This window comes from Rahnella sp. AN3-3W3 (assembly GCF_003263545.1).
Lineage (GTDB): Bacteria > Pseudomonadota > Gammaproteobacteria > Enterobacterales > Enterobacteriaceae > Rahnella > Rahnella variigena.
In genome coordinates this window covers 1-57,671 of sequence record NZ_JYDG01000013.1, presented here as the reverse complement: position 1 = coordinate 57,671, position 57,671 = coordinate 1, and the positions used below count along the sequence as shown (strand labels likewise).

Here is a 57,671-nt window from a genome sequence, read left to right as displayed (position 1 = left end):
CAGCAATTCGCCGCCCACTTCGGTCCACGCCAGACCAGTGACCTGGCCCACACGGTTTTCGGTATCAGCACGACCATAATCGACCTTCTGCACGCCGAGGAAATCTTTCAGGTTGTCGCCGTTGATTTCAATGTGCTTGATGTTTTTATCCATCAGCAATTGTTTAACTGCTTTTCGGCAAAGTTTAGACAACTCACGTTCTAAACTACGCACACCCGCTTCACGGGTATAGAAACGGATAATGCCGATAATTGCGCTGTCATCAACCGTCAGTTCGTTCTTCTTAAGCGCGTTACGCTCAAGCTGCTTCGGCAGCAAATGCTGTTTGGCGATGTTTAGTTTTTCATCTTCGGTATAGCCCGAAAGACGGATCACTTCCATACGGTCAAGCAGCGGAGCCGGGATATTCATCGAGTTCGAGGTCGCCACAAACATCACATCTGACAGGTCGTAATCGACTTCCAGATAGTGATCGTTAAACGCCACGTTCTGTTCCGGATCCAACACTTCCAGCAGAGCAGAAGCGGGATCACCACGCATGTCCGATGACATCTTGTCGATTTCATCTAGCAGGAACAGCGGATTTTTAACCCCGACTTTCGCCATTTTCTGGATCAGTTTGCCCGGCATGGAACCGATATAGGTACGACGGTGACCGCGGATTTCCGCTTCATCACGTACGCCACCCAGCGCCATACGTACATACTGACGGCCAGTCGCACGTGCGATTGACTGACCCAGTGAGGTTTTACCCACACCCGGAGGCCCGACCAGACACAGGATTGGCCCTTTAATTTTGCTGACACGACTCTGTACTGCGAGGTATTCCAGAATGCGGTCTTTGACACGCTCCAGACCATAGTGGTCAGTATCCAGAACTTCCTGCGCTTTGAGCAGGTCTTTTTTCACTTTGCTACGGGCATTCCATGGCACCTGAAGCATCCAGTCGATATATCCACGGACAACCGTGGCTTCGGCGGACATCGGCGACATCATTTTCAGCTTTTGCAACTCAGCTTCGGTTTTTTCACGCGCATCTTTCGGCATTTTGGCCGCTTCGATTTTGCGTTTCAGCGCCTCATGCTCGTCAGGCGTATCGTCCATTTCGCCAAGTTCTTTCTGAATCGCTTTCATTTGCTCATTCAGATAGTACTTCGCGCTGGCTTTTTTCCATCTGTTTTTTGACACGGTTACGGATGCGTTTCTCAACCTGTAACAGGTCGATTTCCGATTCCATCATCGCCATCAGATATTCCAGACGCTCGGTGATATCAAACATTTCCAGTACGGATTGTTTATCAGCGAGTTTCAATGGCATATGCGCAGCAATGGTGTCAGCCAGACGTGCAGCATCTTCAATACTGTTCAGCGAAGTCAGCACTTCCGGCGGGATCTTTTTGTTCAGCTTGATGTAGCCTTCAAACTGATTAATCGCAGTACGCACCAGAACTTCCTGCTCGCGTTCATCCACGGCCGGAGATTCAAGATATTCCGCCTGGGCAGCAAAATGCTCGCCACTGTCAGAAAGTGTCGTAATACGCGCACGTTGTAACCCTTCCACCAGCACTTTGACCGTGCCGTCCGGGAGCTTCAGCATTTGTAATATTGAGGCAACCGTACCCACGGAGAAGAGGTCATTAACGCCCGGCTCATCTGTTGAAGCTTCTTTCTGCGCCACCAGCATGATTTTTTTGTCGTGATCCATCGCAGCTTCGAGGCACCGAATCGATTTTTCCCTGCCAACAAACAACGGGATCACCATGTGCGGATAAACCACCACATCGCGCAAAGGCAATACGGGGATTTCTATGCGTTCAGAACGCTCAGGGTTCATAGAGCTCTCTCTTAGTTTAGCTTCCGCCAGGTTAAGGAAATCTCGTGAAACACGAGTCAGACGGGTTTCAGCAAGTCGTTAACTGAGTATATGGGGATGAATGTCTGACATTCAACGATAAGAATGTGCGAAAAAAAAATGGGGGACAAAATCCCCCATTTCATGGCTAACTCTCTGGATAGATTGGCTAATTATTCGCCAGATGCCTGTTGTGCTTCTGGTTTGCCATAAATCATCAGAGGTTCTGACTGGCCCGCAATCACGGACTCATCAATCACCACTTTCTCGACATCTTCGAGAGACGGCAGATCATACATAGTGTCCAGCAATGCGGCTTCTACGATGGAACGCAGACCACGGGCACCGGTTTTACGGACCATGGCTTTTTTCGCAATCGCAACCAGCGCTTCATCGCGGAATTCCAGTTCAACGCCTTCCAGATTGAACAATGCCTGATATTGCTTAGTCAGGGCATTTTTCGGCTCTTTCAGAATCTGAATCAGAGCTTCTTCGTTCAGCTCGCTCAGTGTCGCTACCACTGGCAGACGACCAATGAACTCAGGGATCAGACCAAATTTGATCAAATCTTCTGGTTCAGCCTGCGCCAGCAACTGACCTTCGGTCGCTTTCTGTTCTTTACCTTTCACTTCTGCACCAAAACCGATACCTGTATTGGTGTTGATACGCTGACCAATCACTTTATCCAGACCGGCAAATGCGCCGCCACAGATAAAGAGGATTTTCGATGTATCAACTTGCAGGAATTCTTGCTGTGGATGCTTACGTCCGCCTTGCGGTGGAACGGCAGCCACGGTGCCTTCAATCAGTTTCAGCAGCGCTTGCTGAACACCTTCGCCCGACACGTCACGCGTGATAGACGGGTTGTCAGATTTGCGGGAAATCTTATCGATTTCATCAATGTAAACAATGCCGCGTTGCGCTTTCTGTACGTCGTAGTCACATTTCTGCAGCAGTTTCTGGATAATATTTTCGACGTCTTCACCGACGTAACCGGCTTCGGTCAGCGTGGTAGCATCAGCCATCGTAAATGGCACATCCAGGAAACGCGCCAGGGTTTCAGCCAGCAGCGTTTTACCGCTACCGGTTGGCCCGATCAGCAGAATGTTGCTCTTGCCTAACTCGATACCGTTGCTGGTATCGCCATTACGCAGGCGCTTGTAGTGGTTGTACACAGCCACAGCCAGCACTTTTTTCGCAGGTTCCTGGCCGATAACATAATCGTCAAGGTGCTGACGGATTTCATGCGGCGTCGGTAACGCACTGCGTTCACGGTGTGGCGCGACTTCTTTGATCTCTTCGCGAATAATGTCATTACATAAATCGACACATTCATCGCAGATATACACTGACGGCCCGGCAATCAGCTTACGCACTTCATGCTGGCTTTTGCCGCAAAAAGAGCAGTACAGCAGCTTTCCTGAACCGTCTTTGCGCTTATCTGTCATCAGTAAACCTCTTCTCTAGTATCAGTCCCGCAGCGTAACAAGAACACCACGGTACGACCATATTACACAACAGCCGCATGATTGGCTGATGTCTGTTCATTCCTGTTATGACTCATGGCAGGCAGGTTTTGCTTAATACAAAACCTGCCGTTGAGACGTCCGTATGAGTATAACTATAGACCATCAGCCCGGCAGAAATAAGCCGTCAGGCGCGATGGGTAAATACGGAATCCACTAACCCGTACTGTACAGCCTCATCAGCAGACAGGAAACGGTCACGCTCAGTGTCACGCTCTATTTCTTCAAGAGTTTTACCCGTATGTTTCGCCATCAGCTCATTCATACGTGATTTCACTTTGAGAATTTCTTTTGCGTGGATTTCGATGTCCGTCGCCTGGCCCTGGAAACCGCCCAGTGGCTGGTGGATCATCACGCGTGAGTTTGGCAGACAGAAACGTTTGCCTTCTGCACCGGCAGTCAACAGGAACGCCCCCATTGAACAAGCCTGCCCCATACAAATGGTGCTGACGTCCGGTTTAATAAACTGCATGGTGTCATAAATCGACATACCGGCAGTGATCACACCACCCGGTGAGTTGATATAAAGATAAATGTCTTTTTCCGGACTTTCTGCTTCCAGAAACAGCATCTGGGCAACAATCAGGTTAGCCATATGGTCTTCAACCTGACCTGTCAGGAAGATGATGCGTTCCTTAAGCAGACGGGAGAAGATGTCGTATGAACGTTCGCCCCGTGAAGTTTGCTCAACCACCATGGGTACCAACGCCATGTTTGGTGCAAATTGCTCTCTTTCACCACTGTATGACATAACCGTCTCCTAATAGATTCTGTTTGGCGCTCTTTAAAACCGATTCTACTTGAGATAGGCACACATGACTATGCTCAAGCGGCCAAGTCGCCATTTACACGCCTGACGGTCGTTATCAGTCAGATTTTAACTACAAATTTACCTGGGTTCGTTCTTATCAATTGGGGGATTTAGCCCCTTTTTTCAAGCCTGCAGGAATATTTCTTTTTCTCACGCGGTCCTGAACCGATGAAAGCCATTGTGGATGAGGCCAGTGTGAGGTTTCTACGTGGGCTGTGCCTTATAGTGATAAATATAGTGCAAAAACAACAGTCAAAAACAAAAAATACCTGATTTTCAGCAAATAAAAAGCCCGCAGTAAAAACTGCGGGCCTGAGAAGCGAACCTGTAAACAGGTTCAGCAACGTGCAATTAACTTATGCAGGTTGAGTCTGGTTCATCAGCTCAGTAAAGGTAGTGGCTTTTTCAGTCACTTTCGCTTTAGACAATAGAGTTTCGACCGCTTGTTCTTCCAGAGCGACGTTACGCATGTTGTTCATCAGCTCTTTGTTTTTGCTGTAGAACTCAACAACTTCTTGTGGATCTTCGTACGCAGAAGCCATTTCTTCGATCAGCGCTTTAACGCGATCTTCGTCAGCTTTCAGTTCGTGCTGGCTGATCACTTCGCCCAGCAGCAGACCAACAACGACGCGACGTTTAGCTTGCTCTTCGAACAACTCACGTGGCAGTTCCAGCGCTTGTTTTTCGTTGCCGCCGAAACGTTGTGCAGCCTGACGACGCAGAACATCTACTTCGCCGTCGATCAGTGCAGCTGGCACGTCGATTTCGTTAGCGCTGACCAGACCGTCGATTGCCTGAGTTTTGATGCGGTTACGAACAGCACCTTTCAGCTCGCGTTCCATGTTTTTACGCACTTCAGCGCGCAGACCTTCAACAGAACCATCAGCCACGCCGAAACGTTTGATGAATTCTGGCGTCAGTTCTGGCAGTTCACGCTCTTCAACTTTCTTCAGAGTGATCGCGAACTTAGCTGCTTTACCTTTCAGGTTTTCAGCGTGGTAGTCTTCCGGGAAGTTCACGTCGATTGTGAATTCTTCACCCGCTTTGTGACCGACCAGACCTTCTTCGAAGCCTGGGATCATGCGGCCCTGGCCCATAGCCAGTACGAAATCAGAGGCTTTGCCGCCTTCGAAATCTTCACCGTCGATAGAACCGGAGAAATCAACGGTTACGCGGTCTTCAGCAGTGGCTGCAGCGTCAGTTTCTTTCCAGTCAGCTTGTTGCTTACGCAGAGTTTCCAGCATGGTATCAACATCAGCGTCGTTAACTTCAACAACAGGTTTTTCAACTTCGATGTTTTCCAGATCTTTCAGCTCAACTTCCGGGTACACTTCGAATTCTACGGAGAAATTGAAGTCTTCACCTTGCTTGTACTCACCCGGGATATAGTTAGGTGCGCCAGCCGGATTGATTTTTTCTTTGATGATCGCATCAACGAAATTGCGTTGCATCAGATCACCCAGCACGTCCTGACGTACTGACGCGCCGTAACGCTGTTCGATGATGTGGCTTGGTACTTTGCCTTTACGGAAGCCGTCAATACGTACTTTTTTAGAGACGTTGATCAGTTCACTGCTCACTGCTTTTTCAATGCTTTCAGCAGGAACAGTAATCGTTACGCGGCGCCCAAGGCCTTGAGTGGTTTCAACAGAAACTTGCATCTTGTTACCTCAAAAAAAAATCACAGTGCTCGGTCAACTCCAGAAGTCGTTCTCAAGATGAGAAGCAGCATCGAGTGCGCGAACTTACCTTGAAAACGACTTCTAAGAACCGGGACAGTTCTGTATCAGAACGTAGCCCTGTATTCGAGAGCGTCCGAAACCATTCCGGAAAAATTAGACGCGACATTATAGCGACGCAGACGCATTGAGTCGAGGACGGTATCTGTTACGCGGGAGGAAACTCACACGGGAATCGATCCATCGAAAAAAGCGGTCATTGCAAAGGCATTTCGCCTTGCCGTCTGTCCGTCAGAAGAAAAACAAAAACGGCCCGCCGGCCGTTTCTTGAAATTCGCATCTACTAATACCGCATCTGACAAGGAAAGTTCCAGTTTTACCGTCTCAAATGCCGATATTTATGCCTTTTTTGAATCAAATCGTGACGATTACGCCATTGTGCCCGCGCCGCGACAAGGCGGAGAGGCCGGAACCGTGTCCTGCAAACCTTCCCATTCTTTCAGGGTGTAAGTATGCAGTGCCAGTGCATGAACGCTGCCCGCCAGCTCTTCGGTTAATCTTCCATAAATTGCACGATGACGCGCCAGGAAACGCTCGCCGATAAACTTATCGGACACCATGACGACTTTAAAATGGCTCTCGGAGCCTGCCGGGACATTATGACGATAGCTTTCGTCAGTCACTTCCAGAAACGCAGGTTCGAATGCTTCAACTAATTTTGCTTCTATTTGCTCACGAATCATAGCAATCTCCTTACACCGCATCAGCTGAGAACTGCGTCTGTCTGGTACTTCTATCTCTCTATAATGATAGGCTGTTTTCCGGACTCTATGCAGGCCAGAACAATAAATTTCTGCTGCAGATTGATAAAAACGCCGCTCAGCCTGTCAAAGCTGATTCTGTCAAAGAAAGTGCTGTTCCGCCACGGATGATGAATGCCATCCGCCAGTTAACGACTTCTTTGCTGAAAAAAAGCGCAAAAAAGACGTTTTCCGGATTTTTGGGACTTCCCCCGGAAAATGGCAATGTTATGATGTCGGCAAAATTTTGAGCACTATTCCCTTATTAATATTGAGAAAATACACATGCTAAAGAAAATTATTTTCCCGGTTCTGGCGATGTTGATGCTGGCAGGCTGTGCCACCAGCACTAACACGCTGGACGTTTCTCCGAAAATTGTATTGCCTTCACAGGATCCTTCCCTTCAGGGCATCACCATCAGCATCAACGGTGCTGACCAGCGTCAGGATCAGGCACTGGCAAAAGTTAACCGTGACGGCCAGCTGATTTCACTTACGCCTTCCCGTGACCTGCGTTTCCTGTTGCAGGAATCGCTGGAGAAACAAATGACCGCCCGTGGTTACATGGTCGGTGCTGACGGCGCTGTGGATCTGCAAATCGTCGTGAACAATCTGTATGCAGATGTTCAGGAAGGTAACCTGCGTTATAACATCACCACTAAAGCCGATATCTCTATCATTGCAACGGCTAAAAATGGCAGCAAACAGGTGAAAAACTACCGCTCGACGTACAACGTTCAGGGCGCACTGTCTGCGACTAACGCGAAAATCACCAATGCGGTTAATACCACTCTGGGTGATGTCATCAGCGACATGGCCTCAGATACCAGCATCAGCGACTTCATCAAAGCTAACGCGCGATAAGTTTCTGCTGTAAGAGTGAACACTTCTGCCCGGCTTGCCGGGCAGAATGCTTTCTGAGGCAAGTGATTGTCTTTCCCGATAGGCATCCCTTCCTTTATTATGCGTATGCACCACTCTCTCACCGGTACGCAGGAACACTATTTTAATGAAAGGTCAGTATTTCAAGATTTTCACGCAGCGTAATACCGTCATTTTACTGCTTCTGGGCTTTGCTTCCGGCTTACCGCTGGCGCTGACATCCGGCACATTGCAGGCGTGGATGACAGTGGAAAACGTCGATCTGAAAACCATCGGGATTTTCTCGCTGGTCGGTCAGGCTTACGTTTTTAAATTCCTGTGGTCACCGATGATGGACCGCTATACGCCCTCTTTCCTCGGGCGCAGACGTGGCTGGCTGATACTGACGCAACTCCTGCTGGTGGTGGCGATTTTCGCGATGGGATTTATGGATCCCTCCAAAGATTTATTCTGGCTGGCGTCGCTGGCAGTGCTGATAGCCTTCGCTTCCGCGTCGCAGGACATCGTTTTCGACGCCTACAAAACTGATTTATTGCCGCCGGAAGAGCGCGGGAGCGGCGCGGCGGTTTCCGTGCTGGGCTACCGGCTGGCGATGCTGGTATCCGGCGGGCTGGCCTTGTGGCTGGCAGACCGTTATCTCGGCTGGCAGCACATGTACTGGCTGATGTCAGGTCTGATGCTGACTGGCGTTATCGCCACCCTGCTGTCGCCGGAACCTGAAAACTCGCAACCGGCACCGCGTACCCTCGAAATGGCGGTCGTCGCGCCGCTGAAAGACTTCTTTGGCCGTAACAATGCCTGGCTGATTTTACTGCTCATCGTGATGTACAAAATGGGCGATGCGTTTGCAGGCAGCCTGAGCACCACATTTTTGATCCGCGGCGTCGGATTTGATGCCGGAGAAGTCGGACTGGTAAATAAAACGCTCGGTCTGGCGGCCACGATTTTTGGCGCCCTGCTGGGCGGGATGCTTATGCAGCGTCTGAGCCTGTTCCGCGCGCTGATGCTGTTCGGGATTTTGCAGGCTGTATCCAATGCGGGTTACTGGATCCTTGCCGTTACAGATAAAGATTTGATCACCATGGGCACGGCGATTTTCTTCGAAAATCTTTGCGGGGGGATGGGGACGGCGGCCTTTGTCGCATTGCTGATGACGTTGTGTAACCGCTCGTTTTCTGCCACGCAGTTTGCGTTGCTTTCTGCGCTATCAGCCGTGGGCCGTGTATATGTCGGGCCGATTGCAGGCTGGTTTGTGGAAGCCTATGGCTGGCCGTGGTTTTATCTTTTCTCGATTGTGGCGGCGGTCCCCGGCTTACTGCTGCTGGCGGTTTGCAGACAAACGCTGGAATACACTCAAAGCACCGACAGCTTCCTGCCACGCGTTCACTTTGCAAAATCCTACAGGTGGGCGCTGCGTTTTCTGCTGACGGGAAGCGTGCTGCTGATCCTGTGGCTGGTCACACTGATTGCCGACAGTATGGGCTGGGCTTCCTGGCAAGCTCTGGCGACAGTTTTGCTGAAAACCGGCGCATTTATATGTCTGACTGGTGTTATTTTAGGCAGTCTGCTCGACTTTTTATCTCTGCGCCGTACCGCACGTTCATGATTTGCCGCCATTCATTTGAAATGAGTGGCGCATTCATTTAACAACTGATCAATAAATATCACTCAACAATTTAAATTCAGAAAAAATAATATTCGCGGGGATAATTTTTCTCCGCCGCTTTTTGTTGATTTTATTTCACTCGCTTTAAACATTAATTTAACATTAATTAAACCTATCGATCGGATATCGGCCGGCAATAATATTGAGAAAATCTGTCACCCCTTGTTTTTCATCACTATAGAAAAAAATCTATACGCAACATATTGTTGCCCACTGTAAATTGTCACGATCCGTGACATGTGTGACTGCGTTAACATAAAGTGTCAACAGCGGCTTGACACTTGTTTAAGCGTGTTTACAGTCCTGCAACCTTCCCGTAAAATGCCCGCACACCTGAAGCGACAATAGAGCCCTAGTTATTGAGGTCGTTAGATGAGACTTAAGAAATACAATAAAAGTATTGGGATGTTGTCCTTATTTGCTTCCGCGTTATTGTTGAGCGGTTGCAATACGGCATTGATGGATCCCAAGGGAGCAATTGGACTCGAGCAGAGAACGCTGATTTTAACCGCTATCGGTTTAATGCTGATCGTTGTTATACCAGTTATTATCATGGCGTTTGCCTTTGCGTGGAAGTATCGTGCTTCCAACACAAAAGCAAAATACAGTCCTGATTGGTCCCACTCCAACAAGATTGAAGCCGTCGTCTGGACAGTTCCAATTATTATCATTGCCATCCTGGCAACGATAACCTGGAAAACCACCCACTCGCTTGATCCGTTCAAGCCTATCGTGACTGACGAAAAACCGATGACGGTTGAAGTCGTTTCTCTGGACTGGAAATGGTTGTTCATTTATCCGGAACAGGGCATCGCTACCGTTAACGAACTCGTCATTCCTAAAGATGTGCCGGTTCAGTTCAAAGTCACTTCTGACTCTGTGATGAACTCGTTCTTTATTCCTCAGTTAGGCGGGCAGATTTATGCGATGGCCGGTATGCAGACTCAGTTGCATTTGATTGCAAATGAAGCCGGTACCTACAAGGGCATCTCAGCAAGCTTCAGCGGCCGCGGTTTCTCTGGCATGAAGTTCAACACGATTGCGACTCCAACCCGTGCCGATTTCGACACTTGGGTAGCGAAAGTGAAAAGCGCACCGAACCAACTGGCAACCACTGATGACTTCAACAAACTGGCTGCACAGAGTATCGACAACCCAGTCGAATACTTCTCTGTTGCAAAACCTGGTTTGTTCAAAGAAATCATTGGCAAATACTCCATGCATGACATGAAGGCAGCGCCAGAAGGTCACACCATGCCAATGCCAGCAGGCAGCGACATGAAAGGCATGGATATGGGTGGACAGTCTCACGCAGCCGGAGCCGAGGAATAAACGATGTTCGGAAAATTAACGCTTGATTCGGTTCCGTATCATGAACCGATTATCATGGTCACAGTTGCCGCGATTATCATTGGTGGTCTGGCAGTCCTTGCCGGCATCACTTATTTCGGTAAGTGGAAGTATCTGTGGACCGAGTGGCTGACGTCTGTCGACCACAAAAAATTAGGTATCATGTATATCATTCTGGCCTTCGTCATGCTTCTGCGTGGCTTTGCCGATGCCATCATGATGCGTAGCCAGCAGGTTCTTGCTTCTGCAGGTGAACCGGGCTTCCTGCCGCCTCATCACTACGACCAAATCTTCACCGCGCACGGCGTAATCATGATCTTCTTCATGGCGATGCCTTTCGTAATCGGTCTGATGAACGTGGTTGTTCCTTTGCAAATCGGTGCGCGCGACGTTGCGTTCCCGTTCCTGAACAACGTGAGCTTCTGGTTTACCGCCGCTGCTGTTGTGTTGATCAACATCTCTCTGGGTGTGGGTGAATTCGCACAGACCGGCTGGTTGGCCTATCCGCCACTGTCAGGTAAGGAATACAGTCCGGGGGTCGGGGTAGATTACTGGATCTGGAGTCTCCAGATATCCGGTGTCGGTACCTTGCTGACCGGTGTTAACTTCTTTGCGACCATCCTGAAGATGCGCGCTCCTGGTATGCCGCTGATGAAAATGCCGGTATTTACCTGGGCCGCACTGTGCACCAACGTGTTGATTATCGTGTCCTTCCCGATCCTGACCGTGACTGTTGCACTGCTGACATTAGACCGTTATCTGGGCACCCATTTCTTCACGAATGATATGGGCGGCAACATGATGATGTACATCAACCTGATTTGGGCCTGGGGCCATCCGGAAGTGTACATTTTGGTTCTGCCAGTATTTGGTGTGTTCTCAGAAGTTACCGCAACTTTCTCCAAAAAACGTCTGTTTGGTTACACCTCGCTGGTATGGGCAACCATCGCCATCACCGTGTTGTCGTTCATCGTTTGGCTGCACCACTTCTTCACCATGGGTTCAGGCGCAAACGTCAATGCCTTCTTCGGCATCATGACGATGATCATTTCTATCCCGACCGGGGTAAAAATCTTCAACTGGCTGTTCACCATGTATCAGGGCCGTATCACGCTGAATGCAGCGATGCTGTGGACTGTTGGCTTCATCATCACCTTCTCTGTGGGTGGTATGACCGGCGTTCTGCTGGCGGTTCCTGGTGCTGACTTCGTGCTGCACAACAGCCTGTTCCTGATTGCCCACTTCCATAACGTAATCATCGGTGGTGTGGTCTTCGGTTGCTTCGCAGGTCTGACTTACTGGTTCCCTAAATCCTTCGGTTTCACGCTGAACGAAAAATGGGGTGTGCGTTCATTCTGGTTCTGGATCATCGGTTTCTTCGTTGCGTTCATGCCACTGTACGTACTGGGCTTCATGGGTATGACCCGTCGTGTCAGCCAGAACATCGATCCTGAGTTCCACCCGTTGCTGGTTGTTGCGGCATGCGGTGCTGCACTGATTGCCTGCGGTATCCTCTGCCAGCTGATCATGATCTTCGTTTCCGTTCGCGACCGCGACCAGAACCGTGATCTGACCGGTGACCCATGGGGCGCACGTACTCTGGAGTGGGCAACCTCTTCTCCTCCTCCGTTCTACAACTTCGCTATCGTGCCGCAAATTCACGACCGCGATGAGTTCTGGGACATGAAAGAGAAAGGTACCGCTTACAAGCAGCCTGCTAAATATGAACCGATTCATATGCCACGTAACAGCGGCGCCGGTTTCATCATCGCTATGCTGAGTCTGGTTTGTGGTTTCGCTTTAATCTGGGATATCTGGTGGCTGGCAGCAGTGAGCTTCATTGCGCTGGTTGTGACCTGGATTGCGAAAAGCTTCGACGAAGATGTTGATTACTACGTGCCAGTTGAAGAAGTGGAACGTATTGAAAACCAACATTATGAACAAATCCGTAAAGCAGGTGTGAAACATGGCAACTGATACTCTGACTCACCACGATGAGGCCCATGCTGAGCATGGGCACCACGACGCAGGTGCAACCAAAGTCTTCGGCTTCTGGATCTACCTGATGAGTGACTGCATCTTGTTTGCGAGCCTGTTCGCAACGTATGCAGTACTGGTAAACGGGACCGCTGGCGGTCCCTCTGGTAAAGACATTTTTGAACTGCCGTTCGTGCTGGTAGAAACCTTCTGCCTGCTGTTCAGTAGTATCACTTACGGCTTTGCGATGCTGGGCATGAACAAAGGCAACAAAGCGGCTGTTAACGGCTGGTTGTTCCTGACATTCCTGTTCGGTTTAGGCTTCATCGGGATGGAACTCTATGAATTCCATCATCTGATTGCTGAAGGCTATGGCCCGCAACGCAGTGGTTTCCTGTCTGGCTTCTTTGCGCTGGTCGCCACCCACGGTCTGCACGTGACCTGTGGTCTGATTTGGATCCTGACTATGATGGTTCAGGTTTCGCGTCGCGGTCTGACTGAAGTCAACAAAACCCGTCTGATGTGTCTGAGCCTGTTCTGGCACTTCCTGGACGTGGTGTGGATCTGCGTGTTTACCGTTGTTTATCTGATGGGAGCGATGTAATGAGTCATTCTGCTACTTCCCATGGTGGCGCAAGCCACGGCAGCCTGAAGTCATACGCTATTGGCTTCATCTTGTCGGTTATCCTGACGGTGATCCCGTTTGCCATGGTCATGACCGACACGGCATCACATTCACTGATCCTGGGTACCGTGGTTGCGTCCGCAATCATCCAGATCGTTGTCCATCTGGTGTTCTTCCTGCACATGAATACGTCGTCGGAAGAGCGCTGGAACCTGGTGGCACTTCTGTTCACCGCTGTGATTATCTTTATCGTCGTTGTGGGCTCATTGTGGATTATGTATAACCTCAACCTCAATATGATGGTCAGTTAAAGAGCCGAGCTGCACGTGATGATTAAGCAATACCTGCAAGTAACGAAACCAGGAATTATTTTCGGCAACTTAATTTCTGTCATCGGGGGATTCCTCCTTGCTGCCAAAGGCAGCATCGACTTCCCACTCTTTCTCGCCACGCTGGTGGGTGTTTCGCTGGTTGTCGCATCGGGTTGTGTATTTAACAACTTTATCGACCGAGACATCGACCGGATCATGGAAAGAACGAAGAACCGGGTCCTGGTGAAAGGGCTTATTCCGCCGAAAACAAGCCTGGTTTACGCGACCATTCTGGGTATTGCGGGCTTTGCGTTGTTGTATATCGGAGCAAATCCGCTGGCGATGTGGCTGGCAGTGATGGGCTTTGTGGTTTATGTCGGCGTTTACAGCCTGTACATGAAGCGCAACTCGGTATACGGCACGTTGATCGGCAGCTTGTCTGGCGCAGCGCCACCGGTTATCGGTTACTGCGCCGTTTCAGGCCAGTTCGATACCGGTGCCCTGATCCTGCTTCTGATCTTCAGCCTGTGGCAGATGCCGCATTCGTACGCGATTGCCATATTCCGCTTTAAAGATTATCAGGCAGCAGGCATCCCGGTTCTGCCAGTGGTGAAAGGCATCTCCGTCGCCAAGCATCATATTATCGTCTACATTCTGGCGTTTATGATTGCGACGCTGATGCTGACCCTGAGCGGGTACGCAGGTTATAAATACCTGGTTGTGGCCGCCGCTGTCAGTATCTGGTGGCTGGGCATGGCACTGAAAGGTTACAAAACGGAAAACGACGTGGTGTGGGCAAGAAAACTGTTTGGTTTCTCCATCATCACTATCATGTCGCTGAGCTTCATGATGTCCGTGGATTTTAATTCTGCACCGACATCGTTGCTGACCTACGTTTGGTAACATTCAATTTCAGTGTAACGCTCTGAAATCATAGCGAAAGGCCAGTAGCAATACTGGCCTTTTCTTTTGCTCTTTCAGTCAGACCACTCCCGTAATATCTGCTAAAGATCCATCGTTTTACCAAGGCCGGCTTAATCATTAAAATGTCGGATTGTTATTTTGAGGTAGTAATGTGAACGATAACCAGATGACCCCGCAGGAAAGTCGGGCTACATGGGGACTAGGGACAGTATTTTCTTTACGCATGCTCGGCATGTTCATGGTCCTGCCGGTGCTGACCACCTATGGCATGAAACTTTCCGGCGCCAGCGAAACGCTTATCGGCATCGCTATCGGTATTTACGGACTGGCACAGGCCGTTTTCCAGATCCCATTTGGACTGCTTTCTGATCGCGTTGGCCGCAAACCCCTGATCGTCTTTGGTCTGGTCATCTTCTGTATCGGCAGCATTGTGGCTGCTTCAACCGAATCTATCTGGGGCGTGATCATTGGTCGTGCCCTGCAAGGCTCCGGCGCGATTGCCGCCGCCGTGATGGCCCTGCTTTCTGACCTGACCCGCGAGCAAAACCGCACCAAAGCGATGGCATTCATCGGCATCAGCTTCGGCATTACCTTTGCGATTGCGATGGTACTCGGCCCGATCATCACCCACGCCTGGGGTTTACACGCCCTGTTCTGGGCGATCGCGGTACTGACTATTCTCGGCATCATTATTACCGTTGCCGTGGTCCCCTCCCCTGCCACGCACATTCTCAATCGTGAATCGAGCATGGTGAAAGGCAGTTTCGGCAAAGTGCTGAGCAACGCCAAACTGCTCAAACTCAACTTCGGCATTCTGTGTTTGCACGTTTTACTGATGTCGAGTTTTGTGGTGTTACCGCAAGTCATGGAACACGCCGGATTCCCGCCTAGTGAACACTGGCGTGTGTATCTGGTGACCATGCTGACCTCATTCGTCGCCGTCATTCCGGTGATTATCTATGCCGAGAAAAAACGCCACATGAAACAGGTATTCATGGGCTGCGTCGCGGTACTGCTGCTGGCGGAAATCGTGCTGTGGTCGGCGGGTCTGCATTTATGGGCGGTCATTGCAGGTATCCAGCTGTTCTTCCTGGCGTTTAACGTCATGGAAGCGATTCTGCCGTCGCTTATCAGTAAAGAATCACCGGCAGGCTACAAAGGCACCGCAATGGGACTTTACTCCACCAGCCAGTTTATCGGCGTGGCGATTGGCGGCAGTTTAGGCGGTTATGTTTACGGATACGCCGGTGCTGGGGCGGTATTCCTGGTCTGTGCAGCGATTGCCGTTGTCTGGTTGGTGGTCAGTTCCACCATGACCGAACCGCCGTATGTCAGCAGCCTGCGCATTACCTTGTCTGAACTGGCGGTGAAAGATTCCGCCCTGCAGGCACGCATTCTCGCCCAGCCGGGCGTGGCAGAAGCCATTGTCGTACCGGAAGAATTCAGTGCTTACGTGAAGGTCGATACCAAACAGACCAACCGTAAAGCCCTTGAGCAACTGGTCAGCGCTGCCTGACGCGCTATAACGTTAATAAACGCTGTGCCTGCAAACTGGCACAGCGTTTCAATTTTATCCCCACCGCGTGACTCCCCTCACTTAAAAAACCTCAGTAATCATTATCCTCAAGAATTCCTTAACAAAATTTTTTGTCAGTGATGACGGCTTTCGGGCCTATTGAGGATCTCATGAAAACATATGCTCTCGTTGGCACCGGCGGACGCTCAGGTTTATACATTGAAGCGATCACCGGCAAATACCGCCACAACGCAAAATTTGTGGCCTTCTGTGATACAAACCAGACGCGAATGGATTATGCGAACCGCCAGCTTGAGCAAAGCGGCATCGCCCGGGTATCGACCTGGAAAGCCGCTGATTTCTCTGCGATGCTCGACGAGACTAAACCGGACATCGTGATCGTCACCAGCATGGATCGCACGCACGACGATTACATCGTCCGCGCCCTGCACGCGGGGTGCGATGTCATAACTGAGAAGCCGATGACCATTGATGAGCCGCGCGCACTGCGTATTCTTGATGCCGTCGATGCTACCGGCTATCAGGTGCGCGTGGCGTTTAACTATCGCTACGCACCGCATCACAGCAAAATGCGCGAACTGCTGATGCAGGACACCATTGGTGAAGTGCTGTCTGTGCATTTTGAATGGCTGCTCAATACCGAACACGGTGCAGATTATTTTCGCCGCTGGCACCGTGAGAAACGCAATTCCGGCGGCCTGCTGGTACACAAATCCACTCACCATTTCGATCTAATGAACTTCTGGCTGAACAGCACGCCGGAGAAAGTTTATGCTCAGGGCGACCTGCGGTTTTACGGCAAAGAGAATGCGGAAAAACGCGGCGTTGCTCAGTTTTATCCGCGTGCGCATGGCTATCCGCAGGCGCAGAACGATCCGTTCGCGCTGCATATGGAAGACAACGCCCAGCTCAAAGCGCTGTATCTGGATGCCGAGCATGAGGATAACTATTTCCGCGACCAGAGCGTGTTCAGCGACGGGATCAACATTGAAGATACGCTGTCGGTGTTGGTGAAATATCAGAACAAAGTCCAGCTGACTTACTCGTTGAATGCGTATCTGCCGTGGGAAGGACTGAATGTGGTATTCAACGGCACCCAGGGCCGCATTGAAATGAAAATCGTCGAGATGTCTTACGTGAATGCCGGTGGCAAACGCGAAAATGAAGGCAGTATCGAGAAAGCAGAAATCACGGTTTTCCCGTTATTTGCAGAGCCCTGGAAAGCTGAATTCCAGATGGGAGAAGGCGGTCACGGCGGCGGCGATAATGCCATGCTGGAAGACCTGTTCGGCGAGCGCAAAGACGATCCGTTAAAACGCGCTGCCGATCACCGCGCAGGTGCGATGTCGATCCTGACCGGGATCGCCGGAAACCTCTCTATGCAGCACGACAAGCCGATCTATTTTAAAGACTTCGAACTGGTGAAAAGACTGCGCCAGCGGAAGTAAACGCTATAAAAAAGGGACGCACAGCGTCCCTTTAAAAACCGCTAGCCGACGTAATTCGTGTTGCAGGAAGGCGGCCAGCGCAGCCAACGCATCTGCAGCGCGAAGTACGAAGGCTATTAGTCGCGGAAGTTTTTGAACTGGAAGGGCTGGCCCAGATCACCTTTCTTAACCAGCGCCATTACGGCCTGCAAATCATCACGTGCTTTGCCGGTGACGCGAACTTCGTCACCCTGCACCTGCGCCTGCACTTTGATTTTACTGTCTTTGATCAGCTTGACGATTTTCTTCGCCAGCGCAGATTCAATGCCAGAATGCAGTTTAGCTTCAACGCTGTATGTTTTACCGCTGTGATCCATCTGCTCAGGAATTTCCAGCGCGCCACCTTCGATACCACGTTTGGCTAGCTTCTCACGCAGAATATCGACCAGCTGGTTTACCTGGAAATCAGATTCACTGGCGACTTTGATACTCTCGTTTTTCTCGTTGAGATCGAAGCTGGCAGGAATGTTGCGGAAATCCCAGCGGGTTTGCAGTTCACGGCTGGCATTTTCCACGGCATTGCGCACTTCCTGCATGTCGATTTCGGAAACAATGTCAAAAGACGGCATAATCGCTTCTCCCTGTAGTTTTTGTATTTCACGTTATATGGCGTGCATAATACCGCCTTCAACCGTCGATGCCAAACAACAGCAAAACACCGAACATAAAATGCCCCGATGGTCAAAAAGTGCAGGTGAAAATGTGATCTACAGCACGAATGTCTATACTAATAAGATAACCGGACAGCAGAATATTCTTTCTACAGCCGATTTAGCGGGCGTGATTCGCCCCACATCCCTGGAGGCACAATGAAAATAACAGTATTGGGTTGCGGTGCACTGGGACAACTTTGGCTTTCAACCCTTTATCAGCAAGGCCACGATGTTCAGGGATGGATCCGTATTCCTCAGCCTTTCTGTGCCGTCAATGTCATCTCGCCGGAAGGCATTGCTTTTAACCGCAATATGCCAACAAATGACCCGGAACATCTGGCGCATAGCGAATTGCTGCTGGTCACGCTGAAAGCGTGGCAGGTTTCCGGCGCGGTCAGCACGCTGATGCCGATACTCAATGACAATTGCGCGATATTATTGCTGCATAACGGCATGGGTACAGTCGATGAATTACCGGCTAACCGCCTGGCAATTTTACAGGGCGCGACAACCCACGCGGCACGACGTGAAGGCAATGCGATTGTCCATGTGGCTGCCGGTGCGACGCACATCGGCCCAGTGACACCCCGAGGTGCGGCGCTGAGTTCTCTGGCGGATACACTGCATAATGCCTTACCCGACGTCGCCTGGCATGACAACATTAAGCCATCACTATGGAATAAACTGGCAGTGAACTGCGTGATTAATCCGCTGACAGCGTTGTATGATTGTACCAACGGCGACCTGGTGGCGTATGCCGATCAGATTGAGCAAATTTGTCAGGAAGTTGCGCAGGTGATGGCGATTGAAGGCGTCGAAATCCACAGAGAATCATTGCTCAGCTTTGTCTATCAGGTGATTGAATCGACCTCCGCCAACCATTCATCGATGTTGCAGGATATCCGCAACCAGCGTCATACCGAAATTGATTACATCACCGGCTATCTTCTGCGTCGCGGGCGCAAATTCGGTCTGACCCTGCCGGTCAATACCCGCTTATTTGAGCAGATTAAGAGAAAGGAAAACGATTATGAGCGCGTCAGTTCTGGTCTGCCTGGCACCTGGTAGCGAAGAAATAGAAGCCGTTACTGCGATTGATTTGCTGGTGCGGGCGGGCATTAACGTTACCACCGCCAGCGTCGCCGGTGATGGAAATCTTGAGATCCGCTGCTCGCGTGGCGTGCGTATTCTGGCCGACGTCGCGCTGGTGGATGTCGCGGATGAAGATCATGATGTAATTGTTTTGCCCGGCGGTCTGGGCGGCGCGACCTGTTTCAGCGAAAGTCCGCTGCTGGTAGAGAAAGTCCGCCAGATGCACGTCAGCGGTAAAATTGTTGCCGCTATCTGCGCCGCACCCGCGCTGGTACTGGAATATCATGATTTATTCCCGGTCGGCAATATGACAGGTTTTCCGGGCTTAAAAGATAAAATCGACCCGAACAAATGGTCCGATCGCCGGGTAATTTTTGATCCTCGCGTGAATCTGCTCACCAGCCAGGGACCGGGAACGTCGATGGAATTCGCCCTGAAGATTATCGATCTGCTGCTGGGTAAAACAAAAGCCGCCGAAATTGCCGCTCAGCTGGTTCTCGCACCGGGGATCTATAATTATACCGATGAAGGCGCACGGGAATCCTGACTGGCATTGGGATCTGGACAAACAAAAAAGGGGTTCAGCATGGCTGAACCCCTTTTTTATATAAGGAACGCGTGTTAAGGACGATATACCTTAACGTTATCGAAACCTTGCTCTTTCAGATACAGCGCCTGCAAACGACTCATCACACCACGATCGCAATACAGCAGATAGGTTTTGCTTTGGTCCAGATCGCCAAACTGCGTCGCCAGCTTGTAGAACGCTAATGGCTTCACTTCAACGTTTTCCAGCGCCAGCGGCTGTGCTTCTACTTCATCCGGTGCGCGTACATCCAGCACGATATCCGTTGAAGTAAACTCGGCCACGGTTTCTACTTCCGGCACCACTTCTGCGGCCTGCTCGGCGATTTCGCGAATATCGACGTTTCGCGCTTCACTGACCACTTTATCCAGTACATCGAAATCGAACATCGCTTCTTCGGCTTCAATTTTGGCTTTCACGGCTTTCACCGTCGGACTTTTCGAAATCACACCGCAATATTCCGGCATGGTTTTCGCAAAATCTTCGGTACCGATTTCACGGGCAATCTTGATGATGTGCTCTTTATCGTGAGAAATCAGCGGACGCAGGATCAGTGTGTCAGAAACGTTGTCGATCAGACGCAGGTTAGTCAGCGTCTGGCTGGATACCTGGCCCAGCGCTTCGCCGGTCACCAGCGCCTGCACGCCATAGCGCTCAGCAATGGAAGAAGCGGCGCGTACCATCATGCGTTTCAGGACGACGCCCATCTGGCCGTCTTCGACTTTTTCGAGGATTTCACCCACTACCGGTTCGAAATCGACGGAGATAAAGCGGACGCGGTGTGAGCTGCCGAAACGGTTCCACAGATAATGCGCCACCTGCTTCACGCCGATTTCGTGCGCTGCACCGCCGAGATTAAAGAAGCAGTAATGCACACGACAACCGCGACGCATCAGCATATAACTGGATACGCCGGAATCGAAACCGCCGGAAATCAGCGAGATCACATCTTCCTGCGTGCCAATCGGGTAACCGCCCTGACCTTCGAGGCGACTTTTCACCAGCACCAGCTGATCGTCGTTGATTTCCAGTTTCACCGTCACCTGCGGATCTTTCAGGCTGACTTTCGCCGATTCGATGTGCTGATTCAGACCGCCGCCGACATAACGTTCTACTTCGGTCGACGTGAAGTCATGTTTACCACGACGTTTAACGCGCACGCAGAAGGTTTTGCCTTCTACTTCAGAACGATAAGCTTCCAGCGTTTGCTCGAAGATGTTGTGAACGTCGGTATAAGGACGGTCTTCGACTTCTTCAACATAACGGATGCCCGGAATGCGGCAGAGCAATTCCTGGATCAGGTCGTGTTTGCTTTCGTCTTTGCTGCGAACTTCGATATGATCCCAGTGGCGAACCACCGCCAGCGTCTCATCATGCGGTCGCACGATATTGCGAATGCTGCTTGAGAGGATCTTAATGAAGCGCAAACGCACAGATTGGCTCTTGATGGTGATTTCAGGGAACAATTTAATGATAAACTTCATGGCAGTCTTTTGTTAGCGGGTGAAAAAACGGGGTAGTAAGTCGCTGAATAAGGATCTAGGATCCTATTATTGCTAAGCCAAATGGTCGATATGTGTCACATTGGGCTTAGCAATAATATCTGCGGCGCAGAGTATATCACTTAAAATGGGTACTCTGTGCACAAAACCCTGCAGCAGATGTCATGCTGAACAGGAATGTCTCTTGAGGCCGAGCGCTGACTCTGCCGCCTCAGTACTTCGATCATCCAGTCTGATCAACGATATTAAAAGAGAATTATGCCAAAAAAATCTGCACCACCTGCCAATTTTGAAACGGCTCTGGCCGAACTTGAACAGATCGTTTCCCGCCTCGAATCAGGCGAGCTGCCTCTGGAAGACGCACTTAACGAATTTGAGCAAGGCGTCCAGCTGGCGCGTCAGGGACAGCAAAAGCTGCAACAGGCAGAACAACGTGTTCAGATCCTGCTCGACAGCGACAACGATGCTCCGCTGACCCCGTTCACCCCAGAAGCCGAGTAACTGGTCATGTCTGAAGCGATTTCCTTTTCCGGTGCTGACGGGTTTACGCATGAGCTGCGCGCGAAGCAAAAGCGTGTGGATGAAGTCTTAACGGCGTATGTCAGCGCACAGCCACTGGCAGATTTACCGCTGGTTGAGGCGATGCGTTACGGCGCGCTGCTGGGCGGTAAACGTCTGCGCCCGTATCTGGTTTACGCCAGCGGTCAGCTGTTCAGCCTTGATTTAAAGAATCTTGATGCACCCGCGGCGGCCGTGGAATGTATCCACGCGTATTCCCTGATCCACGATGATTTACCGGCGATGGACGACGACGATTTACGTCGCGGCCAGCCGACCTGCCACATTAAATTTGGCGAAGCCAATGCGATTCTGGCCGGTGATGCGCTGCAGACGCTCGCATTCTCAATTCTGGCTGACAGTGAAATGCCAGACGTCGCGGTAAAAGATCGTCTGGCGATGATTTCCGAACTGGCCAGCGCCAGCGGTGCCAGCGGCATGTGTGGCGGTCAGGCTCTGGATTTGGCCGCTGAAGGTCAGCAGGTCGGTCTTGAAGCGTTAGAAAAAATTCACCGTCATAAAACCGGTGCGCTGATCCGCGCCGCGGTGCGCATGGGTGCGCTGGCTGCCGGTGAAACCGGACGCGCCGTTTTGCCTATACTGGATAACTACGCGCAAGCCATTGGCTTAGCGTTTCAGGTCCAGGACGATATTCTGGACGTGGTTGGCGATACCGCCACACTTGGTAAACGCCAGGGCGCTGATCAGCAGCTGGGGAAAAGTACCTACCCTGCCCTGCTGGGGCTGGACGGCGCCAAGGCCAAGGCCATGGACCTGTATCAGGAAGCCGTTTCCGCACTGGATCAGCTGGCAGCACTTTCTTACAACACCGCGCCACTTCTCGCGTTAGCCAGCTTTATCATTGAACGCGATAATTAAACTTACTATGAGCAACTGATGAGTCTTGAATTAGCCAAATACCCGACACTGGCGCTGGCGGAGAATCCTGAAGATCTCCGCTCACTCCCTAAAGAGAGTCTGCCTAAGCTCTGCGATGAACTGCGCCAATATTTATTGGCCAGCGTCAGCCAGTCCAGCGGACACTTTGCGTCCGGTCTGGGAACGGTAGAACTGACCGTTGCGATGCATTATGTCTACAACACGCCATTCGACCACGTTGTCTGGGATGTCGGCCATCAGGCCTATCCGCACAAAATTCTGACCGGCCGTCGTGACCGTATTTCTACCATCCGCCAGAAAGGCGGTCTGCACCCGTTCCCGTGGCGCGGTGAAAGCGAATACGACACGTTGTCCGTGGGTCACTCATCGACGTCCATCAGTGCAGGTCTGGGCATGGCTGTGGCTGCCGAGCGTGAAGGCAAAGGCCGCCGCACCGTGTGTGTGATTGGCGACGGCGCGATCACCGCGGGTATGGCGTTTGAAGCGATGAACCATGCGGGCGATATCAAACCCGACATGCTGGTTATCCTCAACGACAACGAAATGTCGATTTCAGAAAACGTCGGCGCGCTGAATAATCATCTGGCACAACTCTTGTCCGGCAAACTGTATTCGCGACTGCGTGAAGGTGGTAAGAAAGTCCTTTCCGGCTTGCCACCGATTAAAGAACTGGTGCGCCGTACCGAAGAACATCTGAAAGGCATGATGGTGCCGGGCACGCTGTTTGAAGAACTCGGCTTTAACTATATCGGGCCAGTGGATGGTCACGACGTGGTGGCGCTGGTGCAGACGCTGAAAAATATGCGCGACCTGAAAGGGCCGCAGTTGCTGCATATCATGACCAAAAAAGGCAAAGGCTACGAGCCCGCCGAAAAAGATCCGATCAGTTTCCATGCGGTGCCGAAATTCGATCCGGCTTCCGGCACACTGCCGAAAAGCAAAGAAGGTCTGCCGACGTATTCGAAGATTTTCGGTGACTGGTTGTGCGAAACCGCCGCCAAAGACAGCAAGCTGATGGCAGTCACGCCAGCGATGCGTGAAGGCTCGGGCATGGTGCGTTTCTCGCGTGAATACCCGCAACAATATTTCGATGTGGCGATTGCCGAGCAGCACGCGGTGACATTTGCCGCCGGTCTGGCAATTGGCGGATACAAACCGATCGTCGCAATCTACTCGACATTCCTGCAACGTGCTTACGATCAGGTGATCCACGATGTGGCGATCCAAAATCTGCCGGTGCTGTTTGCCATCGATCGCGGCGGTATCGTCGGTGCCGACGGACAAACGCATCAGGGCGCATTCGATCTCTCTTTCCTGCGCTGCATCCCGAACATGACCATCATGACGCCGAGCGACGAGAACGAATGTCGTCAGATGCTGCATACCGGTTATCACCATAACAGCGGGCCGGTTGCCGTGCGTTATCCGCGTGGTAACGGGACGGGCGCCACCTGTGAACCGCTGGCGTCATTGCCCATCGGTAAAGGCGTGGTGCGCCGTGAAGGCGAAAAAGTCGCGATCCTCAACTTCGGTACATTGCTGCCGGAAGCGCTGGCTGCGGCAGAAAAACGTAACGCCACCGTGGTGGATATGCGCTTTGTGAAACCGCTGGATGACGCGTTAATTCAGGAACTGGCCGCCAGCCATGAAGTGCTGGTCACGCTTGAAGAAAACGCCATCATGGGCGGCGCAGGCAGCGGCGTGAACGAACTGCTGATGTCTAAGCGTATCCTGGTGCCGGTGCTGAATATCGGTCTGGCGGACAGCTTTGTCCCGCAGGGCACGCAGGACGAAATCCGTCATGATGTAGGGCTGGATGCCGAAGGCATCGACCGTCGGATCACCGACTGGCTGGCCTGATTATTCTCCCCTCTTTTAGTCTGAAAGAGGGGAGTTTCCTTCCCCACGCCCTTCTTTGTCACACGTTCATCTCGTTCTGTGAGCTACAGTTATAGCAAGCTAATCATTTCCCACGGCTTCTGAAATCAACTTGTGTTTACCAGGAGATGTCATGCAATACACCACCTTAGGAAAAACCGGTCTGAACGTCTCACGCCTGTGTCTGGGCTGTATGACGTTTGGCGAACCGGATCGCGGAACTCATGCCTGGACGCTGCCCGAAGAAAGCAGCCGCCCGATCATTAAGCAGGCACTCGACGCGGGTATCAATTTCTTTGATACCGCCAACAGTTATTCCGACGGCAGCAGTGAAGAAATCGTCGGTCGCGCCCTGAAAGACTTCGCAAAACGCGATGAGATTGTCGTCGCCACCAAAGTCTATAACGCGGTCACTGGCCTGAAGCCGGGACTGTCGCGCGCCTCGATTATGCAATCTATCGATGACAGCCTGCGCCGCCTGGGCATGGAGTATGTCGATCTGCTGCAAATCCATCGCTGGGATTACGAAACACCGATTGAGGAAACGCTGGAAGCGCTAAACGACGTCGTGAAAGCCGGTAAGGCACGCTTTATCGGCGCATCATCCATGCATGCGCATCAGTTTAAACAGGCGCTGGATGTCTCAGAGCAAAATGGCTGGGCGAGCTTTGTGTCGATGCAGGATCAATACAATCTGATCCAGCGTGAAGAAGAAAACGAAATGTATCCGCTGTGTCTGGAAAGGAACATCGCGGTGCTGCCGTGGAGTCCGCTGGCACGCGGCAAACTGACCCGTCCGTGGGGAGAAACCACTGCACGTTCAGTTTCCGACAATTTTGCCAAAACGTTGTACGACGCTACCGATGAAGCTGACGGTAAAATCGCTGAACGTGTGGGTAAAATTGCCGAAGATCACGGCGTACCGCGCGCGCAAATCGCACTGGCGTGGATCCTGAGTAAGCACGTGGTAACGGCCCCGATTATCGGCGCTTCACGCGCAGCTCATCTGGAAGATGCTGTCGCCGCACTGGAGATAAAACTCTCCATTGAAGAAATCGCTGAACTGGAAATGGCCTATGTGCCGCACGAAGCCACCGGTTTCAAATGATCCGAAGTGATTTGAACTAATGTGAAGTCATGTGAAGTCATAAAAAAGGCGTTGTCAGGGCAAACCTGGCAACGCCTTTTTACTGCTCTTTAATGCAGATCAGAATAAGCCAATCGGCCAGTGATGCCCGATCAGATAGATGATCGCCGCACCCAATACACCGGCGACGACATCATCGATCATGATGCCCATTCCACCCTGCACGTTGCGATCAAACCAGCGGATCGGCCAGGGTTTCCAGATATCCAGTACGCGGAAAACGATAAACCCGATCAACACCCAGCGCCAGTCATTCACAGGGATCGCCATCAGCGTGATCCACATGCCGACAAATTCATCCCACACAATGCTGCCGTGATCATGAACCCGCATGTCGCGCGCGGTCTGACGGCAGAGATACACGCCGATACAGATACTGAACATGACGATCATGGAGTAGACCTGCCACGGCAGGTACGTCATGACAATCCAGAACGGGATCGCGGCGATGGAACCTGCGGTGCCCGGCCCGACCGGGAATAATCCACTGCCAAAACCGGTTGCCAGCAAGTGCCATGGATTACGCAGATTTAAACGTTTTTTGGCCGCAGCCATGTCCTGAACCGGATCACCGGTTTTGCCTTTATACCCGGCTGGGCGTTTTTTACGGCCAATATTCACAGCAATTCCTCTGCGGCAAAGTGATCAAAACCCTGCCATTCAAGTTCTACCGGTGCGCCTGAACGCAAAAATTTAATTCCTTCAGACAGCGGCGCAATCTGCCCGATACAGGTGAAATCAACACCCAGATGGCTCAGCGCTACATCCAGCGCGCCACGGTTGATTTCCGGCACGGTGAAGCAAAGCTCGTAATCTTCGCCACCGGTCAGTGCCCATTTCAGCGCCTGCTCAGGATCCGTGACATTCTTTAATGCCGCAGATAACGGGATCGCGTCGAGATCGAGGCGCGCGCCACATTCACTGGCATTCAGTATATGTTTAAGATCCGAAATCAGCCCGTCAGAGAGATCGATAGCGGATGTCGCTAAATCACGCAATGCCTGCCCCTGCAACACGCGCGGCGACGGCCGAAGATGACGCTTAAGCAGGAATTCACGGGTATCGGACTCCGCCACATTCAGCTGTTCCAGCAGAATGGCGAGCCCCGCTGCGCTGTCACCCAGCGTTCCGGTCACGAAAATCCAGTCACCAATACCGGCGCCGGAACGGGTTAATACGCGCCCTGCGGGTACCAGCCCCTGAATGGTTAACGTCATGCTCAGCGGACCGCGGGTGGTGTCGCCGCCAATCAGCTGCATGCCGTAATAATTAAGTTGATCAAACAGACTGTCGCTGAATGCCTGCAGCCAGTCGGCGTTGACTTCCGGTAACGTCAGTGCCAGGGAAACCCAGGCAGGATCAGCGCCCATCGCGGCCAGATCACTGAGGTTTACCGCCAGAGCTTTATAGCCCAAATCGGCCGGTGAAATCGTTTTTAGAAAATGAATGCCTTCAACCAGAGTGTCGGTACTGACTGCTAACAGCTGCTTCTCGCCAACCGTCAGTAAGGCACAATCATCACCAATGCCTAAATGAACGTCCTGTCGGGCGGTTCTGTAACGGTTAAAGTAGCGAGTGATTACATCAAATTCGCCGCATGACATAGTACATTTCCAAATCGTTAGAATGACTTAAGGCCGGAAATCCGGCCTTAAGAGGGGTGTCACACAAAAGATAAACCAGGTGACATCACCAGATTATCAACAGAGGCGGTATTCAGGCGAAAATGACTGTCGCCATTTGTGACTGAAGCCGGCACTTTTTTGATGATCATTTTTTACGAATATGCGGGCCTGCTTTATCCAGCACACCGTTGACGAACTTATGGCTGTCTTCCGCACCAAAAGTTTTCGCCAGTTCAATGGCTTCGTTGATCGCCACTTTGTAAGGGACGTCCTGGCGTTTGCTCAGCTCAAACAGAGCCAGACGCAAAATCGCTCTTTCCACCTGGCCCAGTTCATCCAGCTGGCGGGACAGGTATGGCGCCATCAGTGCATCGAGTTTCTCAGCACTGTTTGCTACACCAGCCAGCAGTTCGCGGAAATAGGCAATGTCTACGTCTTTGACATCCTGCTCGGTCAGGAATTCTAATTCAACATCGGCGATGTCATTTTTCGACAACTGCCAGGAGTAAAGCGCCTGAACGGCACATTCACGGGCGCGGCGACGAGCAGCAGGTTTCACGGATTTCCCCTTAACTAGATTCAGGCCTTAATAGCCTTGATAACATTAATCATTTCAAGCGCGGTCAGTGCAGCTTCTGCACCTTTGTTACCGGCTTTTGTCCCTGCGCGTTCGATGGCTTGTTCAATGCTTTCTGTGGTCAGCACGCCAAAGGCAACCGGGATTTCGCTGTTCATGGCAACGCTGGACAGGCCAGAGCTGCATTCGCCCGCTACAAATTCAAAGTGGGCAGTGCCCCCGCGGATCACGGTGCCAAGTGCAACAACCGCGTCAAATTTACCGCTTTCAGCCAGTGCACGAGTTGCCAGAGGCAATTCGTATGCGCCCGGGACCCAGACTACGGTGATGTTGTCATCGCTGACCTGACCGATACGCTTTAACGCATCAACAGCGCCGGAAAGCAGGCTGTCGTTGATAAAGTTGTTAAAACGAGCAATCGCGATCGCTACGCGCGCGTTAGGCGTGGCTACAACACCTTCGATAACGTTCATAGTTTTCCTTAAAGTGGGTTCAGGAGTTTCTCAACCCCAGCCGCAGGGGGGCGGATTCTATCATAAAATTACCCTGTCTGGACATGCGCTTTTAACGCCATTCCATCAGGGGGGAGTAAAATTCTCAGTACACCGGCTTCAGGCGTAAACGTAAGTCAGGGCCAATCTGGCGGATATCGCTGAAAGCAAACTCCGGCGCATCAGTCAGATGTTGTAAACCGGGCAACTCGCAAAGTGCTCGCCCATTATTACCCAATAACTTAGGCGCCATATAAACGATTAATTCATCAACCAGACCCGCTTGTAATAAGGCACCGGCCAGCTGCGAGCCCGCTTCCACCCAGATGGCGTTTATCTGGCGTTTTGCCAGCTGCATCATCAGCAGAACCAGATCAATACGGTTATCGCGCCCGGCCACGCGCCATTGTTCGACGGACTCCGGCCAGACCTGCGAATCGGCTTCAAGGCGCGCCAGCAAGACATCACCAGGAATATTCACCAGCTGATGCTGCGGTGTGACGCGATTCTGGCTGTCGAGAATGATACGCAGCGGCTGGCGCAGATTTCCCTCGGGATAGATCGCCTGCACTTCGCTGCCCAGCTCGCTCCAGCGTACATTCAGCGAAGGATTATCGGCCAGCACGGTGGCGCTGGTGCTCAGAATGGCCGAGCTTTCAGCACGAAAACGCTGAACATCCGCCCGGGCGGCCGGAGACGTGATCCACTGGCTTTCGCCGGAAGCCATCGCCGTTCTGCCATCCAGAGACGCGCCCATTTTCAGCTGTACGTAAGGAAAACCTGTACGCATGCGTTTGAGAAAACCGAGGTTTACGGCTTCTGCCTGGGAATGCATCAGCCCGTGGCTGACGTCAATACCATTCTGTTTAAGGCGGTATAAACCACGACCGGCGACTTCCGGATTCGGATCCTGCATCGCGGCGACCACGCGGCTGACACCGGCGGCCAGCAAGGCATCGGCACAAGGCGGTGTGCGCCCGTGATGGCTGCAAGGTTCGAGGGTTACGTAGGCAGTCGCGCCGCGGGCTTTCTCACCGGCCATGCGCAAAGCATGGACTTCGGCGTGCGGTTCACCGGCACGCAAATGATAGCCTTCGCCGACGATTTCGCCATTTAATACAATGACGCATCCCACATTGGGATTGGGTGTGGTGGTGAAACGCCCGAGACGCGCCAGTTCGAAAGCGCGTGCCATATAGCGTTCATCAGCAGGTGATTCATCAGAAAGATTTTGAACAAAAGACGGTTGGTCAGGCAGCATCAGCTCTCCTTAGTCCTGAAGACGGGCGATCTCTTCACCAAATTCACGGATATCTTCGAAGCTGCGATACACCGAGGCAAAGCGAATGTAGGCGACTTTATCCAGCCCTTTCAGGGCGTCCATCACCAGATTGCCGATCATCTTGGCTGGGATTTCACGTTCGCCGGTTGCGCGCAGTTGCGACTTAATGTGACTGATGGCCGTTTCGACATCATCAGAGCTGACCGGGCGTTTTTCCAGTGCTTTGAGAAAACCGCCGCGAAGTTTGTCTTCGTTGAAAGGTTCGCGAACTTCATTGCTTTTAATGACGCGTGGCATCACCAGTTCAGCCACTTCAAAGGTGGTGAAACGCTCATGGCACACCAGACACTGACGGCGGCGGCGAACCTGCGATCCATCGCCTACCAGACGGGAATCGATGACTTTAGTATCAACAGCGGCACAAAATGGGCAATGCATAGCACTTCCTGATCGCGAACTCAATTGGACATTAGTTTAACCCGAAGTGTGCCGACAACAAAGGCTGTCGCTACTTTCATCGACATCGGGTTAAACTTAGCTATCTATATTGGTGCCCGGACGGAATGTTTCAACGGGCAGATGAAAGGAAGTCTCTGATATGACGAAACACCCGCGATTTTTACTGGCCTGTGCCGCGTTATTCAGTCTGGCGGGCTGCGCGAAGCAAAATCCTCAAATGCCGGAACTTAAAACGGAAGTGGGTCAGCTCAATCAAAAACTGCAACGCCTGACAGATCTGGCCATCGCGCTGGAGCAGCAGACCACGCTTAACCGCCAGTCATCAAATGGCGTGTATTTATTGCCGGCAGCGAAAAGCGCCGCGCTGCTGAAAAGTGATATCGGCCAGCTGGAAGTTCAGCTGACCCGCGTCGCACCCGATGCCACCGGCATTCAGGCCGTGCTTGAAATCAAAAACACCTCCGGTCAGCCATTGCCGCCGTTTACGGCTTCTTTAAGCTGGGGACAGCTGGATCCGGTCACCGGCAAACCGCTGACCGTCGATATGCAAACCCAGACGATTACCGTCGAGCCAGATTTATTACCGGGGCCGGTGAAAACCGTCGAGGTGAAGTTTAATCAGGTGACTGTCGACACGCTGGGATTTGTACACCTGCATAATATCTTGGCGACACCGCCGGCACAGCCGGTCGTAGCGACTGCCACAACGCCTGTCGTGGCTAAATAGCAGCAGCGAATTACAAACCAAAAAAAACCCCGCATCGCGGGGTTTTTGTTTTCAGGTCGGTAGCTGAACCATCGGCAAATTACGGAAGAATCGAAGGCTGATCTGCGCCCTCTTTTTCCACTTTCTGCTGCAACATGTGTTCACGCTTCATGCCCAGTTTCAGAGCCAACGCAGACGCCACGTAGATTGACGAAACAGTACCAATTGACACACCAATCAACATGGTCAGAGAGAAGCCTTCCAGCAACGCACCGCCAAAGATATAGAGCATCAATACCACCATCAGCGTGGTTGCTGAGGTCATAATGGTACGGCTTAACGTCTGGGTCAGGGACACGTTCATGATTTCGTAAGAGTTACCGCGACGAATTTTGCGGAAGTTTTCACGAATACGGTCCGACACCACGATGGAGTCATTCAGCGAGTAGCCGATAACCGACATCAGGGACGCGATAATGGTCAGATCAATTTCGATCCTGAACAGCGACAATACGCCCATGGTGATGATCACGTCGTGCGCCAGTGCGATTACTGCACCCAGCGCCAGTCGCCATTCAAAACGGAACCCGACGTAAATCAGGATACAAATCAGCGCCATCAGCAGCGCCATGCCGCCAGCCTGCGCCAGATCGTTACCCACGCTCGGCCCCACAAACTCGACACGTTTTACGGTGGCGTCTTTGTCGATATCAGCGTTTACCAGGCTAAGGACTTTATTCCCCAGTTCCTGACCGGCATTACCGGAAACAGGCGGAAGGCGAACCATCACGTCACGGCTGCTGCCAAAGTTCTGAACAACAGGATCCTTGAATCCTGCTTTTTCCAGATCGGCGCGCATGTCGTCGAGGTTAGCGGGCTGACTGAGGCTGATTTCAATGACGGTACCGCCAGTGAAGTCCAGACCCCAGTTGAATCCGCGAACACCCATAATCGCGACGGAAGCGATAAACAACAGGCCTGAAATACAGAAGGCCACGTTGTCCCAGCGCATAAAGTCGATGACTTTACGGCCGTAGTTCAGTTGTTCAACAGTATATGGTTGTTGCTGTGCCACAACGCACTCCTCAGATAGACAGCTTTTTAATGCGTTTGCCGCCGTAAACCAGGTTCACGATTGCACGGGTTCCCACGATCGACGTAAACATCGAGGTTGCTACACCGATAGCGGTGGTGATAGCAAAGCCTTTGATCGAACCGGTACCCACTGCATAAAGAATAATTGCCGTGATCAGGGTAGTAATGTTGGCATCGACGATACTGGAGAACGCGCCTTTATAGCCTTCATGAATCGCCTGCTGAACGGAACGTCCGTTCTTCAGCTCTTCCTTGATACGTTCGTTTATCAGTACGTTGGCGTCGACGGCTACCGCCAGCGTCAGCACGATACCGGCAATCCCCGGCATGGTCAGCGTTGCACCCGGCAGCAGCGACATGATCCCGACAATCAGAATCAGGTTAGCCACCAGCGCAGTCGTGGCAATAATGCCGAACTTACGGTACCAAACCACCATGAACAGAATGGATGCCACCAGACCCCACAAGCACGCTTCCAGACCCTGAGTGATGTTTTGCATCCCTAAGGTCGGGCCGATAGTACGTTCTTCAACAATCTGAATCGGCGCGATCAACGCACCGGCGCGCAGCAGCAGAGACAGCTGACGGGCTTCATTCGGATCGTTCACCCCGGTGATACGGAAGCTGTTACCCAGACGTGACTGAATCGTCGCCACGTTGATGACTTCTTCCTGTTTCGCCAGAATCGAACGGCCATTCGCATCTTTCTTACCGCTGTCTTTATATTCCACGAACAGGGTAGCCATCGGTTTGCCGATGTTATCCTTAGTGAAGTTAGACATGGCGTTACCGCCAGCGCTGTCGAGAGAGATGTTAACCTGCGGCTGATTGTACTCATCCATGCTGGATGTAGAATCAGTGATGTGGTCACCGGTCAGGATCACGCGTTTGTACAGAACTACCGGACGGCCATCACGCATGTTTTTCACTTCGCTGTCGCCCGGTACACGACCGGTTGAAGCAGCAGAAGCATCCACATTGGTGTTTACCAGACGGAATTCCAGAGTCGCGGTCGCGCCTAAAATTTCTTTAGCACGCGCAGTATCCTGTATACCCGGCAACTCAACCACGATACGGTCAGCCCCCTGACGCTGTACCAGCGGCTCGGCGACACCCAGTTGGTTGACACGGTTACGCAGGATAGTGATGTTTTGCTGAACGGCATACTCGCGCGCTTCACTCAGGCGAGCATCAGTCATCACCACGCGAGCTGCATTATCGCCGCTGTTGGTGATCACTAAATCGCGGTGACGTGGGCTCAGGTAGCTGACCGCAGAATCACGGGTAGCAGCATCGCGGAAACGCACTTCAACGCCATAGTTGTCGAGCTTACGCACCGTGGCATAAGGAATATTCTTGTCGCGCAGGTCGCTGCGCATGTTGTCCATCGTTTGCTCTTGCAGCTTACTCAGCGCGGTATCCATATCCACTTCCATCAGGAAGTGAACACCACCACGCAAGTCGAGGCCCAGCTTCATCGGCTCAGCGCCCAGCATGCTCAACCAGCGCGGCGTTGCCGGCGCGAGGTTCAGTGCAATAACAAACTTGTCGCCCAGCGCTTCAGTCAGCGCTTCACGTGCACGGAGCTGTACATCCGTGTCTTTGAAACGGGCAAGAATAGCGCCATTCTCCAGAGCAACTGATTTGATCTGGATTTTGCTTTGATCTAATACGTTACGGACTTGGTCCAGCGTTGCTTCACTGGCGTCGGAACCCCGAGCACCAGTGATTTGAACAGCCGGATCCTCACCATAAAGGTTGGGAAGTGCATAAAGCAAACCGACGATGACCACAACGATCAACATCAGATACTTCCACGCAGGATAACGGTTTAACACGGCAGTTCCCTTCGGGAAAATCGAAAATTAGATAGACTTCATCGTGCCTTTTGGCAGAACTGCTGCCACGAAGTCACGTTTGATCATCACTTCGTTGGTGTCGTTCAGTGCGATAACTACATAACCGGTTTCGGCTACTTTAGTTACGCGACCGATCAGACCACCGGTGGTCATGACTTCGTCACCTTTACCGATAGAGTCCATCAGTTTTTTGTGTTCTTTAGAACGTTTCTGCTGCGGGCGCAGGATCATGAAATAGAAGATTAGACCAAAAACCACCAGCATGATAACCAGAGAGTAAGGACTTCCCTGTGACGGTGCGCCGGTCGCTGCGACTGCATCGGAAATGAAAAGACTCATTTAAATTCCCTCATTGTTGTTGTGAAGCAAATTGATGTAATACAAACCGAGAATCCGACCCGGAGTCTGGCGATGAAACGTCTCGCACAATACCCCATAATGCCGGTTCAAGAAATTATAAAATCGGCACCCCCTTTCGAAGATGCCGATACGAAAAAGAAATCAGAAGTTTAAAGGCGGAACAGGCTTGCCTTTACGCTCGTAGAAGTCTGTCACAAACGCTTCTAATTTACCCTCTTCAATAGCCTGGCGTAAACCGGCCATCAGACGCTGGTAATAGCGCAGATTATGGATCGTATTTAACCGCGCACCGAGAATTTCGTTGCAACGGTCAAGATGATGCAAGTAAGCGCGGCTGTAATTGCGACATGTGTAGCAATCACAGTGTTCGTCGAGCGTTGACGTGTCATCTTTATGCTTCGCATTTCGGATTTTCACGATGCCATCGGTCACAAAAAGATGACCATTTCGCGCATTACGCGTTGGCATCACGCAGTCAAACATATCGATACCGCGACGCACGCCTTCCACCAAATCTTCAGGTTTACCGACACCCATCAGATAACGAGGTTTGTCTTCCGGGATTTGCGGGCAAACGTGTTCGAGGATACGGTGCATATCTTCTTTTGGCTCACCTACCGCCAGGCCGCCCACAGCGTAACCATCAAAGCCGATATCTACCAGCCCTTTTAATGATACATCTCGTAAATCTTCGTAAACGCTGCCCTGAATAATACCGAACAAAGCATTCTTATTATTCAATTCGTTGAAGCGATCGCGGCTACGTTTTGCCCAGCGCAAAGACATCTCCATAGAACGTTTTGCGTAATCCCAGTCAGCAGGATAAGGCGTACATTCGTCGAAGATCATCACGATGTCCGAACCCAGATCGTTTTGGATTTCCATCGATTTTTCAGGGCTCAGGAAGACAGGATCTCCGTTGATCGGATTGCGGAAATGCACACCTTCTTCTTTGATTTTGCGCATCGCGCCCAGGCTAAATACCTGGAAACCGCCGGAATCGGTGAGGATCGGGCCGTGCCAGTTCATGAAATCATGCAGGTCGCCGTGCAGCTTCATGATTTCCTGACCCGGGCGCAGCCACAGGTGGAAAGTGTTACCCAGCAAAATCTGTGCGCCGGTTTCCTTTACTTCTTCCGGGGTCATGCCTTTTACGGTGCCGTAAGTACCCACTGGCATAAATGCCGGGGTTTCGACGACGCCACGTTCAAAGACCAGACGTCCGCGACGTGCGCGGCCATCGGTAGTGCTTAATTCGTACTTCACATTGCCTCCAGCATCAGAGAAACAGTCTGATGAGGTTAAGTCCGTGGCATGATGCCCGGAAAAGAAAGCCCGAATGCACCGAGTGCGTCCGGACCGTTAATTACAAAAAAGTTACTGGCCGACCACTTCCTGCGGCGCCAGCGGGTTACGGTTGATGAACATCGCATCCCCATAACTAAAGAAACGGTACTGCTCTGCGACGGCCTGATGATAGGCATTCATCGTATTTTTATAGCCGGCAAACGCCGACACCAGCATGATCAGCGTCGATTCAGGCAGGTGGAAATTGGTAATCAGGGAATCAATCACCTGATAGTGATAACCCGGATAGATGAAGATTTTGGTATCGCCGAAGAATGGCGCAATCAATGCATCTTCACTGGCCTTCGCCGCACTTTCCAGCGAACGTACAGACGTTGTGCCCACGGCCACCACTTTATTGCCGCGCGCTTTACACGCCAGTACCGCATCCACGACTTCCTGAGGCACTTCGGCATACTCGGCGTGCATGATGTGGTCTTCAATGGTGTCCACGCGAACCGGCTGGAAAGTCCCTGCTCCCACGTGCAGTGTGACGAAAGCAAACTCCACACCTTTGGCTTTCAGCGCATCCATCAGCGGCTCATCGAAATGCAAGCCAGCGGTTGGCGCAGCTACCGCACCCGGACGTTCGCTGTACACGGTCTGATACAGTTCACGGTCAGCATCTTCATCAGGGCGGTCGATATAAGGCGGCAGCGGCATATGGCCGATTTCGTTGAGCAGAGTAAAGACATCACGATCTTCATTAAACTCCAGCTCGAACAACGTATCGTGGCGCGCCACCATCGTCGCTTTAATATCTTCTTTATCACCAAGCAGCAGTTCTGCACCCGGTTTTGGCGATTTGGACGCACGCACATGCGCCAGAACGCGGTGCGAATCGAGCACACGCTCAACCAGCACTTCAATTTTTCCGCCGCTGACCTTACGGCCAAACACCCGGGCCGGGATCACGCGGGTATTGTTAAATACCAGCAAATCGCCGGGATGGATTTTATCGAGAATATCGGTGAACACGCCGTGCGTTAACTCACCGCTCGGCCCGTTCAGAGACAACAAACGACAGCCGCTGCGCTGGGTCTGCGGATAGCGCGCAATCAGGGATTCAGGGAGTTCAAAAGAAAAATCGGCAACACGCATGGCTTTTCACTTCACTTAACGACAAAAACAGGCGGCTTAGTCTAGAGGGACGGGGCATCCCCTGCAAGCATCTGCGTCAATAAAGGCACCCGCTGCCCTGTCAGAGATCAACTTTCCTGCGTTATACTGCCGTCATGAATTTTCTCGCTCACCTCCATCTGGCCTCACTGGCTCAAAGTTCCCTGACCGGCAACCTGCTGGCTGACTTCGTTCGCGGCAATCCTGACGGACAATTTTCAGCTGAAATTGTCAGCGGGATCCGCATGCATCGCCGCGTAGATACCATGACCGATTCGCTGCCGGAAGTGAAAATTGCCCGCAGCTATTTTCGAGAAGATTTTCGCCGCGTCGCGCCCATCACGCTCGATGTGGTCTGGGATCATTTTCTCTCACGTCACTGGGCCACAATTCATCCGCAACAGTCGCTGGAAGATTTTCTTGACGACTGCCAGCAGGAAATAGAGCCGCAGTTGCCTGAAATGCCGGAACGCTTCCAGAATCTGAATGCGTATTTATGGCCGGAACGCTGGATGGAACGTTATGCCGTGCTGCCTTTTATTGGCGACGTATTGCGCGGCATGGCTAACCGGCGGCCAAAACTCAGCGCGCTAACCGGTTCTTTCCATGATATCGAGCTCAATTACGACGCCCTCGAACAGCTTTTTTGGCAGTTTTATCCGGTCATGATGCAACAGGCGAAAGACCGACAAATCTGACAAATACCGCGAATTTTGTGATTCCATCCGCAATTCCCTGCAATCCAAAAGGTTGTTGTTAAAAAAGTATGGGACTTACGTCAAAGACTGATAGCCGGATGCTATCTGATTGATTGGTGCGATGGGGTTTATTCACCCGAGGGTTGCCCCTATACTGGCAGTCGTTTTGTTCACCCTTCCTTCTCACCTACGACGCCCGTAAGGGTTTCATAAGGAGTAATATTATGGTTCTGGTAACTCGTCCAGCCCCTGACTTCACCGCAGCAGCAGTTCTCGGTAGCGGCGAAGTAGTTGAAAACTTCAACTTCAAAAAACACACTGCAGGCAAACCTACTGTTATCTTCTTCTGGCCAATGGACTTCACTTTCGTTTGTCCTTCTGAGCTGATCGCTTTCGATCACCGTTACGAAGAATTCCAGAAACGTGGCGTAGAAGTGGTAGGCGTGTCCTTCGACTCCGAGTTCGTTCACAACGCATGGCGTAACACCCCTGTTGAGAAAGGCGGTATCGGTCCTGTTAAATACGCGATGGTTGCTGACATCAAACGCGAAATTCAGAAAGCCTACGGTATCGAACATCCGGACGCTGGCGTTGCACTGCGCGGCTCTTTCCTGATCGACAAAGAAGGCGTTGTTCGTCACCAGGTAGTGAACGATCTGCCACTGGGTCGTAACATCGACGAAATGCTGCGTATGGTTGACGCACTGCAATTCCACGAAGAGCACGGCGAAGTGTGCCCGGCTCAGTGGGAAAAAGGCAAAAAAGGTATGGGCGCTTCTCCGGACGGCGTGGCTAAATACCTGACAGAAAACGCGTCAAACCTGTAATCCCTTCACGGATTTCAAGGTCAATAACGGTCAGCTTAGCTGGCCGTTTTTTTTTGCCTGCCATCCGGCACGATCACAATTTCCCCTTCCCGCTCCCTGTTCTGCCTGTTTTACGTCTACGCTGAAAATGTTCCACTCCGGTCATTATGGCGTGCAGTTTGCATAGTTCTGATCGGATAAAACACACAAAAAAGCGTTATCACACAATAACCTGAAGGTTATGACTCATAAGACAGGGTAATAAACAGGAGCCCCTATGTTACGGAAATCACTCATCGCGCTGACCTTGCTGACCAGCTTTCCGCTGTACGCCGCGTCCAGCCCTGCGGTTGAAGCCAAAAACGGCATGGTTGTCACTTCGCAATATCTGGCCTCTCAGGTCGGGGTCGATATTCTAAAAATGGGCGGAAACGCCATTGATGCCGCCGTGGCCGTTGGCTACGCGCAGGCCGTCGTCAACCCATGTTGTGGCAATATCGGCGGCGGAGGCTTCATGACGGTGCATCTTGCTGATGGCAAGGACACTTTCATTAACTTCCGCGAAACCGCACCTGCCGCCGCCAGCGCCAATATGTATCTGGACGCCGACGGCAATGTGAAAAAAGGCGCCAGCCTGTACGGATATCTCGCGGCAGGTGTACCGGGCACAGTACTGGGCCTGGATACGGTGCAGAAGGAATACGGCAAACTGACGCGCCAGCAGGTGATGGCACCGGCGATTGAACTTGCCCGTCAGGGCTTTGTGCTGACCCGCGCCGATACCGATATTCTTGATACCAAGGTTGACCGCTTCAAAGAAGATCCTGAGGCAGCGCGCATTTTCCTGCGTAAAGACGGCAGCGCACTACAGCCGGGCGATAAACTGGTTCAAACCGATTTAGCCAATACGCTGGAATCCATTTCAAAACACGGGCCGGATGCTTTCTATAAAGGCAAAATCCCGGCAGCAGTGGAAGCGGCCTCGAAAAAAGGCGGCGGTATCCTGACAGCGGCAGATTTCGCGAACTATAAAGTCACTGAGGACGCGCCGATCACCTGCAGCTATCGGGGCTATAAATTCGTGTCCGCACCGCCGCCAAGCTCCGGCGGCGTGACGATGTGTGAAATTCTCAACATCGTTGAGGGCTACGACATCAAGAGCATGGGCTTCAACTCAGCGGCGTCGATTCATGTCCTCACCGAAGCCATGCGCCATGCTTACATGGACCGCAATACCTATCTTGGCGATCCGGAATTTGTGAAAAACCCGATTGACCGCCTGATCAGCAAAAGCTACGCCGAAGAAATTCGTAAGAAAATAGAAGCAGATAAAGCCACGCCTTCCACAGCCGTTCAGCCGGGGATGGAACCGCACGAGAAACCGGAAACCACCCATTACTCTATCGTCGATAAAATGGGTAACGCCGTCTCTACCACTTACACCATCAATGGCTTGTTTGGCTCTGTGGTCATCGCGCCAGGAACCGGTTTCTTCCTTAATGATGAAATGGATGACTTCACCACCAAAGTCGGTGAGAAAAACCTCTTCGGCCTGGTGCAGGGCGTTAAAAATGCTATCGCCCCCGGTAAGCGCCCACTATCGTCTATGAGTCCGAGTTTAGTGACCAAAGACGGCAAAACCTTCATGGTTCTCGGCTCGCCGGGAGGTTCGCGCATCATCACCATCACTCTGCAAACGGCGCTGAATGTTATCGACCACGGTATGCCACCGCAGGAAGCGGTGAATGCGCCACGTATTCATCATCAGTGGTTGCCGGATGAAGTCTATTACGAGCAGCGCGGCGTTTCACAGGACAGCCTGAACATCTTGCAGAAGATGGGTTACAAAATGGTGGAACAAACGCCGTGGGGTGCCGCAGAGCTGATTATGGTGGGATTACCGGGTGCCGCTGGCGTAACATCCGCGACCTCAGGTAATGATTCGGCAGTTTCAGGCAAGGTGCGCGAAGGTTATCTGTACGGCGCGAATGATGTGCGACGCCCCGCAGGTGCGGCCATCGGCTATTAACCGGCATCCTTCACGCTATTTCTGCGTCGGCTGCCTTCATTCACCCCGGTCACTTACCTGTGTAAGCTCCCGGGGATGTACTCAGTTACCGCGTTGATATAGCCCGAATGATTTGGTTAATAAAATTTATAAACAGTAAAAAGCCCCCGGGATCATCAGATCCCGGGGGCTTTTCTTTACCGGAAGGTAAGTGCTTGCTTACGCTTTGTTGTTCAGCGCCATCGCTTGTTTTTTGCGGTCATTGCGCAGTTTAAAGGCATAACCGACCAGCAGCGCCACAACCCAAATCATCCCGACATACAGCGAAATACGGGTATCCGGGAAGTAACCAATCAGGCCAATGATGAACACCAGGAAAATGATACCGAACACGGAGGTGTAAACACCGCCACGCAGCGGGAACTCAAGTTCTTTAACCTGCTGTTTGCTCAGCTTGCGACGGAAACCAATCTGGGAGAACAGGATCATAATCCACACCCAGACAGTTGCGAACGTCGCCAGAGACGCGATCACCAGGAACACGTTTGACGGCATGATGTAGTTCAGGTAAACCGCCACCAGCAGCGCCGCCATCATCACCAGGACAGTGACCCACGGCGTCCCCAGACGCGAAACCTTGCTGAACATTTTCGGTGCCTGTCCCTGCTCTGCCATACCGTGCAGCATGCGGCCCACGCCGAACACGTCACTGTTAATGGCAGAAAGCGACGCGGTGATCACCACGAAATTGAGAATAGCCGCTGCCGCCGTAATGCCCATATGCTGGAAGGTCAGAACGAACGGACTGCCCTGCGTACCCACCTGATTCCATGGGAAAATGGACATAATCACAAACAGCGTACCCACGTAAAACACCAGAATACGCAGCGGAACAGAGTTGATGGCTTTCGGAATGGATTGCTTTGGATTCTCAGCTTCACCGGCTGTGATGCCGATGATCTCAATGCCGCCGTAAGCAAACATCACCAGCTGGAGCGACAGAATCGTCCCCATGATACCCTGGCTGAAGAAGCCGCCGTTGCTCCACAGATTGTGGATACCGGTCGCCTGTCCGCCGTTACCAATGCCCCAGAAAATAATGCCAAAGCCTGCCACGATCATGATGATGATGGTCAGTACTTTGAAGAAGGAGAACCAGAACTCCAGCTCGCCGAAGACTTTCACGCTGACCAGATTGATCGCGCCGATAATCAGCACCACGCTGAGCACCCAGGTCCATTGCGGCACATCCGGGAACCAGACGCCCATATAAATGCCGAATGCCGTCACATCAGCGATAGCAACGATCAGGATTTCGAAACAATACGTCCAGCCGGTGATGTAACCCGCCATCGGCCCGAGGTAGTCCTGCGCATAGCGGGAGAATGAACCGTTCTGCGGGTTGTGAACGGACATCTCACCGAGAGCTCGCATGATGATAAACGCGATGATCCCACCGACCAGATACGCCAGCAATACACTCGGCCCCGCCATTTTGATGGCATCTGCCGAGCCATAAAACAGTCCGGTTCCGATGGCTGATCCCAGTGCCATAAAGCGAATATGGCGCGTTGTCAGGCCACGTTTTAACTTCGTGCCCGGCGCTTCGTTCTGCGCTGTTGGTTGTTCAGCTTCTTGCTGCATGTGCATTAACCCGTGTTGTTTTTTTAACTATCAAAAATCGTATTCTAAAAAATGACTTTTAGCCTGCCAATGAAAAAGCCACGGAAGGGTTCTCCGTGGCCTGATTGGCTAAATATTCTTCAGACGATCATTCTTTCAGGTCTTCGAACATTCACCCGATAATCATTGGTGCGCGGTGACGCTGCGCGGGCCGCTGATTTTGTCATAAATCCCGACCAGTACCAGCATTAATAATGACGGTGGTAACCAGGCAAGACCTTGCGCAGCCAGTGGCAGGTTCGCGGTCCAGGCTGGCATCAGATCAGCAAAAGCAGAAGCCTTAATACCGTCAACAATGCCGAACACCAGGCTCACTACCATGACCGGCGCCACAATACGTGTGGTGCTGTTCCACCAGCGCAGGGTAAAGCTCAGCACAACCAGCGCGATACATGGCGGATAAATAGCCGTCAGTACCGGCACAGAAATCTGGATCAGATGGCTCAACCCGAGGTTGGACACCAGCATGGAGAACAGACCCAGAATGAATACCAGCGTTTTGTAAGACAGCGGCAGATATTGGGCAAAAAATTCCGCACAGGCGCAGGTCAGGCCAACCGCTGTCACCATACAGGCGATGAAAATCAGCGCACCTAAGAAGAAGCTGCCAACACTACCAAAAGTATGAGCGACGTAAGCATGCAGGATAACCGCACCGTTGGTCGCATCCGGCACCAGCGAGGCGCTGTTTTCGCCGAGTTTGAACAGGCTCAGATAAACCAGCATCAGTCCCAGACCAGCGATCAGACCGGCAAGAACGGTATAACGGGTCAGCAATTTCGCATCAGATACACCACGGGAACGCGCGGCATTAACAATAACGATACCGAACACCAGCGCACCCAGCGTATCCATGGTCAGATAGCCATTTACAAAGCCACTGGAGAAAGGAACGGTCTGGTAAGCACCGACAGCAGGCATTGGCTGACCGGCAGGCCACAGCAGTGCAGCGATACCCAGCGCAGCCAGAGCCACCATTTTCAGCGGTGCCAGGAAATGTCCGACAGTATCAAGCAAACGGCCCGGATACAGGGAAATACCGATAACCAGGCTGAAATAAATCACGCTGTAAATCAGCAGTGGCAGCGGGCCATCACCGGTCATCGGCGCGATACCCACTTCAAACGAAACCGTTGCGGTACGCGGCGTGGCAAACAGCGGCCCTACCGCCAGATAACAGACGGTGGCCAGAAGAATACCGGCACCACGACCAATTGGCGTACTCAGGGCATCCACACCGCCGCCAACGCGCGCAAGTGCAATTACCGTCATCACCGGGAGTCCGACCGCGGTGATCATAAATCCGGCGGCAGCCCACCAGACGTCATGACCTGCCTGCAGGCCAACCATTGGCGGGAAAATAATATTCCCGGCCCCGACGAATAAGGCGAAGGTCATGAAACCCAGCGCCATAATATCTTTATTTGTTAAACGAGTACTCATGATTGGTGTCGTGTTGCCTGTTCAAATGAATAAAGTGTCCGTTGCCGTCGCCGTGCCACGTCGTCAGAAGGATGAATGGCATAAAAGAGCCAGAGAGCACCCGATGAGGAACGAAGTAAGCTAAAAACGCCTGATGATATGCAGATAATTACGTTGTTATGCAGGGAGTATCGAGCGACAGCGGACGCTAAGGTAAACGTTTATAGCGTATAAAGGCAAGCCGAGATCCAAAAAGCAGAGTGTTTGACCAGATTAACAATAGAAGACAGGTATATTCACTAAATACAACGAAAAACACGCCATATGATATGTATGATTTTTGAACTAACGAAGCACAAGATATGCTCCGGTAAGACGAAAAATGCGTGAAATCACCACTCTCAGGTTATTTCACGCACAGTTTACAGCATTTTTACAAGGTCAAAATTCGACCACGCCCTGGCATTACCAGACGCGGGCGGCGATATCGACGACCAGCTTCAGCTTTTCCCACTGCTGCGCTTCGGTCAGGCTGTTGCCCTCTTCCGTTGAAGCGAAACCACATTGCGGGCTGAGGCAAATCTGGTTGATATCCAGATATTCTGCTGCTTCGGCCAGACGTGCCTCCACCGTTTTCGCCAGTTCAAGCTCACCGGATTTGGTCGTGATCAGACCCAAAACCGCCTGCTGATGGCCTTTTTTGATAAAACGCAGCGGCTCAAAGCCTCCGGAACGCTCATTGTCATATTCCAGGAAGAAGGCATCGATGTTCACGCCACCAAACAGAATCTCTGCCACCGGCTCATAGCCGCCTTCTGAAATCCAGGTGGAACGGAAGTTGCCCCGACAGACATGCAGACCAATCACCAGATCATCCGGTTTACCGGCAATCGCTTTGTTCAGCACATCGGCGTAAGTGCGCGCTAACTCTTCCGGAGAGTCGCCACGTTCGCGGATTTGTTTCTTCTGATCTTCAGAACACAGGTATGCCCAGACGGTGTCATCAAGTTGCAGATAACGACAACCGGCATCATAAAACGCCTTAATCGCGTCACGGTAAACCTGTGCCAGATCGTTAAAGTAGTCTTTCAGATCCGGATACACTTCTTTACTGATCGCATTACGGCCACCGCGGAAATGCATCACGCTCGGGCTTGGAATGGTCATTTTCGGCACTGCACTTCCGCTGATGCTTTTCAGGAAACGGAAATCTTCCAGCATCGGGTGTGAGCCGAAACCGAGTTTGCTGACGACTTTGATGCTGCGTGCTTTAGTCTGTACGCCGTTGAACTGGATCCCCTGCACCGCATCGTAACCTTCAACGCCTTCCAGACCTTCGAAGAAATCAAAGTGCCACCATGCGCGGCGGAATTCCCCGTCAGTGACCACTTGCAGACCGGCTTCACGCTGCAAATCCACCACTCGGCGGATTTCGGTATCTTCTACGGCACGCAGTTGCGCGGCATCAATGTCACCGGCCTGAAATTGCTTACGGGCTTCTTTAATAGCGGCCGGGCGCAGGAAACTGCCAACGACGTCAGCGCGGAATGGAGGTGTTGTACGTTGCATGAAGAACTCCTTATGACATCCCGCCATTGGCGAAATGCGAATGATTCATTAAGTAAATAATTACCTTACGTTATATTTAGACATCTGGATGTCTAAACGTCTTTAACAGGATACTGTCATGCAGATGCTTCACGGGCAACAGAGGAATCTTCATGGGACGTGAATAAAATTCATGTTCACTTCGCGATGTTTCATGATGCTGAACAATATTTGCAGCCTTGCGATCTGTAGTAATAAATACTATAGTTTATTTTACCAGGGACGATGGCATGAACGGTTTACGTATTTTTGTTACAGAGGATTTTCACGACTTCATGACCGATAACAAACTGTCGGAAAAGGATATCCTCAAGTCTGCACATGAACTGGCAAACGGACTTTTTGATGCGGATTTGTCTGGCAACATTTACAAGAAAAGAATTGCACCGACAGGAAGGTCGAAATCAGGGTTTGGCCGTGCCATCGTCGCTTTCCGTTTTGAAGATAAGATTTTTTATATCGATGGCTGGCTGAAACACAGTGTCCGCAAGAACGGGCCTGAAATTCCCGACAAACTTTTGTCTTTGTATAAGGCAATTGCTAAAGATTTGCTCAATTTCACAGAGCAGCAACTCGAAATAGAGCTTCGAACTGGATTAATTAAAGAGGTGATTTCTAATGGTTGATGAACGTTTGCTAAAACTGCAGCGGATGGCTCAACGCTTCCATGATTCATCTGGCGTGGTTTCACAAACCACGATGCGCGAAATTAACAACATTGTGGATGAAGCCGTACAGGAGGAAAGGCTGAGAGCCTTTGCAGAAAGCTCTGCCGAACGTATACGCGCGCTGCGGGAAAAAGAAAAAATCAGCCAGGGCGTGCTGGCCAGACTCATCAATATGTCGGCTAACAGCATTCAAAAATGGGAGCGGGATGAAACCAAACCCACCGGTGCTGCTCTGATCTTACTGATGCTGATCGAAGAAAAAGGTTTACAAATCATCTGCTAAAAGAAGCCACAGCGTGGGCTGTGGCTTCTTTTTATCCCTTCACATCGCTTTGGCTGGCCTGTTCCTGAGGAACAATCAGTTTCGGTGCCAGTGTAAATATAAAGCGGGTACCGACGCCGACTTCACTCATCACTTCAAGTTTTGCGTTGTGATGACTCAGGGCGTGTTTGACGATGGCCAGCCCCAGACCGCTGCCGCCCGTCTGGCGCGAACGCGCTTTATCGACACGGTAGAAACGTTCAGTCAGGCGCGGCAGGTGTTGCGGCGCAATACCCGGCCCGTTATCACTGATCTGGAACTGCGCGCCATGCGGCGTTTGTTGCCAGCTGACTTCTATCCGCGTCCCCGCCGGGGTGTGGTTGACGGCGTTGTACACCAGATTCGACACCGCGCTGCGTAACTGATCTTCATTGCCAAAGACCTTCAGTTTCTCGTTTACACGGAACACCACTTCGTGACGGCCACTGCTTAAGGATTGCACTTCGCGCTCCAGCATGCCGAGCATTACCGGAATATCGACTTTCTCGTGCATATCGATATTTGCTGACGCTTCGATTTTCGACAATGTCAGCAGCTGCTTGACCAGCCCGTCCATGCGCCGCGTCTGCTCCTGCATGGTGTCCAGCGCTTTGGTACGAAACGGCTCTTCCAGTTTGGCGTCTTCCATCATTTCCAGATATCCCTGCAATACAGTCAGCGGGGTTCTCAGTTCATGACTGACGTTAGCGAAGAAGTTACGACGTGCACCTTCGAGCTGACGCATCTGCGTAACATCACGCGCCACCATCAGCAATTGCCCTTCGGAATAAGGCATAACGCGAAACTCGACGTAATGCTCGTTATTGAGTTGCAGATTCAGGGCACGGCTGAAATCACGGGTCTGGATCCAGGTACGAAACTCGGGATAACGCAGCAGGTTAAAGATGTGTTGTCCGTTATCTTCCGGCCAGCGGAAACCGAGCAAATCTTGCGCCAGCCCGTTACACCAGAAAATATTGCCCTCTTCCGTCGTCAGTACCACCGCATCGGGTAATGATTCGGCACCACTGCGGAAACGTTTAATGAGCTGACCTAATTCGCGACGGCGACGGCGGTTACGCATCTGCATCTGGTTTAGCCCGTAAAACAAAGGCTCCCAGCTCCAGCGGCCATTCGGCGGGGTTATGCTGCGGTCAAGCCACAGCCAGTGAGAGAGTTTGAGCTGGTTGTAATAATTCCAGCCCAGCGCCGCCAGCAGCGACGCAAAGAGGAGCCAGCCGAAATGGCCGACGAAGATACCGAGGATTAACGCGGGCAGGCAAAAGAGAAAGAATTCACCGGCCAATCGTTTCCATGACAAACGTTCTAGCACACAGATTCTCCGCTGTGGGGACTCAATAACGCGTTGAAAAACGGTATCCGGTTCCACGAACAGTCTGGATCATTCTGTCATGTCCACTGGTTTCCAGCGCTTTACGTAAACGACGAATATGCACGTCTACCGTGCGATCTTCCACATAAACGTTAGTGCCCCAGACGTTATTGAGCAACTGTTCGCGGCTGTAAACACGTTCGGAGTGGGTCATAAAGAAGTGCAATAATTTAAATTCGGTCGGCCCCATATCGAGCGCCTGCTCGTTGGCCATCACACGGTGAGACGACGGATCCAGGCTTAAACCCTGCATGTCGATCACTTCTTCCACCGCCATTGGCGAGATGCGTCGCATCACGGCTTTAATGCGGGCAACCAATTCTTTTGGAGAAAACGGTTTGGTGATGTAATCATCGGCACCGACTTCCAGGCCGCGTACCCTGTCTTCTTCTTCACCGCGGGCGGTCAGCATCATCACCGGAATTTCGCGGGTCAGCGCTTCACGTTTGAGATGTTTGATAAACTGAATACCGGAACCGCCGGGTAACATCCAGTCGAGCAGGATAAGTTCAGGGTAAGGTTCTACCAGCTGGCCAACGGCTGAATCAAAATCTTCAGCTTCTACTGCCTGATAGCCATTCTGTTCCAGTACAAAACACACCATTTCACGGATTGGAGCTTCGTCTTCAACCACCAGTATACGTCTTGCCATCGTAGGTCCTGCCAATAGGTTAGCGATCTTTTATTTGATTGCGGGCGCCATTATGCGTCAGTTTTGTGACAGATTTATGAATAGAAAGGATGGTTCATTACAGTCAAATATGACAGAGACATTTCTTCTATTCAGCTGCCATCTCGCTGAAATTGGTCTGATTTATCGGGGACAGCGTCCCCCGCCGACGTTTATACTTTGCCCCATTGTCGTCATCCAGATCCATACGGGAGTCTCATGCGCCTGATCCACACGTCAGACTGGCACCTCGGCCAGTACTTTTTCACCAAAAGCCGCGCCGCCGAACATCAGGCATTTTTGCGCTGGCTGACTGGTCAGGTGCAGCAACATCAGGTAGATGTCGTGATTGTGGCAGGCGATATATTTGATACCGGTTCCCCGCCCAGCTATGCCCGCGAGCTTTACAACCGCTTCGTCGTCGAGTTGCAACAAACCGGCTGTCAGCTGATTGTACTGGCGGGGAATCACGATTCTGTCGCCACGCTCAATGAATCGCGAGAACTGCTTTCCTGCCTGAATACGCGGGTGATTGCGACCGTCGGCGAAAACCTCTCTGAACAGATTTTAGTGCTCAACCAGCGTGACGGGACACCGGGCGCGGTACTTTGCGCTATTCCGTTTTTACGTCCGCGGGATTTGCTCGCCAGTCAGGCGGGACAATCCGGCAGCGACAAACAGCTGGCATTGCAGGAAGCCATCGCCGCGCATTATGACGCGTTGTGGCAGGCCGCGCAGACCAAACGCGACGAACTCGGCGTTTCGCTACCGATCATTGCTACCGGCCATCTGACCACGGTTGGCGTCAGCACCTCCGATTCCGTGCGCGACATCTATATAGGCACACTCGATGCCTTCCCCGCGCAGGCGTTTCCGCCGGTCGATTACGTGGCACTTGGTCATATCCACCGCGCACAGTGCGTCGCCAAAACCGAACATATCCGTTACAGCGGTTCGCCGATTGCGCTGAGTTTTGATGAACTGAGTAAAGCCAAAAGTGTGTACTTACTGGACTTTGAGGGCGCGACGCTCAACGCCATCGACACGCTGGAGATTCCCGTTTTCCAGCCCATGCAGATAATCAAAGGCTCGCTGGCAGAAATCGAAAAACAACTGGCGCAGTTCGAAGGCGGCGATCCGGCCAAACCGGTGTGGCTGGATATTGAAGTCGCCACGCAGGATTATCTCAGTGATATTCAGCGCCGCATTCAGGCGCTGACGGCAGATTTGCCAGTAGAAGTGGTGCTTTTACGCCGCAGTAAAGAACAGCGTATCAACCGCATTGAGCAACAGGAAAAAGAGACACTCAGCGAACTGAGCGTCAGTGACGTCTTTGAAAGACGGCTGGCACTGGAACCGGATCCTGACGAACCACGTCAGGCGCGGATGCGCACGCTGTTTGCGCAGGTTGTTGAACAGGTCACCAGCGGTCAGAATGCGGAGGACAGCGCACAATGAAAATTCTCAGTTTGCGTTTAAAAAACCTGAACTCGCTGGAAGGCGAATGGAAAATTGATTTCACCGCTGAGCCTTTTGCCAGCAACGGATTGTTCGCCATCACCGGCCCGACCGGCGCGGGGAAAACCACCCTGCTCGATGCCATCTGTCTGGCGCTGTATCATCAGACGCCACGTCTGAACATCACGCCAAGCCAGAACGAGCTGATGACGCGCCACACCGCCGAATCGCTGGCCGAAGTGGAGTTTGAAGTCAAAGGCGTCGGTTATCGCGCGTTCTGGAGTCAGCGCCGCGCCAAAAACTCGCCGGACGGCAATCTGCAGGCACCGAAAGTAGAGCTGGCATTGCTGGCCGACGGCAAAATTCTGGCCGATAAAGTGCGCGATAAACTCGATGCCATCGCCACACTGACCGGGCTGGATTTCGGTCGCTTCACCAAATCCATGATGCTGTCTCAGGGGCAATTTGCCGCATTCCTGAATGCCGATGCCAATGACCGCGCCGAACTGCTGGAGGAACTGACCGGCACCGAAATTTACGGGCTGCTGTCTGAGCGAGTATTTGAGCAACATAAAGAAGCGCGGATAACGCTTGATGGTCTGCACCAGCGCATGGCCGGGATCGAACTGCTCAGCGAAGAACAGCGCCAGACGCTTGAAGCACAACTTGCTGAACTGAACGCGCAGGAAATCACGCTCAGTCAGCAGGCGCAACAGCGCCAGCAGGATCTGAACTGGCTGCAACAGTGGCAGCAGGTGCAGCAAAAACAGCAGCAATCTCAGCAAGAACTGACCGCCGCCGAGCAGGAAAATCTGGCCGCCGCGCCGCAGTTACAGCAACTGGCGCGCAGCGAACCGGCAGAAAAACTGCGTCCGTTGCTCAACGATCGCCAGCGTTGTCAGGATGAATCGCAACGTCTTCAGCAGCAACTGGCGCACCTGACGCAGCAGCAGGAACAGCAAATCGCGCAAATGACGCCGCTGAATCTGGCGGTGGAGCAGGCACAAACGTCACGTCAGAAACAGGCGGAAGAACAGCGTCAGACCCAAACGCTGATCGAAGAAAAAATCCTGCCGCTGGATGGCGAAATCACCCGTTTGCGTAAATCACTGACTGAAACACAGCAGTCTGTCACTGATGTGCAGAAACTTGTCAGTGAGCATAACGCGACGCTGGTGCAAATGACCGCCGAACGACAGAAGCTGGACGAAGAAAGCCGCCAGCATACGACCCGCCAGACCGCGCTGACCGGCGCACTTAACACTGCGCAACAGCGTCTGACTGAGCAGGAAAAACAGCACCCGCTGGCAGCATTGCAGAAACGACAATCCGAACTCACGCAGCTGCGTCCGGTGCGGCAACAGCTGTTTTCACTCGCTCAAATTTTCCCGCAGCTTAATCAGCGCGTGCAGCAACAGCAAAAAGATTTCCTACAGTATCAGACGCAACTGGCTGAAGAAGAACAGCGTCTGGCCACCATCCGCCTGCAATGTCAGAAACAGCTGGAGCATCTCAACGACGTTAAAGCACTGCATAAACAGGAAATGCTGATCGTCAGCCTCGAAGCCGAACGTGCGAATCTGCAAAGCGGCAAAGCCTGCCCGCTGTGCGGTTCCACATCGCATCCGGCGATTGAACATTATCAGGAGGTCAAACCTTCTGAAACGGCGCAGCGCGTCGAGAAAATGCAACTGGAGTTCGATGCGGTAAAAGCCAGCGGTATCGAACTGGCAACAAAAATTAAAAGTCTGAAAGAACAGCAAACGCGGCTGCAAATCCAGCTGGAGCAAGACCAGCAGCAACTGAATGCGCATACCGCAAACTGGCAACAGCTCAGCGCACCGCTGAACCTGACGTTTACGCTACATGACACCGCCGACATCACTCAATGGCTGACCGCCCGTGATGAAGAAGAACAACAATCGCAGGCGCTGATTAGCCAGCACGAACAGCTGGCCCGGGCGCTGCAACAGGCGAAAGATGCCCTGAATGACGCACTGAACGCGCAGCAGAAAGTGCAGCAGCAAAGCGCATTGCTGACCGAACGCGTTACCCGGCTGGAAGAGACGCAGGCGAAATCTCAGCAAGACGTCGAACGGCTGCAAAAGTTGTTTGCAGAAGGCGAAAAAAACCTTTCAGAACTGACTGCTCAACGCCTTGAACTGTTCGGCAACCGCCAGGTGGCGCAGGTTCGCGAGCACTTACATCAGCAACAACAGGCGGCAGAAAAAGCGGTCAGTGACGCGCAAACCGCATTGCAAAAAGCGCAGGAACAGCGCGATCAGCTGGCCGGGCAACTGGCGGGCACTCAACAGCAACAGTTGCAGGCCACAGAACAACTGACGCAGGCGGAGCAGGCGTGGCAACAGGCGCTGAGTGCCAGCGGATTTGCCGATGAAGCCGCGGTGAAACTGGCGCTGCTGGATGACGCACTTCGTCAGCAGCTTCAGCAACGCAAAGAAAATCTGCAACAACAACTGGCGCAGGCGCAGGCATTACTGGCGGATGCCGGTCAGCAGCTCGAAAAACATCGTCTTGCCCGCCCGGCTCATCTGAGTGAAACAGAAAGCGATCTTGACGTTCTGACAGCGCAGCAGGCAGAACTGACGCAACAGCTGAAAGCTTTACAGCAACGTCTGGGCGAAGTGAAAAACCAGCTGGAAAGTGACACATTACGCCACAGCGGACAACAGGCGCTGATAGCTCAGATTGCCCAGGCGCAGCTGACCTGCGATGACTGGGGTTATCTGAATCAGATGATTGGCTCCAGCGACGGCGCAAAATTCCGTAAATTCGCGCAGGGACTGACGCTCGACCATCTGGTGTATCTGGCGAACCTTCAGCTCGAAAAACTGCACGGGCGATATTTGTTGCAGCGCAAAACCAGCGATGCGCTGGAATTACAGGTGGTCGATACCTGGCAGGCGGACGCCGTGCGCGATACCCGCACCTTATCCGGCGGTGAAAGCTTCCTGGTCAGTCTGGCACTGGCGCTGGCGCTGTCTGATCTGGTCAGTGATAAAACCCGCATCGACTCGCTGTTTCTCGACGAAGGTTTTGGCACACTCGACGCCGATACGCTGGATACCGCGCTGGACGCTCTCGACAGCCTGAATGCCTCGGGCAAAACCATTGGCGTGATCAGCCATGTGGAAGCGATGAAAGACCGTATTCCGGTGCAAATCAAAGTGACTAAGGTGAACGGTCTGGGCGTCAGCCGCCTGAGCAGTGAATTTAAAGTCTGACAGATTATCCTGCGGAGCAACTGGCGGGTATATTGCTAGCCATCTGCTCCGCAATGGATCCTGATTGTGAGCAACTGCGCAAAATTCGCACCAGCGCAGTGCGCTCATTGTTTCCAACCCGCTGAATTCCCGCTTATTCCCTCCTGCTGACAAACTGGCACGCACTGTGCTTAACGTTATGTATACAAGTTGCAGTACAAGTTGCAGCGCCTGCATAACCGTTAAGGGAACCGCCCATGAATAACATCAAACCTGAAGTCGATAAAAAACGCCGCCAGCTGATGAAATGGCTCGCCATCACCGGCGGCGTCTCCACGCTTGGCGGTATGATCCCGACCTCGGTCTTTGCGGCTGATGACGATGAAATCCGCATTGGTTACTGGCCGATTGTCGGCGGTTTACCGTTATATGTGGCGCTGGAACAGGGCTTTTTTAAAGAAGCCGGACTGAATGTAAAAGGCGTTAAATTCGCCAGCGCACAGCAAATTGTCGAGGGGATGATTACCGGCAGGATCCACGGGTGCGCTAACGGCACGGCCACAGGCGCGCTGGGTCTGGGGGCTATCACCTCACCGGATTTGTTCAAAATCATCTGCTCGAATCCGTCCAATCATCAGCTGGTTCTGGATGAATTTCTGGTGCCGCTGAACAGCACTGCGAAAGCGATCAGCGATCTGAAAGGTAAGAAGATCGCCTGCGGGCCGGGGATCCAGAACGTGACGATGGCGAAGATCATTCTGGAGAAAAATGGTTTCACTAATCCTTCAGTGATCGAACTGCCGGTCGGGCAGCACGCACCTGCGCTGGCCGCCGGACAAATTGACGGCGTGTATACACTTGAACCCACCGGCACCGTCGGGCGCATGAAAAACCTTTCCCGCACGCTGGAAACCGGCGTCATTTCTAAATACGTGCTCGGCAATGCAGACGCGCCCTGGTTCGGCGGCGCCGCGGCGCTGAACTCCAGTTTTATCGCCAGCAAACCGGAAGAAACCAAAAAGTTTATTGCCGCTTATCAGAAAGCGGTGGAATTCATTGCGGCGCATCCTGACAAGGCTCGCGAAAACGTCGCCGGTTACACCAGCATAGAACCGGCGCTGGTGAAAGAGGTGCCGCTGCCGGGCTTTGTGATGTATCCCGATTTAAAAGGCGACAACCTGCAATGGTTCCAGAAATTTTATGACGTCTTTACGGAAAGAAAAATCTTCAGCAAACCGGTGGATGTCGCTTCGCTGATTTATAAAGGATAAGGAGAAACAGGATGACTTCACGCTGGTCTTCAAGGTTACTGCCGCTGGTCGGCCCTGTGCTGCTGTTTTTATTCTGGCAACTGGCCGTCAGCGCAAAATGGCTGAACCCGGTGCTTCTGCCCTCGCCCGTCGAGACGATTGGCTACATGTTCCAGTCATTTTTCGATGCTTCCATGCGCACCGACATCGGCGCAACCCTTTACCGCACGCTGGTATCCTTTGCTTTTGCCGCAGTGATAGGCGTGCCGCTCGGCGTCATTTTAGGCAGCAATGAAAAGATCTATCGCAGCCTGGAATTTCTGATCGACTTCTTCCGCTCCACGCCGTCATCAGCGCTGATCCCGCTGTTTATGCTGATTTTCGGCATTACCGATGCTAATAAAATTGCCATCGCCGCCTTTGCCGCGGTGCTGGTTATCCTCTTTAACAGCGCGTACGGCGTGATGAATGCCAAGAAAACCCGGCTGATGGCGGCCAAAGTGATGGGAATTTCCCGCTGGCATATTTTTAAAGACATTCTGCTGATGGAAAGCCTGGCGCAAACCTTCGTTGGCCTGCGCACCGGTGTGTCAATTGCGCTGGTGATCGTGATCGTCGCTGAAATGTTCATCGGATCGGAAACCGGCCTCGGCCACCGGATCATCGATGCCCAGCAGGTGTTTAACATCAAAGACATGTACGCCTCGATCCTGATCACCGGCGCGCTGGGTTATCTGCTGAATCTGGCTTTTTTGCTGCTCGAGAAAAAAACCGTCCACTGGAGTAGCAAAGCATGACGCAACCTCTCTCGCTGAACCCCGATTACAAAGGCCCGCAGTTGCCGCAGTACGCCACGCGCCCGGATACCCATGTGACGATCCGCGGACTGAGCAAGGCGTTTGCCGGACAGCCGCTGTATACCGATCTCAATCTCGACTTACCGCGTGGAAAGATCGTGTCGATCTTCGGCCCGAACGGCTGCGGTAAATCGACGTTAATGAACATGATCGCCGGGCTGATCCCGGTGGATAAAGGCGACATTCTGTTCGACGGCAAAACGCTGGCGCAGACCACCATCGGTTATGTGTTTCAGAACTACCGCGACGCGCTGTTTCCGTGGATGAGTGCCCGCGCCAACATCGCCTACCCGCTGATCCGCCACGGCATGAGCAAAGCGGATGTGAATGCGCGGGTCGAAGAACTGACGCAGATGTTTGATATCCGCTTCGACCTGAAACGCTATCCGTATGAGCTTTCCGGCGGCCAGCAGCAAACCGTGTGCATCATGCGGGCGCTGGCGACGCGTCCGGAAGTGATGTTCCTCGACGAGCCTTTCTCGGCGCTGGATTTCGAGATGACGCTGTTTATCCGCGATAAATTGCAGGAAGTGCAGCTGGCGACTGGCGTCACCATGCTGATTGTGTCGCATGATCTCGAGGATGCAGTGTTTCTGGCGGATGAGATTTTACTGCTGACACGGCGACCGACGCAGATTGCAGAAATTGTGCCGTTTGACCTGCCGCGTCCGCGTGGTTCTGAAATCATGAGCCACCCGGAATTTATCCGCGTGAAGGCGCACACGCTGGACGTGTTTAAACGGGAGATGGCGCTTTAACTGCTGGATTATGAATGAAATCAGGGACGCAAACTCTGCCCCCTGAAAATTGATGAAGAACTTACAACGCAAAACGCGATTGCGGCCACAGCCAGGCAGCGCCGCGCACTCCGCTCGAATCACCGTGAACCGCTTTGAGCATTGGCGTTTCACATTCCCCGCCAAATACCCATTGTTTAACCAGCAGCGGAACGGTCTGATACAAACGATCCACATTACTCATGCCGCCACCGAAGACAATCACGTCCGGATCGAGAATATTCACTACGTTTGCCAGCGCCTTAGCCAGACGACGCTCATAACGACCCAGCGCCAGTTCCGCCGTTTCATCGCCCCGCTCAACCAGCGCAATAATCTCTGCGCCGTTTAAACGCTGACCGGAATGACGGAAGTAGTCTTCTGCAAAACCGGTGCCGGAGACAAATGTTTCGACGCAGCCTGATTTTCCGCAGTAGCACGGGACTTCGCGGGCAAACTGGATTTCTTCCTCATCCTGCCACGGCAGCGGATTGTGGCCCCACTCGCCTGCGTTGCCGTTGCCGCCCGCGTGCGCCACGCCGTTAAGCGCAATGCCGGAACCGCAGCCGGTGCCGATAATCACGGCGAATACAGTGTGGCGGCCTGCACCTGCCCCGTCGGTGGCTTCGGAAACCGCCAGGCAATTGGCGTCGTTTGCAATATGCACTTCGCGTTTGAGCAACAGCGCCAGATCCTCATCCAGTTGCTGACCGTTCAGCCAGACCGAATTAGCATTCTTCACTTTGCCAGTAAACGGCGATAACGTGCCGGGGATCCCCAGCCCTACACTGCCGCGCTGTCCGGTGCCTTTCTCGGCGTCCAGCACCAGCCCTTCAATCGCCTTGAGTGTGCGCTCGTAGTCATTTCTCGGCGTATCGACCCGTTTGCGAAACAGCTCTTTGCCTTCATCCGATAACGCTATAACTTCTATTTTTGTGCCGCCTAAATCAATGCCAATTCGCACGTTTTATTCTCCTTTTTATGTCCTGCAGCGTCAGTTTTTCTGATTCTGTTCAGTTTAGAAGCCAGTGGCCTCTGTCACCAGAATAAGCTGTTATGCAATGTTACAGGCCACGGCGATTTCTTAACGACGACCGGCGCTCAATTGGTTATCATGCCGCCCTGCATTCATTTATTCAGCGTACCACGAGTGCGCCGGGACAGGGATAACGCCATGTTATGGTTTAAGAATTTGTTGGTTTACCGTTTGAGCCGTGAAGTTTCGTTATCTGCTGACGAAATGGAAAAACAGCTCAGTGCTTTCACCTTTACCCCGTGCGGCAGCCAGGATATGGCGAAAACCGGCTGGGTTTCACCGATGGGTTCTCACGGTGGCGACGCGCTGACTCACGTCAACGGCGGGCAGATCCTGATCTGCGCACGCAAAGAAGAAAAAATTCTGCCTTCTCCGGTTATCAAACAGGAGTTACAGGCCAAAATTGATCAGCTCGAAGGCGAACAGCACCGCAAGCTGAAAAAGACCGAAAAAGATTCCCTGAAAGATGAAGTGCTGCACAGCCTGATGCCGCGTGCATTCAGCCGCTTCAGCCAGACGTTCATGTGGATTGATACCGTTAACGGCCTGATCATGGTCGATGCCGCCAGCGCCAAGAAAGCCGAAGATATGCTGGCGCTGCTGCGTAAAAGCCTCGGTTCGCTGCCGGTGGTGCCGCTGACCATGGAAAGCCCGATCGAGCTGACGCTGACCGAATGGGTACGTTCAGGCGAAACGCCTGCCGGTTTCACCTTACAGGACGAAGCCGAGCTGAAAGCAATTCTGGAAGAAGGCGGCGTGATCCGCTGTAAAAAACAGGCGCTGGTCAGTGACGAAATCGCCACGCATATCGAAAATGGCAAACTGGTCACCAAGCTGGCCGTTGACTGGCAGGAACGTATTGCCGTGGTACTGGCCGACGACGGCAGCATTAAACGCCTGAAATTCAGCGACGTTATTCGTGATCAAAATGAAGACATCGACCGCGAAGATTTCGCCGGACGTTTCGATGCTGATTTCGTGCTGATGACGGGTGAACTGGCGGCGCTTATCCAGAACCTGATCGAAGCATTGGGCGGCGAAGCACAACGCTAACACCGGATGCAGAACGTAAAAAAGGCGCTCATGAGCGCCTTTTTGTTTGTACTGTGTCTGTATATTATTTGGTCAGGTATTTACACAAGTACGAAGA

The 57,671-nt window shown here is 52.2% G+C and carries 50 protein-coding genes and 1 pseudogene (1 of these 51 running past the window's edge); 27 read left to right on the top strand and 24 right to left on the bottom strand.

Features of this window, described 5'->3' with window-relative positions:
• The 5 genes and pseudogenes from lon to bolA form a co-directional block, all read right to left on the bottom strand.
• Positions 1–1,834: pseudogene (lon, locus tag UC15_RS05555) on the bottom strand (endopeptidase La); it reaches 522 nt to the left of the window's first position.
• A gap of 191 nt (positions 1,835–2,025) precedes the next feature.
• Positions 2,026–3,300: an ATP-dependent protease ATP-binding subunit ClpX gene (gene clpX / locus UC15_RS05550; RefSeq protein ID WP_112287508.1), complete on the bottom strand. Its 1,275-nt coding sequence runs from the start codon at positions 3,298–3,300 to the stop codon at positions 2,026–2,028.
• 205 nt (positions 3,301–3,505) lie between these two features.
• A complete protein-coding gene (gene clpP, locus UC15_RS05545) occupies positions 3,506–4,129 on the bottom strand; it encodes an ATP-dependent Clp endopeptidase proteolytic subunit ClpP (protein WP_056771081.1) in 624 nt (207 codons plus the stop codon).
• A gap of 416 nt (positions 4,130–4,545) precedes the next feature.
• Complete coding sequence (gene tig / locus UC15_RS05540; RefSeq protein WP_112287507.1) at positions 4,546–5,850, bottom strand: trigger factor; 1,305 nt, start codon at positions 5,848–5,850, stop codon at positions 4,546–4,548.
• 446 nt (positions 5,851–6,296) lie between these two features.
• Positions 6,297–6,611 carry a transcriptional regulator BolA gene (bolA, locus tag UC15_RS05530; RefSeq protein WP_013576642.1) on the bottom strand — a complete coding sequence of 105 codons (315 nt, stop codon included), beginning with the start codon at positions 6,609–6,611 and terminating at the stop codon, positions 6,297–6,299.
• 342 nt (positions 6,612–6,953) lie between these two features.
• Here bolA and UC15_RS05525 point away from each other — a divergent pair, with 342 nt between their 5' ends.
• The 9 genes from UC15_RS05525 (at position 6,954) to UC15_RS05485 (ending at position 17,388) form a co-directional block, all read left to right on the top strand.
• On the top strand, positions 6,954–7,532 hold the full coding sequence (locus tag UC15_RS05525) for a lipoprotein (RefSeq protein ID WP_112287506.1): 579 nt from the start codon (positions 6,954–6,956) through the stop codon (positions 7,530–7,532).
• 145 nt (positions 7,533–7,677) lie between these two features.
• Complete coding sequence (ampG, locus tag UC15_RS05520) at positions 7,678–9,156, top strand: muropeptide MFS transporter AmpG (protein WP_112287505.1); 1,479 nt, start codon at positions 7,678–7,680, stop codon at positions 9,154–9,156.
• A 432-nt stretch (positions 9,157–9,588) separates the two neighbouring features.
• Positions 9,589–10,548: a cytochrome o ubiquinol oxidase subunit II gene (gene cyoA, locus UC15_RS05515; RefSeq protein ID WP_112287504.1), complete on the top strand. Its 960-nt coding sequence runs from the start codon at positions 9,589–9,591 to the stop codon at positions 10,546–10,548.
• Positions 10,549–10,551: 3 nt separating this feature from the next.
• Positions 10,552–12,543, top strand: coding sequence for a cytochrome o ubiquinol oxidase subunit I (gene cyoB, locus UC15_RS05510; RefSeq protein WP_112287503.1), 1,992 nt, complete (start codon positions 10,552–10,554; stop codon positions 12,541–12,543).
• The gene (locus UC15_RS05505) at positions 12,533–13,147 is read left to right on the top strand and encodes a cytochrome o ubiquinol oxidase subunit III (protein ID WP_013576647.1); all 615 of its coding nucleotides are present in this window, start codon (positions 12,533–12,535) and stop codon (positions 13,145–13,147) included. The genes cyoB and UC15_RS05505 overlap by 11 nt, the downstream gene beginning before the upstream one ends.
• Positions 13,147–13,479: a cytochrome o ubiquinol oxidase subunit IV gene (locus tag UC15_RS05500; RefSeq protein WP_013576648.1), complete on the top strand. Its 333-nt coding sequence runs from the start codon at positions 13,147–13,149 to the stop codon at positions 13,477–13,479. Before UC15_RS05505 ends, UC15_RS05500 begins: the two co-directional genes overlap by 1 nt.
• Before the next feature lie 18 nt (positions 13,480–13,497).
• The gene (gene cyoE / locus UC15_RS05495; RefSeq protein WP_112287502.1) at positions 13,498–14,382 is read left to right on the top strand and encodes a heme o synthase; all 885 of its coding nucleotides are present in this window, start codon (positions 13,498–13,500) and stop codon (positions 14,380–14,382) included.
• Positions 14,383–14,554: 172 nt separating this feature from the next.
• A complete protein-coding gene (locus tag UC15_RS05490; protein WP_112287501.1) occupies positions 14,555–15,919 on the top strand; it encodes an MFS transporter in 1,365 nt (454 codons plus the stop codon).
• Between the two features lie 170 nt (positions 15,920–16,089).
• Positions 16,090–17,388: a Gfo/Idh/MocA family protein gene (locus tag UC15_RS05485; protein WP_112287662.1), complete on the top strand. Its 1,299-nt coding sequence runs from the start codon at positions 16,090–16,092 to the stop codon at positions 17,386–17,388.
• A gap of 116 nt (positions 17,389–17,504) precedes the next feature.
• On the opposite strand, the gene UC15_RS05480 is transcribed toward UC15_RS05485, so the two are convergent.
• Positions 17,505–17,996, bottom strand: coding sequence for a YajQ family cyclic di-GMP-binding protein (locus UC15_RS05480; RefSeq protein WP_112287500.1), 492 nt, complete (start codon positions 17,994–17,996; stop codon positions 17,505–17,507).
• A gap of 240 nt (positions 17,997–18,236) precedes the next feature.
• Between UC15_RS05480 and panE the strand changes: the two genes are divergently transcribed.
• Together panE and yajL are read left to right on the top strand one after the other, a co-directional pair.
• Positions 18,237–19,148 (top strand): 2-dehydropantoate 2-reductase, encoded by a 912-nt coding sequence (panE, locus tag UC15_RS05475; RefSeq protein WP_112287499.1) that lies wholly within the window; start codon positions 18,237–18,239, stop codon positions 19,146–19,148.
• On the top strand, positions 19,111–19,719 hold the full coding sequence (yajL, locus tag UC15_RS05470; RefSeq protein WP_112287498.1) for a protein deglycase YajL: 609 nt from the start codon (positions 19,111–19,113) through the stop codon (positions 19,717–19,719). The genes panE and yajL overlap by 38 nt, the downstream gene beginning before the upstream one ends.
• Positions 19,720–19,793: 74 nt before the next feature.
• On the opposite strand, the gene thiI is transcribed toward yajL, so the two are convergent.
• Entirely contained in the window at positions 19,794–21,242 is a 1,449-nt protein-coding gene (thiI, locus tag UC15_RS05465; RefSeq protein ID WP_112287497.1) for a tRNA uracil 4-sulfurtransferase ThiI, read from the bottom strand.
• Positions 21,243–21,518: 276 nt separating this feature from the next.
• Between thiI and xseB the strand changes: the two genes are divergently transcribed.
• From xseB to UC15_RS05445, 4 genes are all read left to right on the top strand, one after another.
• Positions 21,519–21,761, top strand: a complete 243-nt coding sequence (xseB, locus tag UC15_RS05460) for an exodeoxyribonuclease VII small subunit (RefSeq protein WP_013576657.1) — start codon at positions 21,519–21,521, stop codon at positions 21,759–21,761.
• 6 nt (positions 21,762–21,767) lie between these two features.
• Positions 21,768–22,697, top strand: coding sequence for a (2E,6E)-farnesyl diphosphate synthase (gene ispA, locus UC15_RS05455; protein ID WP_112287496.1), 930 nt, complete (start codon positions 21,768–21,770; stop codon positions 22,695–22,697).
• A gap of 18 nt (positions 22,698–22,715) precedes the next feature.
• Positions 22,716–24,578: a 1-deoxy-D-xylulose-5-phosphate synthase gene (dxs, locus tag UC15_RS05450; protein ID WP_112287495.1), complete on the top strand. Its 1,863-nt coding sequence runs from the start codon at positions 22,716–22,718 to the stop codon at positions 24,576–24,578.
• Positions 24,579–24,729: 151 nt separating this feature from the next.
• Positions 24,730–25,704: an aldo/keto reductase gene (locus tag UC15_RS05445; RefSeq protein WP_112287494.1), complete on the top strand. Its 975-nt coding sequence runs from the start codon at positions 24,730–24,732 to the stop codon at positions 25,702–25,704.
• Positions 25,705–25,803: 99 nt separating this feature from the next.
• Here UC15_RS05445 and pgpA read toward each other — a convergent pair whose 3' ends face one another.
• The 6 genes from pgpA to nrdR form a co-directional block, all read right to left on the bottom strand.
• Positions 25,804–26,298 carry a phosphatidylglycerophosphatase A gene (gene pgpA, locus UC15_RS05440; RefSeq protein ID WP_112287661.1) on the bottom strand — a complete coding sequence of 165 codons (495 nt, stop codon included), beginning with the start codon at positions 26,296–26,298 and terminating at the stop codon, positions 25,804–25,806.
• Between the two features lie 62 nt (positions 26,299–26,360).
• Entirely contained in the window at positions 26,361–27,347 is a 987-nt protein-coding gene (thiL, locus tag UC15_RS05435; RefSeq protein ID WP_112287493.1) for a thiamine-phosphate kinase, read from the bottom strand.
• 166 nt (positions 27,348–27,513) lie between these two features.
• Positions 27,514–27,927, bottom strand: a complete 414-nt coding sequence (gene nusB / locus UC15_RS05430) for a transcription antitermination factor NusB (protein WP_013576663.1) — start codon at positions 27,925–27,927, stop codon at positions 27,514–27,516.
• A gap of 20 nt (positions 27,928–27,947) precedes the next feature.
• Positions 27,948–28,418, bottom strand: coding sequence for a 6,7-dimethyl-8-ribityllumazine synthase (gene ribE, locus UC15_RS05425; RefSeq protein WP_095924936.1), 471 nt, complete (start codon positions 28,416–28,418; stop codon positions 27,948–27,950).
• Positions 28,419–28,542: 124 nt separating this feature from the next.
• Positions 28,543–29,697 (bottom strand): bifunctional diaminohydroxyphosphoribosylaminopyrimidine deaminase/5-amino-6-(5-phosphoribosylamino)uracil reductase RibD, encoded by a 1,155-nt coding sequence (gene ribD, locus UC15_RS05420; RefSeq protein ID WP_112287492.1) that lies wholly within the window; start codon positions 29,695–29,697, stop codon positions 28,543–28,545.
• A 9-nt stretch (positions 29,698–29,706) separates the two neighbouring features.
• On the bottom strand, positions 29,707–30,156 hold the full coding sequence (gene nrdR / locus UC15_RS05415) for a transcriptional regulator NrdR (RefSeq protein WP_015698341.1): 450 nt from the start codon (positions 30,154–30,156) through the stop codon (positions 29,707–29,709).
• Positions 30,157–30,316: 160 nt separating this feature from the next.
• Here nrdR and UC15_RS05410 point away from each other — a divergent pair, with 160 nt between their 5' ends.
• A complete protein-coding gene (locus tag UC15_RS05410) occupies positions 30,317–30,904 on the top strand; it encodes a DUF3251 domain-containing protein (protein ID WP_112287491.1) in 588 nt (195 codons plus the stop codon).
• 79 nt (positions 30,905–30,983) lie between these two features.
• On the opposite strand, the gene secF is transcribed toward UC15_RS05410, so the two are convergent.
• From secF to queA, 5 genes are all read right to left on the bottom strand, one after another.
• Positions 30,984–31,895, bottom strand: a complete 912-nt coding sequence (gene secF, locus UC15_RS05405) for a protein translocase subunit SecF (RefSeq protein WP_211334002.1) — start codon at positions 31,893–31,895, stop codon at positions 30,984–30,986.
• Between the two features lie 73 nt (positions 31,896–31,968).
• Positions 31,969–33,816 (bottom strand): protein translocase subunit SecD, encoded by a 1,848-nt coding sequence (gene secD, locus UC15_RS05400; RefSeq protein WP_112287489.1) that lies wholly within the window; start codon positions 33,814–33,816, stop codon positions 31,969–31,971.
• A gap of 27 nt (positions 33,817–33,843) precedes the next feature.
• Complete coding sequence (yajC, locus tag UC15_RS05395; RefSeq protein WP_013576670.1) at positions 33,844–34,176, bottom strand: preprotein translocase subunit YajC; 333 nt, start codon at positions 34,174–34,176, stop codon at positions 33,844–33,846.
• 162 nt (positions 34,177–34,338) lie between these two features.
• Positions 34,339–35,463 carry a tRNA guanosine(34) transglycosylase Tgt gene (gene tgt, locus UC15_RS05390; RefSeq protein ID WP_015698345.1) on the bottom strand — a complete coding sequence of 375 codons (1,125 nt, stop codon included), beginning with the start codon at positions 35,461–35,463 and terminating at the stop codon, positions 34,339–34,341.
• A gap of 111 nt (positions 35,464–35,574) precedes the next feature.
• Complete coding sequence (queA, locus tag UC15_RS05385; protein ID WP_112287488.1) at positions 35,575–36,645, bottom strand: tRNA preQ1(34) S-adenosylmethionine ribosyltransferase-isomerase QueA; 1,071 nt, start codon at positions 36,643–36,645, stop codon at positions 35,575–35,577.
• A 134-nt stretch (positions 36,646–36,779) separates the two neighbouring features.
• Between queA and UC15_RS05380 the strand changes: the two genes are divergently transcribed.
• From UC15_RS05380 to ggt, 3 genes are all read left to right on the top strand, one after another.
• Positions 36,780–37,361, top strand: coding sequence for an ACP phosphodiesterase (locus tag UC15_RS05380; RefSeq protein WP_112287487.1), 582 nt, complete (start codon positions 36,780–36,782; stop codon positions 37,359–37,361).
• Between the two features lie 224 nt (positions 37,362–37,585).
• Positions 37,586–38,188, top strand: coding sequence for a peroxiredoxin C (locus UC15_RS05375; RefSeq protein ID WP_095924927.1), 603 nt, complete (start codon positions 37,586–37,588; stop codon positions 38,186–38,188).
• Between the two features lie 256 nt (positions 38,189–38,444).
• The gene (ggt, locus tag UC15_RS05370; protein ID WP_112287486.1) at positions 38,445–40,196 is read left to right on the top strand and encodes a gamma-glutamyltransferase; all 1,752 of its coding nucleotides are present in this window, start codon (positions 38,445–38,447) and stop codon (positions 40,194–40,196) included.
• A gap of 198 nt (positions 40,197–40,394) precedes the next feature.
• Here ggt and proY read toward each other — a convergent pair whose 3' ends face one another.
• The 3 genes from proY to UC15_RS05355 form a co-directional block, all read right to left on the bottom strand.
• Positions 40,395–41,825, bottom strand: a complete 1,431-nt coding sequence (gene proY / locus UC15_RS05365; RefSeq protein WP_112287485.1) for a proline-specific permease ProY — start codon at positions 41,823–41,825, stop codon at positions 40,395–40,397.
• A 156-nt stretch (positions 41,826–41,981) separates the two neighbouring features.
• Positions 41,982–43,301, bottom strand: a complete 1,320-nt coding sequence (gene brnQ / locus UC15_RS05360; RefSeq protein ID WP_112287484.1) for a branched-chain amino acid transport system II carrier protein — start codon at positions 43,299–43,301, stop codon at positions 41,982–41,984.
• Positions 43,302–43,745: 444 nt separating this feature from the next.
• The gene (locus tag UC15_RS05355; RefSeq protein ID WP_112287483.1) at positions 43,746–44,849 is read right to left on the bottom strand and encodes a cobalamin-independent methionine synthase II family protein; all 1,104 of its coding nucleotides are present in this window, start codon (positions 44,847–44,849) and stop codon (positions 43,746–43,748) included.
• 269 nt (positions 44,850–45,118) lie between these two features.
• On the opposite strand from UC15_RS05355, the gene UC15_RS05350 reads away from it, so the two are divergent.
• Positions 45,119–45,514: a type II toxin-antitoxin system RelE/ParE family toxin gene (locus UC15_RS05350; RefSeq protein WP_112287482.1), complete on the top strand. Its 396-nt coding sequence runs from the start codon at positions 45,119–45,121 to the stop codon at positions 45,512–45,514.
• On the top strand, positions 45,507–45,839 hold the full coding sequence (locus UC15_RS05345) for a DNA-binding transcriptional regulator (RefSeq protein ID WP_112287481.1): 333 nt from the start codon (positions 45,507–45,509) through the stop codon (positions 45,837–45,839). The genes UC15_RS05350 and UC15_RS05345 overlap by 8 nt, the downstream gene beginning before the upstream one ends.
• A gap of 31 nt (positions 45,840–45,870) precedes the next feature.
• On the opposite strand, the gene phoR is transcribed toward UC15_RS05345, so the two are convergent.
• Positions 45,871–47,190 carry a phosphate regulon sensor histidine kinase PhoR gene (phoR, locus tag UC15_RS05340; RefSeq protein WP_112287480.1) on the bottom strand — a complete coding sequence of 440 codons (1,320 nt, stop codon included), beginning with the start codon at positions 47,188–47,190 and terminating at the stop codon, positions 45,871–45,873.
• Positions 47,191–47,212: 22 nt separating this feature from the next.
• Positions 47,213–47,902, bottom strand: a complete 690-nt coding sequence (gene phoB, locus UC15_RS05335) for a phosphate response regulator transcription factor PhoB (RefSeq protein WP_112287479.1) — start codon at positions 47,900–47,902, stop codon at positions 47,213–47,215.
• A 237-nt stretch (positions 47,903–48,139) separates the two neighbouring features.
• On the opposite strand from phoB, the gene sbcD reads away from it, so the two are divergent.
• The 5 genes from sbcD (at position 48,140) to UC15_RS05310 (ending at position 55,467) form a co-directional block, all read left to right on the top strand.
• Positions 48,140–49,378 carry an exonuclease subunit SbcD gene (sbcD, locus tag UC15_RS05330; protein ID WP_112287478.1) on the top strand — a complete coding sequence of 413 codons (1,239 nt, stop codon included), beginning with the start codon at positions 48,140–48,142 and terminating at the stop codon, positions 49,376–49,378.
• Positions 49,375–52,623, top strand: coding sequence for an exonuclease subunit SbcC (gene sbcC / locus UC15_RS05325; RefSeq protein ID WP_112287477.1), 3,249 nt, complete (start codon positions 49,375–49,377; stop codon positions 52,621–52,623). Before sbcD ends, sbcC begins: the two co-directional genes overlap by 4 nt.
• 236 nt (positions 52,624–52,859) lie before the next feature.
• Positions 52,860–53,873, top strand: a complete 1,014-nt coding sequence (locus UC15_RS05320) for an ABC transporter substrate-binding protein (RefSeq protein ID WP_112287476.1) — start codon at positions 52,860–52,862, stop codon at positions 53,871–53,873.
• A gap of 11 nt (positions 53,874–53,884) precedes the next feature.
• A complete protein-coding gene (locus UC15_RS05315; protein WP_112287475.1) occupies positions 53,885–54,649 on the top strand; it encodes an ABC transporter permease in 765 nt (254 codons plus the stop codon).
• Entirely contained in the window at positions 54,646–55,467 is an 822-nt protein-coding gene (locus UC15_RS05310; RefSeq protein WP_232829820.1) for an ABC transporter ATP-binding protein, read from the top strand. The genes UC15_RS05315 and UC15_RS05310 overlap by 4 nt, the downstream gene beginning before the upstream one ends.
• A gap of 61 nt (positions 55,468–55,528) precedes the next feature.
• Here UC15_RS05310 and mak read toward each other — a convergent pair whose 3' ends face one another.
• A complete protein-coding gene (gene mak / locus UC15_RS05305) occupies positions 55,529–56,449 on the bottom strand; it encodes a fructokinase (RefSeq protein ID WP_112287474.1) in 921 nt (306 codons plus the stop codon).
• Between the two features lie 210 nt (positions 56,450–56,659).
• On the opposite strand from mak, the gene rdgC reads away from it, so the two are divergent.
• Positions 56,660–57,574, top strand: coding sequence for a recombination-associated protein RdgC (gene rdgC / locus UC15_RS05300; protein WP_112287473.1), 915 nt, complete (start codon positions 56,660–56,662; stop codon positions 57,572–57,574).
• Positions 57,575–57,671: the final 97 nt, after the last annotated feature.

Bases quoted from the DNA above. Each gene is read 5' to 3' on its own strand.
- ribE (WP_095924936.1), bottom strand. From the start codon at position 28,418: ATGAACGTTATCGAAGGTGTTGTAGCCACGCCTAACGCGCGCGTAGCG.
- ampG (WP_112287505.1), top strand. From the start codon at position 7,678: ATGAAAGGTCAGTATTTCAAGATTTTCACGCAGCGTAATACCGTCATT.
- UC15_RS05320 (WP_112287476.1), top strand. From the start codon at position 52,860: ATGAATAACATCAAACCTGAAGTCGATAAAAAACGCCGCCAGCTGATG.
- UC15_RS05345 (WP_112287481.1), top strand. From the start codon at position 45,507: ATGGTTGATGAACGTTTGCTAAAACTGCAGCGGATGGCTCAACGCTTC.
- UC15_RS05485 (WP_112287662.1), top strand. From the start codon at position 16,090: ATGAAAACATATGCTCTCGTTGGCACCGGCGGACGCTCAGGTTTATAC.
- phoB (WP_112287479.1), bottom strand. From the start codon at position 47,902: ATGGCAAGACGTATACTGGTGGTTGAAGACGAAGCTCCAATCCGTGAA.
- UC15_RS05505 (WP_013576647.1), top strand. From the start codon at position 12,533: ATGGCAACTGATACTCTGACTCACCACGATGAGGCCCATGCTGAGCAT.
- UC15_RS05500 (WP_013576648.1), top strand. From the start codon at position 13,147: ATGAGTCATTCTGCTACTTCCCATGGTGGCGCAAGCCACGGCAGCCTG.
- cyoE (WP_112287502.1), top strand. From the start codon at position 13,498: ATGATTAAGCAATACCTGCAAGTAACGAAACCAGGAATTATTTTCGGC.
- thiL (WP_112287493.1), bottom strand. From the start codon at position 27,347: ATGTCATGCGGCGAATTTGATGTAATCACTCGCTACTTTAACCGTTAC.
- tig (WP_112287507.1), bottom strand. From the start codon at position 5,850: ATGCAAGTTTCTGTTGAAACCACTCAAGGCCTTGGGCGCCGCGTAACG.
- ggt (WP_112287486.1), top strand. From the start codon at position 38,445: ATGTTACGGAAATCACTCATCGCGCTGACCTTGCTGACCAGCTTTCCG.
- UC15_RS05375 (WP_095924927.1), top strand. From the start codon at position 37,586: ATGGTTCTGGTAACTCGTCCAGCCCCTGACTTCACCGCAGCAGCAGTT.
- UC15_RS05525 (WP_112287506.1), top strand. From the start codon at position 6,954: ATGCTAAAGAAAATTATTTTCCCGGTTCTGGCGATGTTGATGCTGGCA.
- UC15_RS05310 (WP_232829820.1), top strand. From the start codon at position 54,646: ATGACGCAACCTCTCTCGCTGAACCCCGATTACAAAGGCCCGCAGTTG.
- thiI (WP_112287497.1), bottom strand. From the start codon at position 21,242: ATGAAGTTTATCATTAAATTGTTCCCTGAAATCACCATCAAGAGCCAA.
- proY (WP_112287485.1), bottom strand. From the start codon at position 41,825: ATGCACATGCAGCAAGAAGCTGAACAACCAACAGCGCAGAACGAAGCG.
- ispA (WP_112287496.1), top strand. From the start codon at position 21,768: ATGTCTGAAGCGATTTCCTTTTCCGGTGCTGACGGGTTTACGCATGAG.
- sbcD (WP_112287478.1), top strand. From the start codon at position 48,140: ATGCGCCTGATCCACACGTCAGACTGGCACCTCGGCCAGTACTTTTTC.
- secF (WP_211334002.1), bottom strand. From the start codon at position 31,895: ATGCGCTGGGACAACGTGGCCTTCTGTATTTCAGGCCTGTTGTTTATC.
- UC15_RS05410 (WP_112287491.1), top strand. From the start codon at position 30,317: ATGACGAAACACCCGCGATTTTTACTGGCCTGTGCCGCGTTATTCAGT.
- bolA (WP_013576642.1), bottom strand. From the start codon at position 6,611: ATGATTCGTGAGCAAATAGAAGCAAAATTAGTTGAAGCATTCGAACCT.
- xseB (WP_013576657.1), top strand. From the start codon at position 21,519: ATGCCAAAAAAATCTGCACCACCTGCCAATTTTGAAACGGCTCTGGCC.
- nrdR (WP_015698341.1), bottom strand. From the start codon at position 30,156: ATGCATTGCCCATTTTGTGCCGCTGTTGATACTAAAGTCATCGATTCC.
- clpX (WP_112287508.1), bottom strand. From the start codon at position 3,300: ATGACAGATAAGCGCAAAGACGGTTCAGGAAAGCTGCTGTACTGCTCT.
- cyoA (WP_112287504.1), top strand. From the start codon at position 9,589: ATGAGACTTAAGAAATACAATAAAAGTATTGGGATGTTGTCCTTATTT.
- cyoB (WP_112287503.1), top strand. From the start codon at position 10,552: ATGTTCGGAAAATTAACGCTTGATTCGGTTCCGTATCATGAACCGATT.
- UC15_RS05315 (WP_112287475.1), top strand. From the start codon at position 53,885: ATGACTTCACGCTGGTCTTCAAGGTTACTGCCGCTGGTCGGCCCTGTG.
- UC15_RS05445 (WP_112287494.1), top strand. From the start codon at position 24,730: ATGCAATACACCACCTTAGGAAAAACCGGTCTGAACGTCTCACGCCTG.
- ribD (WP_112287492.1), bottom strand. From the start codon at position 29,697: ATGCTGCCTGACCAACCGTCTTTTGTTCAAAATCTTTCTGATGAATCA.
- yajL (WP_112287498.1), top strand. From the start codon at position 19,111: ATGAGCGCGTCAGTTCTGGTCTGCCTGGCACCTGGTAGCGAAGAAATA.
- panE (WP_112287499.1), top strand. From the start codon at position 18,237: ATGAAAATAACAGTATTGGGTTGCGGTGCACTGGGACAACTTTGGCTT.
- UC15_RS05380 (WP_112287487.1), top strand. From the start codon at position 36,780: ATGAATTTTCTCGCTCACCTCCATCTGGCCTCACTGGCTCAAAGTTCC.
- rdgC (WP_112287473.1), top strand. From the start codon at position 56,660: ATGTTATGGTTTAAGAATTTGTTGGTTTACCGTTTGAGCCGTGAAGTT.
- UC15_RS05480 (WP_112287500.1), bottom strand. From the start codon at position 17,996: ATGCCGTCTTTTGACATTGTTTCCGAAATCGACATGCAGGAAGTGCGC.
- UC15_RS05350 (WP_112287482.1), top strand. From the start codon at position 45,119: ATGAACGGTTTACGTATTTTTGTTACAGAGGATTTTCACGACTTCATG.
- clpP (WP_056771081.1), bottom strand. From the start codon at position 4,129: ATGTCATACAGTGGTGAAAGAGAGCAATTTGCACCAAACATGGCGTTG.
- sbcC (WP_112287477.1), top strand. From the start codon at position 49,375: ATGAAAATTCTCAGTTTGCGTTTAAAAAACCTGAACTCGCTGGAAGGC.
- queA (WP_112287488.1), bottom strand. From the start codon at position 36,645: ATGCGTGTTGCCGATTTTTCTTTTGAACTCCCTGAATCCCTGATTGCG.
- UC15_RS05355 (WP_112287483.1), bottom strand. From the start codon at position 44,849: ATGCAACGTACAACACCTCCATTCCGCGCTGACGTCGTTGGCAGTTTC.
- yajC (WP_013576670.1), bottom strand. From the start codon at position 34,176: ATGAGTCTTTTCATTTCCGATGCAGTCGCAGCGACCGGCGCACCGTCA.
- pgpA (WP_112287661.1), bottom strand. From the start codon at position 26,298: ATGGCTGCGGCCAAAAAACGTTTAAATCTGCGTAATCCATGGCACTTG.
- brnQ (WP_112287484.1), bottom strand. From the start codon at position 43,301: ATGAGTACTCGTTTAACAAATAAAGATATTATGGCGCTGGGTTTCATG.
- dxs (WP_112287495.1), top strand. From the start codon at position 22,716: ATGAGTCTTGAATTAGCCAAATACCCGACACTGGCGCTGGCGGAGAAT.